This is a genomic window from Hanamia caeni (genome assembly GCF_003721595.1).
In the GTDB taxonomy this organism is placed as follows: domain Bacteria; phylum Bacteroidota; class Bacteroidia; order Chitinophagales; family Chitinophagaceae; genus Ginsengibacter; species Ginsengibacter caeni.
Window position 1 is genome coordinate 1 of sequence record NZ_RJJR01000017.1, and the last position, 49,400, is coordinate 49,400.

The following is a 49,400-nucleotide window of genomic DNA, read 5'->3' on the forward strand; positions in this document are numbered from 1 at the left end:
ATTTTTTTCAAACTCTTTACAAACTTATTAAAACAAAAAATGGAGAATTCTTCAGCTCTTTAAATCTTAAATTTGGTTTTTAAGGGTTGACTATTTAACTAAAGGCCAAAACCATTACTGTAAAGTAGAAATTTATCCGAAGTAGAAACAAAATCTCCGGTGCAATGCCTGTTTTATGGCGCAAATAATTGTGTCACTAAATAATAAATTGCCCAGGCGCCAAACAGGATGTGTACTATCCAGATCCAACCGGGAATGCTTCGCGGCACTTCGCTTCCTTCAATCAAAAATACTTTTTGATCACCCTTGCCATAAGCATTTATCATCATAGGGATTACGCCATCTACCACCTGGTTATCCTGCAGGCCTTCCACAGAAATATCGGGCCCGTTTCTTACAATAAACGGAATTTTGCGAACGCCTTCTTTCCCGGTCGGATCATGGCTCACAATGCGTAAAAAATGTTCACCATCCACCAGTTTGCTGGTGTCAAGCTCAAAATTAATGGGCGATTTAAAAGTGCCCACAGGCTTGGGATCGTCGTCAATGAAAATAATAATTGAACTTCTTTCCATATCTAAAAATTTAAAACAGATCTTTTAATATGATTTTCTTCTTTTTCTCCCGGGCTAATCAGCCATTTTATCGAGAAAAATAAAACGCCAATTACTATTAGCAATGTAACGATTCCGGCGAGATAGTCCCAATTGCTGGTGGGGCCGGCTCCATGAGTAATGCCTCTTAACACTTTAGGCTGCGCCGCCTCGCAGGCGGGGCAGGCGTTGGAAATAATCGCTGAACAAACCAAGATAAACGAAAGCATTATTTTTTTCATAGTTGAATATTTTTGAGTTGTTGATATTTATTTCTTAACTGCATCCATGAGCTTTTTTATTTCATCAGGAGTTACTTTCCGGCTGTTGTTGCCCCAACTGGTTCTCTCATGGTTCATTATGGCTGATATTTCTTCGGCTGATAAATTGTTAGTTGTGCCGATGGCGGGCATGGGGCCAAACCCTTCAGCTTGGCGTCCCGAATAGCCATTCATGATGATGTTCACCATCATTTCAGGATTATCATCCAATACAATTTTGCTTCCTTTCAAGGGAGGAAAAGCCCCCGGCAATCCTTCGCCGTTGGATTGGTGGCATGCCTGGCAGTTGGCCACATACAGGCTGGCTCCATCCAGTTCCGGGGCTGCCGCTCCGCCGCCGCCAACAGTTTGCTTCGCTTCTTTTTTATACAAGAAATCTTTAGGTGCTATGCCGGTCGGTAGTTTCACCTGTTTGCGCGACAAGAGATAGTTCACTAAATCAATTGCCTGGCGGGTAGCCACAATTTTTCCTTTTCTTCCACCCATGTATTCAGCGGGTACATTCACTACTTTTTCATTTTTTGCAGGCTTCTCTTTATATACAAACATCCATTGATACGAAGGCATAATGGATTCTTTCACTACAGCCCGTGGCTGATACAGGTGAAGCAATTGCCAATCCACACTTGGCTGGCGTTCTCCAATGCTGGTAAGGTCGGGGCCGGTGCGCTCGGTGCCCATCAGCGTTGCCGTATTTCTCCACAAATCAGTGCGTCTATTCATCGCATAATCCGAGGCAATGCTTGGCCGTGAACCCCAGCTTTTGTCCATATCAATATTGCGAACCTGTTGCGTATGACACGCAACGCAACCATTGGCCACATAGATCGCTTTTCCCCTTAACTCTGATGCGTTCAGTTGGTCGGCGCCCGGTAAGGGCGCGTTGTTTTCCTGGCTGGAAAGCGCCGGGATAATGGCCATCAATAAAGTAAGCAGCAAAAACAAACCTATTGTGGCAAGAAAAAGTTTTTTATGATTATTAAAAAATTCCATTTCTATAATTTTAAATTGATTTGATGCCGTGAAGTTTTCTCTAATGAACTTTTACAATTTCATCGGGAGAAGTAATTTTAGAAATCGCCTCACTATTGATATCAACTATCTTTTTTGGCCTTATCATTTTATACATATTATAAGCAAAAAACAAGTGCGATGTCCACATCAAAGTGCCGCCGATAGCGCGCCACAGCCAATAAGGCGCCATCATGGAAACGGTATCTATAAATGGCTTATGATTTATCCAGGCAATGCCTCTTAACGTGCCGCCTATCATCAGCGGAATGGTATAAAACATCAAACCAATAAAGGCCATCCAAAAATGAATGCCCACAGTGAGTTGCGGCGGCTCCTGTCTTGTGATACGTGGAATAATTGCATAAATGCCTCCCCAAAGAAAAAAAGCAACAATTCCATACATGGTGAGGTGTGAATGCGCCACTGTAAAATCTGTGAAATGCCAATAAAGATTGGTACTGCGAAACGCTTCGGCTGTTCCCTGCATTGAGCCGGTAAAGTAAAAGATAGTTCCTATCAGAAAAAATGGCAACGAGTAGCTGCTCGCCAGTTTATGCCAGCCTCCTTTGAACGTCATTAAAAAGTTCGTGGTGCCCGATACCACAGGAATCACCATGCCCACACTGCCGATAATCGCTACTGTTTGTAATGACCAAGGGATAGGGCTGAAAACAAAATGATGCATCCCGATGACTGTATAAAAAAATATTTGAGACCAAAATGCGAGGATGCCCAAACCATACGAATAAATCGGCCTGTTCAACTGCTGCGGCAAATAATAATAAACAAGCCCCAGCGTCAGCATCATAAACCACATGCCTACACCCTGGTGCATGTAATATCCCTGCGCAATCGTTTCGCCAAGGCCATTTTGCCAGAACGGAAGATAAGCTACAAGGGAAATGGTGATCACAAACATAACCGCCGCTACGATGTACCAGTTGGAAACATAAATTTCTTTTGTTTTGCGGGTGGCAATGGTTTTTAAAAAATTAATAAGCGTTAGCACAATGCCAATTGCGAACAAAAGCATAATAGGCCAGATGTATTCACGGTATTCGCCTCCGCCATTGTTGATACCCGCCATCAACGACCAGGAACCAAAAAATACGGCGGCATTGATGAGCCAGAGCGTCCACCAACCCAACTTCAGGCTCCATAATTTATTATTTCCGACGCGGGGAACTACATAATAAGCCAACCCCAACATCGCAAGGGAAGACCAACCCCAAAACACGGCATTTGTGTGAACAGGCCGTAGTCTTCCAAAGCTCAGCCAGCTTATATGATCCGCATCCGGCGCTACAAACTTAATACCTTCATACTCGCCAACGGTAGTGCCAAACACCAGCCATACGGTAGCGCAGATTAAAAACCACACCACCAATTTAGACAATTCAGGGTCTACATTTGGGCGGCTTAACGCTTTGCGCTTTTCTTCTATAAACCTGATGTTGGCGTGTTCATTTATGTTTTTCAGGATGCCTCTTTTATCCTCCGGTTCAAAATTGCCTGATAGCGCATTTTGTGCAATGCTGTAATCCAAAACCTCTTTTCTTTTTAATAATGCTTCAGTTACTTCTTCTTCGGGAAGGCTCTTTAAATAATTGCTGATTCGTTCTGATTCGGCATTTTCTTTATTGGCTTTTACGCGTTTGGAAATGTTTCTCACTTTGATAATCATCAGGATGATTCCAACAAGTATCGGTGTAGTGATTAAGATTAAAGTGATAATGATACCTCCATCATTTAAAAGGGAACTGCCATTGGGCGCTGTTTGTGCAAAGGCAGCATTTCCTGCCAATGATAAGAGAGTCACCAGGAACCACGCAGGAAGAGATGAACCAATGCCTCCACTTTTATTTTCAGTATTTTTTTTCATTTGGCCGTGTTTTAGGTATGTGTTTATGTTTTCCTCGCTGAGGCTGTTAACTATTTGATGAAGTGTTTTTTCGCCGGAAAGCTGGTTTTTCTTTTTTACCTGGCTTATCAGCGCAGAAGTTTTAACTGCCAGGTAGATTGCTGCAACAAACGTGATGGAAAGTAATAATATCGCCAGGCTTAATGCCCCCACTCCACTTCCATCCGGGGCTTTCAAATCAGTATTATCCTGCGCCATCAACATAGCAGGCACCAGCAAAAAAACAAATGTCAAAAATTTATTTTTTACTGAGGAATGGATCATAGCTTAAACAATTAATAAATTCTTTTTTGGCAAAAAATCAAATTAGCCCGGTACTTCAATGCGACAGTTTTGTTTTATCTGTAAAAAATTATCCAATCATCTTACATTCTCAGCAAACATAAGAACAATAAAGATGAAAGACAATTTTATCCTTTATCTTTTTTGAAAAACTAAAACTTCTTTCCCGGCCATTCAGAAAGAAAAGAAAAGATACAAACATTTCAATAAAAATTCTCATTAAAACTCTGTTCACTGACTCTAATCCCGCAACAGAAAACAAAATAGGTCATAAAAGAGCTGTTGTTCAAAAACCCATTTCATAATTGGCGGGTGCGTCGGATCGTAATTTCCTAATTTTGTGAAGACAAAGAAGTAAACCTAAAAATTTAATGAAGGAACCTGCGCTGAATGTTGTGTCGGAAAAAAATCCGGAATCTGGAGAAAAGGAACCTTCCACCCGCAGAGGCATAGTTTTTACCATCGTAGCGATGGCGCTGCTGATGACCACTGTGGATGCAACTATTGTAGCCACGGCATTGGATACCCTGCAACATGATTTACATACCACCGTTAACTGGGTGGGATGGATATTAACCGGTTATTCTTTCGGGCTTGTCGTGATGCTGCCCATTAGCGCCAAACTCAGTATAAGGTTTGGCCATCGAAGAGTTTTTATTCTTTCTGTTGCTGTGTTTACGATTGCGTCAGTAGCATGCGGATTGTCAAGTAGCATCATCCTGATTATTATATTGCGCATCATCCAGGCCATCGGCGGCGCAGGAATCACGCCGTCTGTTACCGGCATCATTGTGAATCATTTCGGTAAGTCGCGCGACAGGGCGGTAAGCTTTTTTGGAAGCATCTTTCCGGCAGGCGCCATGATTGGTCCCATCTTCGGTGGGCTGTTCGTGACCTACTGGACGTGGAGAGGCATTTTTTTTATTAATGCGCCGATTGGCATTGCCGTAATTCTTTTGTCGTTCCGCTTCATCCCGGCAGATAAGCGAAAAGAAAACCAGCAGCGTTACAAAATGGATGCACCAGGCATCATCTGGCTTGCAACGGGTTTGCTTGCGACTATGCTTGCAGCAAGTTATTTGGGGGAAGCCAATGCAAAAATTCTTTCCATAAGCTTCATCGGTTTGATGGTAATCATTGCCATCACTATTACCCTGTTTTTCCGACATATCAATAGGGTAAAAAATCCTTTCATTTCACCCCGGTTTATTTATGGAAAAGGTTTTGGGTCAGTAAACCTGCTTAATGCAATTTTCGCCGGTGGTACCATTGGCGCTATTTCCCTCGTTCCGCTATATGCAATTAACTATTATCATATCAGCCCGCTCGATTCGGGTACTTTGCTCGTAGCTGAAGGCATTGCTTCCGTTTCTTTATCAGCCATCATCACCATGTTCCTGAGGAGAACCGGCTACCGCTTGCCTTTATACTTTGGCTGCTCGGTGATGATCGTAGGACTGGCTTTACTTTCGTTGCAGCCGATGAGGGGGGTATCGCCTTACGTCTGGCTGGCAGGTTCTTCTTTTTTGATTGGTGTGGGCATCGGATTAAACAGTCCGCCTGCCCGCAATGCCGGCCTGCAACTGGCTCCCGAAAGCTCGGCCACCATTGCAGCTTTGCGAACCTTGTGCATTCAACTGGGGCAGATATTTACAATCGCTATCGCCACAGCGATTATCGCCGGCCACCATCCTGATCACATCCATGCGCATATCTACCTTTTTATGGCGCTGCTGCTGATCGTATGCCTTCCGCTGGTATCGCGCATTCCCGAACATAAAGGAGCCTGGTGATTTTTTTTAAATGAAAATAAATTTTGCGAAACCGAAAAGTTGCATATATATTTGCAACCGATTAGTTTCTAATTTATTTTTAAAAATGAGACGAGATATATTCCAGGCGATTGCCGACCCTACCAGGCGGGCCATTATAGCGTTAATAGCCTTACAGGCTATGACTCCTAACGCCATAGCAGAAAACTTCCATACTACAAGACAGGCTGTGTCGAAACATTTGCGCATTCTTACCGAATGTGATCTTGTGAAACCGGAATCCCGGGGCAGGGAGATTTATTATTCTCTTGAAATTGAAAAAATGAAAGAGATAGACACCTGGCTGCAGCAATACCGTAATATCTGGGAAAGCAGGTTAAACCAGTTGGACACACTATTATCCACCATGTCTGCCAAAAAGCAGGCTCATAAAAAACAAAAAAAATGAACAACGATTTATTCTTCGACTTTACAGTTGACAAAGCCGCCAAAAAAATATTTGTCACAAGAGAATTTAATGCCCCACGTTCGCTGGTTTGGGATGCTTTTACCAAAGCGGAAATCCTTGACCAGTGGTGGGCGCCGGAGCCTTATAAAGCCAAAACCAAATACATGAATTTTACCGTGGGTGGCAAAAGATTTTATGCCATGGTAAGCCCCGATGGAAAAGAGAGCTGGGCTCTTCAGGAGTACACATCTATCACTCCGAAAACAAACTTCAAAATGAAAAATGCTTTTGCCGATGAAAATGAAAACCCACAGCTACCGGGGTCAGACTGGGATCATACTTTCAGCGAAGAAAATGGAAAAACAACTGTAAAGGTTTCGATTTACAATGAATCGCTCATCCGCATGGAAAATTTATTGGATGGTTTCAAAACAGGATTTACACAAACCCTCGAGCAATTAGAAGCTTTATTGCAATCCATGTCGGAAGTCAAGCCATAAGGCAGAAGGCAAAAGGCAGAAAGCCACAAAGGCACGAAGACACACTGAGTTTCACAAGGATTATAAGATAACAATTGTTCTTAGTGTTTCTTTGTGACTTTGAGCCTTCGTGGTATTTCCGGCTTATTTATTCAATAATCTTATTTTTGATTTTGACAATGCAAATTTGTCATCACAGAAAGATTGAGAAACAAAAATGCAAGATGGGTTTGAAAAAAAATATTTTTATTATTATAGGGAGCGCCAGCAAAAATTCAGCGAATGAAAAACTAATCGCCAATTTTATCAGCCTCACCAAAGATTTTTTCGAGACAACAGTCTTTACTGGTTTAAAGTCCCTCCCCCACTTTGACCCGGAGCTATCTACGAACCGTCCGCCTCCATCCATCGTTGACTTCAGGCGCAACATTGAGCAAGCGGACGGAATTGTAATCTGCACGCCTGAATATATTTTCAGCATTCCTGCCGGCCTTAAAAATGCGCTGGAATGGTGCGTGGCCACTACCCTCTTTTCAGAAAAGCCGCTCGCTATTATTACTGCCTCTGCCGACGGCCGCAAGGCACACGAAGAGCTTCAGTTAATCATGAAAACATTGATGGCCAAATTCACTGAGGTCACTGCTTTTTTAATACAGGGAGTGCGCGGCCAGGTAAATGAAAAGGGCGAAATCATCAACAAAAAAATTGAATCTGATTTTGTCCGGTTCATTCAGGCCTTTATGGAATTAACCGGTGTTTCCGAAAATAAACTGAATGTGCCGGTGTAGTATTTATCACCTGCACCGGATTTTAAAAAGCGATAGCCAGGCCTGGAATTATAAGCAAGATAATTTTTACAACTTTTCAATCCAGATAAATATATCGTGAGGTGCGGTTTCGTCGCCGCCAAAATAAGGATAGAGTTGGTATCCTTCCGCCATTGCGGTGGTACTTTCCCGCGGCATCCTGGTTTCAACGCCATTTACTGCAAAAATATATTCGCTGCCTGCAATCGTGATGGAACAGGCATATATTCTCCCGATTTCTATTGTTGCCAGTTCTTTAAAACTCCTGTTTCCATTGTTGTAATTGTAAGCAAAAAGCCGGAGAGCATTATCGCTCCACCGCCAGCCAAAGCGCGCACTAAATTGCTGATGGGTAGCATTGTTATCGCTAAAGCCAAACAATTTGTTGATATCGTCCTGGTTTTCTGCTTTACGGGTTTTATACACAGCGGAACTGTCAAACCTCACTTTAAAAGCAAGCTGGTGAATCTTTACAGGCAAAAAAGTGTTTTTGTCGCAATATTGTTTTCCTTCCGGGATAGTATATTTATAAAAACCAGAAGACAGGTTTTGCTTTTTCTCATCCGTGCTTTGCGGGCGCAAAATTTCTTTATTGCATGCACAAAAGAGCATCGATACGAGGCAACCCCAAAAGAGTTTATTTTTCATAGATAATCAGGATTTCAACGATACAAACGTCAGCGCGCTGGCAGCAGTATTTATCAAAATGTGAAAATTTGATAGGAATAGTAAGTGGGTAGTTGACGTGGGCAGATTAGCTAGCTGAAGGTTCAAGAGAACTATTGATGCTATTCCTCATTTGCCCACCAGCAGACCAACAAAAAGTTGATATTTTTATTCTGAGCTAACCAGAAAATTTGCTGCGAGACTTTAAATTACCAAGGCCCCAGATAATAGATTCGCCGGGTAAAGGTCAGTCAGTAATTTTTTAGCACCAATGCTTTGTCATTAAACTGCCTGAATAAAATATTAGTAAATAGCGGAAAAGACATTATCCTGAACGCCTGATTTCTTATCCAGATACCAAAATTGCTTTTAGGTACAAATGATTTTGCAAAACTCTGTGCTGATTTTTGTTTCTTATCAATAAATGGTTTGAATATATTTTCATATTCTGTAAAAGCCATTTTGTAATCCCCATTTGCAAGTTTTAATTCTCCTGCAAGGATATAAGCGCCCACCATCGCAAGTGTGGATCCTTTTCCTGATAATAATGATGGGCAGCAACCAGCATCACCCACCAAAATAATTCTTCCCTTGCTCCAATGTTCCATGTTGATTTGACTAATGGAATCAAAATAAAAGTCTGATGTGGCGTCAATCCCGGAAAGCAATGCGACACATTTCCATCCAGCATTTATAAATTCATTTTTCAGAATTCGCTTTTGGGTTTCTATATCGTGGTATTTGTAATTTAATTTTTCAGGTGATGAGAAAATGAAAAACGTCGCTGTTTTTTCCACATTCAATGAATAAACAGCCACCTGTTTGCCCGGCACGTTAAACATTGAAAATGCCCTTCCATCATCAGCAAAATCATCTATTGTAAAAGAAGAAGTGTAATACCCATAATATTTTTCAAATTGAGTTTCTGCGCCAAAAATTAGATTCCTGACATTAGAATGCAATCCGTCTGCACCTACAAGCAGGTCAAACGAACGGGTTATGCCACTTTTAAACGTTACTATAACTTTTTCTTCATCCTGCTCAATCTCAGTTATGGTATCTCCAAAAATAACTTCGGTTTCTCCGTCAAGGCTCTGGTATATAATTTTTGCCAAATCGCTGCGAAGAAGCGTAAATGCCCTGTTATTGAGCGCCTTCTTAATCTTTTGATAGTTCATGCTTCCCTTTACCTTGTTGTCTTTGTTCACAAATGCTATGCTGGAAATATTGAGATCAGCATTTTGCAAAGCCGGGATAATGCCCATTTTTTCGGCGACATCAAATCCTGCACCCATAAAATCAATTGCATATCCGCCTTTTCGCAATTCAGGTGCGTATTCTATAATTGTCGGGTTAAATCCAAATCTATTTAGCCAAAACGCAAGAGCAGTTCCCGCTATTCCCGCTCCTGATATTAATACGTTTTTGTTGTACATCGTAATCACTTCGTGTCATTGCTAAAATATTTCCTGTCTAATGACAAGCGGCCGCCGCCATAACAGAGCAGGAATATCAGAAGTAAAGTCATTGCAAAATCGGTTCTGTATTCATGTGCCATTGACCAAAAACCTTTCTCCATTAATATTGGTATTTTGGTTTTTACAAAAGCAACCAGCATTATAATCAATAGCGGAATGGAAGCTAATCGTGTGAACAAACCCAGCAGAATCAACAGGCCACAAATTATTTCGAAAGCGCCGGTAAAGTTGGCCCAAAACTCAGGGTTAGCGAAACCGATTTTAATAAATCTGCCGGTTCCGACCAATTCAGGATAAATAAATTTTTGAACCCCTTCTGAAAGAAAAACCAATCCTACAATTAACCGCGGAATTATGGCAGGGGTTGATTGAGTATATAAAACACTATTTTTCATCTTTGAGTTTAAAAACCTGGTTGCTAAAAGGCGGCGTTGTGGGAACGGTGATTACATTAAATTCGTGGTTCGTGGCCTGATGGCAACTGTTGCAGGTATTTGTCAATAATAGATAACCACTCTTAAATTCTGTCTCGTTTTTACTCACAATTGCCTTACTTACACTATCCAAAGGTGCATTAATCATATCAATCGATTTGCTTTCGGGCCTGTCGGTGCAATATTTTTTGATGTCTTCCAGGCTTTCTTCAATTTCATGGATCTCAAAATCTGCCAGCTTCCAGTTTTGATTGATTCCTGCGAACCAGAGTTTTTCATGATGCACCTGGATTCCGCTCATAAACTCGCCAAAGCCGGGCGCATAGGTGTTCTTAAGCTGCGATTGCAAGCTGTCTATTTGAGATTGAAAATTTTGTTTTTCGTCTGGTTGCTGATGGTTACAGGCAAAAAGAACTATTGCCAGTAGTATTAAAATAGCACGTTTCATTGTTCTGTTATTGAATTTACCCGATCGCTCACGTAGTTCAGGCTAACATCAAGGTTTGAATATTGTTACAATAAATTTACGGAATATGGCGGACGTTAGAAGAAGAAATTTTTTTTGCTCACAAAAATCTATCAGGCAAAAATGAAAAGACGTAGATATTCGCCTTTTAAACAAACTTCTGCAAAAGCATGGTCGCTGTGGGCCCGGATTATAAAAATGGAAAAAAGAAATAGAAATATTTGTTGATTTACTGGAGAGAATGCTCATCTGTACCGGTAGTTCTTCTTCGTAAAACCACCTGAAAAAATGAAATATTCAGTAAAATTAACAGGAGGAGAAACAGCGCGGAATCCCTCTTGCAAAGCCAGACGATTTTATATTATTTTGTTTTTTCCTAATCTAAACAAATACTTTATGAAAAAAATTCTGATGTCTTTTATTCTTGTATCTGTTGTATTAACAGGTTGGAGCTCTTCTAAAAAGCCAGGTTCAAATGTTCCAAATTTAAACCCGGCCTCGGCTCAATTTGGTAATCCTTTTAGCTCCTTTATTGCACATCGGCAAGGGCATTCTGCCATCGGCCTAATGTGGCAAATTTCCAGCTCAGATAATGTAATCAGCTTCCAGGTTCAACGTTCTTATGACGGTGAATTCTTTGATCCGGTTTCAAATCTGTCCTGTGGCGCCAGTAAAAGGTTTACCTGGGAAGACGAAAATGTGTTTCCCGGTTATATTTATTACCGGATAGAAGTTACCCTTATGGACGGAACCACTTTGTATTCAAAAGTAGAAACCGTTCATATAGTACAGAAGTAATACTGTTTTACAATTTATGGCAACCTTTAAACGTTTAAAGGTTGCCATAAATTTTCATTTTAAAATCCGCTTACATGAAATCAATTATACCTCTTTTTCTTTTCGTCGGATTTATTAATTGTGCAAGGGCCCAAATTATAACACCTATTATTAAGGCGAATTTTGGCGTTGAAGCAGATTTGGAAGCTAACTATTATAAAAGCAATGTCCAAAATGCCAATGACGACTGGTTCAATAATTCGCCGGCTGCCTATACCGGGCGGGGAGTAATAGATACAACAGGCGCTGCGGCAATCGTAGCACGTTATGCTACGGATCCTGCTTTCCGTCAACTCCCCTTTTATCGTACCATGAGTGTTCCGGCTTATTCAATAGTAAACAACCGCATGTGGATAGACGCTCTTTTTATCCGCGATTACCATGGCAATGATTCTACCATATTTGCTTCCGGGGCAAGTAAAAATGGTATGAGCCCAAAGGATTGGTCATGCCCTGTAGCCCAGTCTGTTCCTGATAAAAATGAAATATTAGATATGATGGTTCATGTAAGAAGGGCCGGGCCTGATATTTCAGATTCACTTTGGATGTTTGGAGGACTCTCTATCGAGAATACTACCGGTGACCGGTATTTTGATTTTGAAATGTATCAAACAGATATTTATTACGACAGGCCTACGCTAAAATTTTATGGCTATGGGCCTGATGCAGGCCACACCAGTTGGAAGTTTGATGGCGCCGGAAATATTACTGCCCCCGGGGATATCATTTTTTCAGCTGATTATGGCAACTCTACACTTACTTCTATAGAGGCAAGAATATGGGTGGATAAGTCTGCTTTATCCATATCACCTACCGCTTTTAGCTGGAATGGTACTTTTGATGGAGCAAGTTCAGGTTCTCAATTTGGGTATGCGGGAATAGTCCCAAAATCTTCGGGCGCTTTTTATACGGGTATAGAAAATACCGACAAAAAAGGGACATGGGCCGGGCCTTTTAGCCTGGTACGTGGCGATAATCAGATCGTGACAAGTTACACAGCAGGACAATTTATGGAATTTGGTGTAAATCTTACTAAACTGGGCCTCGATCCGGTTACCCTATTAGGCGGCAATGACTGCGGAATGCCCTTCCGCCGGGTTTTGGTTAAATCCCGCTCTTCTACTTCGTTTACGGCCGCCCTTAAAGATTTTGTAGGCCCGTTTGATTTTTTCCTGGCGCCTCGTGCTATGATGAGCGCTGATACTACTTCGCTATGCGGCCTGGTAGGAACAAGCCGAATAGATGTAATAAACCCTACTTCTACTTCCTCCTATACCTGGTCAACACCTGACGGGCATATTGACGTATATAATTCACCAACCTCTATTACCGTTGATACGCCTGGTACATATATAGTTACCCAAAGATTACAGTCAGGATGTCCGGTTTATGCAACAGATACCGTGGTAATCACTACTAATCCAAATTGCTTTATACTTCAGAATTCTGCTGATTTTAAGGGAAGGCTTTCTGACAACCAGGCTTTACTCAACTGGTCAACGCCCTCAAATAAGGAAATCAAATATTTTGAAATTGAAAGGGGGCCAGATGGATCAAACTTTAGCGCTATAAGCAAAATAGATCCAAAATTCTCTTCAGAAGATATTACGAACTATAATTTAACCGATAATGTAAATGTATCTGGTAACCCCTTTATTTATTACAGACTAAAAACAGTTGGTTACGACGGACAAGTTGCCTATAGCAAAATTGTCAGATTGTACACCGGAGAAAAACAAAGGGAGAATATAATTATCACTCCTAACCCGGTTAAAGATGTGATGAGCCTGGATATTTCCTCATCCATCCGTGGAATCGCAGAATTGTCCATATATAATGTTGCCGGAAAACAGATGATGCAATTGCCAATAAGTGTACAAAAAGAAAATACTACTGCAGAGGTTACCGGGTTTCAGAGCTGGCCGGCTGGCGTTTATTCGGTAAAAGTAACATTAGGCAACGGCGTATTTATAAAAAGAATAGTGTTAATAAAATAGAAAGATTATTCATACTGATAAACTAAAATAAAAATAATGGCTGGTTGGAAAATAAATTCGTCGATTATGATCTATGGATGAAACTTTTCCCCGTTCTTCAGCATTTCAAGAATTGCCTTCATTCTTTTATTTCGCGTTTCAGCTTTTTTCGCTGTTTGTAGCCGCCACACAATTGCATAGATATTTGTTTTGTTGAGTGTTTTGAAAAACGCTTCAGCTTTTTTATTCCTGGCCAATTCATTTAGAAAGTCTGCAGGGATTGTCATGTTGGCTGGCGATTCGTACGCTTGCTCCCATCTGCCATCTGCTTTTGCTGCTTCTACTTCTTCAATGCCCGCAGCTTTCATCATCCCTGATTTGTTAAGCCGTTCAACATGCTCGCGGTTTCTTTTAGACCAAATACTTTTACGCCTTCTCGGTGTAAATTTTTGAAGCCATGATTCTGTATCATAAGCTTTCTTTTGTCCGTCAATCCAGCCATAGCATAATGCTATATCAAGCGCCTCGGCATAACTGATTGTTGGTACTCGGGATTTTGTTTTGAAAAGCCGCATCCAAATGCCCTGTGACACTTTATGATGCTTGGCGAGCCATGAAGTGAAATCTTCAGAAGAGGTGAAGGTCAGAATGGGCAAACCAAGTTTTACCGCTTTGTTTTCAACGTCGATTTCTTTTTTCATTTTAGCGGTTCGTTGTTGCATTTTCTGTCTCTCGCTTTATAATTAAAATGACCACCGATAGAATTGTAAATGTTTTTGACTTATTTCTGTGGGAAAGCATAATCCGCATTACTACAAGCCTTTCAGTGGTTCGTTATCTTTCCTGTATCGGTTTATAGTAAAGAATGATTGCACCACCGCCAAACGTTTTGATTTTTACAAGTGTAAGCATGATTTTTTCGCTTATGTTTTTAAATAACGGCAAACCACTTCCCGCAATAACCGGGTGAATGCAAAGTTGATATTCGTCTATCAGATTGAGTTTCGTCAAAGCCACGATCAAGCCCGGACTGCCCACTAGAACACTTTTGCCCGGTTGTTGTTTGAGCTCCAAAACCTCTTTCTCAAGGTCCTGGCTCGCTAATTTAGCGCTTTTCCAATCTACATTTTTCAGTGTGTGTGAAAAAACAATCTTCGGAGTGCTGTCTATTGCGAGGGCAAAGTCGTCCATTGCTTTATCGCCTGTGGGATTTTCCAGCACGGTTCGCCAAAATTCCATAAGCTGGTAGGTTACCCTGCCATATAAAGCGGCATCAGCACTTCGCAACAGGTCAGCGTAATGTTGATGTATTTCTTCATCGGGAACACCCAGGGTATGGTCACAAAACCCGTCAACCGTCATATTGATTGCTGCAATTACTTTCATATTTTTTTGCTAGTCTTTTTCGCATTATCCCATAACTATTGTCAACTCACAAATCTAAAAATATTACCTCAAAATATTTCTCTTCATTCTAAAAATGCACTGCCAGAATTTTATATTGTTAGATTGTTGCGGAATTGCTTTAGAAAAGGCTTCAGGCAGCGGATGGTAAAATAAAAAACAATTGGATTTGTTGCTTTGCTACTGAAGCCTACCCACGTTTCCTTCACTTCCGGCGAAATAAACTGCTTTTCCATGTTTAGCTTTTTGAACTACGTTAAAGCTTCTGTCACTGATTTTGTGCCAATTCATTCCGTCGTCGTAAGATAAATCTACTCCATTAAGGCCGCACGAAACCCATTCACGATTCCCCAAAAACTCAACACAGCTTCTGTAGCCGGAAGGCGGTTTTTGAGGCTGAATCCAAGTATAGCCTCCATCAAAAGACACCGCAGAAGTTCGGGAGATATCCTCTTTTTTCAAATAATTTCCACCAACCACCACCATCGTATTATTGTCTCCTGATGCAATTGAATTTGCCCCGGCAGATTCTGTTCCCTGGCTAAGAGGCAGCAAAATTTTCTTTTGGTTTATGATAATATGAGAAGATAGCCCACCTGAAATCAATGCATATCCTGTATTTTGCAACGCAATAATATTCGTTCCGCTGGCGGCAAAACAGGCTTCGCCACTGTCAGCTACAGGTCTCTTTGTAAAAAAGATTTCCTTCCAGCTCTTTCCACTGTCTGAAGTGGCTGCCATAAAAAAGCGGCCATCCACCGGGTCGCCTACCACCAGCCCTTCACGGCTGTTTCTAAAATCCATGGCATCTAAAAACATTCCCCTGGAATCATTCCTGTAAACTACACTCCAGTTTTCGCCTCCATCAATTGTTCTTAAAATAAATGCCGGTGAATCCGCTGCCATTATCAAAGCCGTGTGTTCATCAAATGCCTCAATATCTCTGAAATCTGTTTTTTCAAAACCCTTTACCACGTTCCATTTCCAGGTTAGTCCGCCATCTGTGCTTAGGCCCACAACGCCTTTACTTCCGCTAACCCACACCACCTTGTCGTTCGCCACGCTGAGGCCACGAAAGGAGGATGAAATACTATCGGCAGATAAAATAATTTTTTGAGAAAAAGCGAGTTGGTTTGAGAGAAAAAAAAGATAGGTAAAAAGTATTTTTTTCAAGCAAAGTTTTTGTTGGAAAATCAGACGTTTTAGGGCACAGGCGGGAAGTGTAGCATTTCTATATTGAAAAAAATATAGTTGATCAGATTGATAATATCCTGCGCAATACATTCTTCTTTTTCGGATACTCGTCGTTTTCGTCGTCACCTTTTTTTGCGATGAAATTGGTAATCCCATATTGCAATACTGCGCCAAGCGCTTTCTTAACCACTCCCGCAGATTTAGTAACAAGAAGCCGTCGCGAAAAATATCCCGCTCCCAGGCCCAAGGCTACCTTTAATACATTTTGTCTAAGAGTAGTGGATTCCTGAAGTTCAGCAATTGTGTTTTTAATTATATTCTTTGGCTTAAGGCTTACCGTCAGATCGTGAAAATGCTCTTTCAACCCTTCTTCAAGGATAAATTTCCTCCGTTCCAGCCGTTTTATTGCAGTTTGCAAATCGGTGGTATTCGCTATGCTTTCAAGTTTTTCTTCTGCTGATTCCTCGTTGCTCATTTCGCTGATTTTAGTCTATTAATTCTTTGATGAACTTATCACTGATAGGTTCTTTAAGCAATTTGCTGCGGCTGGCAAATAAGATGAGCCCGATGATAAGATAGAGAACGCCCATTATAAAAAAACCCCAGAAAGCCTGCCCCAACCATAATCCTATCAGAAGTGCAAAGCCAACGCTTATGCAAATCATAATCAGGAACAGAAGAATTATTAAAATAATGGAAACTATTACTGTTGATGTAAATGCTGAAACTTTATTGATTGCTTTTAATTTAAACAAATCAACAGTGGTTTCTATGTAATCCTTTAACTTATAAAATAATTCTTCTACAGCAGTCGGGTCTTTTTCCATGTTCTCTATTTTTATCACCGGGCTAACATCTTTTTTTAAATGCATTTTATGAATTAAGGGGGTTAGGATTCCTAACATCGTTCCTCATTGCATTTGCTTTTTCCTTAGCCTGATTTACCATATCTTTTCCCATGTCTTTACCTTCTGAAACAAGGCTTGACAATTTTTGCTTTGCGGAATCGTATTTTTCTGACAGAGTGTCTGAAAAATCATTGTAAGTATCCTTAACGCTTCCTGCAAAGTCTGATCCTTTTTCTGCAATTCGGCGTCTTGTTTCAGTGCCTTTATCCGGTGCAAAGAGTATCCCTATGATAGCGCCTGCGGCGGCACCTGCTAATACACTTGCGAAAATTTTTCCTGCGCTCATAACTTAAATTTTAATTTTTAAAAAATGTTGTTTATATGTTATTGATAAAATATACTGCCAAGAACTACCTTGGGTAAATTGTTATGATTGGAATCCGCTGCTGCAAAGGGTTTCAGTCTATTCAATCTGATAGCGACAATTACAAATTTTACTATTTCTGAGTAAATTTTTGCCCACACTGAGGAAGCAAATTTTGTGTTTTTATGTCTTATTTTTCACAATAAACCCTATTACTCCACTCATTGCTGATTCCAGGCTTCTCTAAAACGATTGGCATAATATTTTGAGTTGCTGAAATTTAAATATTCAGTTCAAAATTATTCAAATAAAAATACTTAATCAGGTGGAAAATAAAAAAAAACCGGCGAAACAACCTACTAAAGATTTAGAATCAAAAAAAAAAGGAAGCAAGCTTTCCCTTTTTTTCAACAAATTTTCTTCAAAAGTTACTAAAGTAACAGGCAGCGTATATGCTTTTATTGCTGCGATACTCGTCATTATAATTTGGGCTGTCACCGGGCCCATTTTTAATTATTCGGACACATGGCAATTGGTAATTAATACGGGGACAACAATTATTACTTTTTTAATGGTCTTTATTATACAACATTCGCAAAATAAGGACCAAATAGCGCTTCAATTAAAATTGGATGAGCTTATAAATTCAAGCGCCGGCAATAACAAATTGATCAGCGTGGAAGACCTTTCTGAAGAAGAGCTTGCTGTAATGAAAAAGTTTTATGTACGGCTGTCAGGCTCGTCAGATGGAGATGCAAGTGATTCTGATTCCCCGGAAGACGCTGAGGCCGAGGATAAAAGCAACTCGGCTAAAGACGAAAAAAATACTGCTTAAAAACCCTCTAAATAAAAAATAAACATGGTAAAATTTAAATTCAATCACCTGATTCTCTTATCTGCATTAGTTATTTCATTGAGTAGCTGTGAGGCAATTGGAGCAATATTCAAAGCCGGCGTATGGGTAGGCATCATAATAATTGTTATCGTACTTGTAATTATTTTCTGGCTTATCAGGAAATTTTCGAAATAAAGAGAATGCTGTAGTAATTTTAGACAATTCAAAAACAGCAGATAACCTCAAAGTAAATGTTTAAAAAAAGTGCATCTAAACCTATACGCAGGCCCCGCATTGGTTTTTTCGCCGCTGTATTTCTATTATTTCTTTCTTATATTTTAACGTTGATATCCACGCGAAAAGTGTCAACACAGGATTTTTGGATGGACCACACCAATGAGGTGATTCATAACCTTGATAACATGGTAGGTTTTTTGGAAAAAAGCGAATCTGCTTTCAGGGGATATTTAATTACAAATGATCACGAGCCTCTTTTAAAATATGAATCTGGCAAGAAGATGATTGACAGTACTTTTTCCGTACTTCAAGACCTCACAAAAGAAAATGTAAGCCAGCAAAAAAATCTTGATACGCTGCAGTCGCTGATTCAAACAAAATATTCGTGGATAGAAAATTATATAAAGAACCCGGTTTCACTTGAAAAACTTTCTATTGAAAATCTCAATGGCAATGTTGAGGGTATCGCTAATGCAGTAGCCATTACCAACACTATTTCAAAAATGAAGCAGGAAGAAATTAATTTGCGAAATAGCTGGTCAGATAAAATTTCAAAATATTCCGGGCTTATCCAGGTGCTTAATATAATTTCAATAATCATTGCGGTATTACTTATCATTTATTCGCTGCTGATATATAATAAAGAAAAAAAAGATAAAATGAAGGCAGCCGAAAAAGCGGAAAAATATAAACAAGAATTGCAGGAACGAGTGAACGAACTGGCAAAGCTCAACACTGAATTAATAGAGCTTAGAAGACTGGAAAAATATGTGGTGACCGGCAGAATAGCGCGGGTGATGGCTCATGAGGTGAGAAATCCTCTGACAAATATTAACCTGGCGTGCGAACAGCTCAGGGCTGAGACAGAAACTGAAGATTCCCAGATATTTTTTACCATGATAAAAAGAAATTCAGAACGTATTAATCAACTGGTATCGGACCTCCTGGCCACCACCCGCGCCGAGCTTAGTTTTTCTCCCGCATCAATTAATGAAATCCTCGACGACAGCCTGTACCTTGCGCTCGACAGGATACAGCTTAACCAGATAAACGTGGAAAAGCATTTTGATGCTGACATATGTTCAATCCCGGTAGATGCGGAAAAGTTAAAAATTGCATTTTTGAATCTGATTGTAAACGCAATTGAGGCGATGGATAATAATGGTAAGCTGGAAATAACTACGAAGAACTTGCCGGGAAAATGTCTCGTGAAAATTTCTGATAACGGAAAAGGAATGCAAAAGTCGCAGTTAGACCGGCTATTTGAGCCCTATTTTACCACCAAGGAAAAAGGGAATGGCCTTGGGCTTGCTAATTGTCATAATATTATTATCGGCCATAGAGGAAGCATTACCGCCGAAAGCGAAGTAGGAAAAGGCACGTCATTTACTATCACATTTCCCCTGGACAATGGTCAGGAAAACTAAATGAGTTTTCTAATTTGAAGGACTTCCGTTAGCATCCTCGATTCCCAAAAAGCTTTTCGGTTTCAATATTATGCAATGCCGGATTCTAAAATAAAAAAGGCCGGTATCTGTTCTTTTACTATTCTTGTCAGAATCCCGGAAGGTGATAGTATAGCCGCATCTAACTATCATTTCAGCTAGTCTGGAGAAACTGGATATAATTCTAATTAAAAAAAAATCCGGCGATCCCAAAATAATCTTTGTAATTTTCGCGGCGTTATAAATGTCTGCCAATGATGTTTAATCGCAGATAAATAAAACCATCAGGTCATTCCACAGGAATAAACCCGGCTTTAAAACGCTTCAAAAAAATGTTTTCTAAATCGACGGAATATGCGTTGAGGGCAACTTTATATATTGCCCAAAAGGCAAGTGAAGAAAAAAAAATTGGAATTGAACAAATTTCGGCAGCCATCGGCTCTCCCAAATCATTTACAGCCAAAATATTACAGGCGTTAACAAAAGATAATAAAGTAGTAAGCTCTGCAAGCGGCCCTCATGGCGGATTTTATTTAACTTCCAAAGCGAGGGAACTTCCGGTTCAGGCAATTTTGCAGGCAATGGGTAACGGTGAAATGATACAAAGATGTGTATTAGGGCTTTCGGCATGTTCAGAAGAAAATCCTTGCCCTTTACACCCAAAATATAAAGTTATTAAGGGCCAACTACTTTCTCTTTTTGAATCGCAAACCATTGGGCAATTGGCAGATGAAATGGACGCGGGCCATTCTTTTATTAAATTACAGTGAAGGTTTTATCCGTTACATAAAAAAGTTGTCCCAATGATTACATTGAGACAACTTTTAAAACGTGGGAAAATTACTAGAGACCCTGAATCCAATTAATCACTTCATCTTTGGTTTTGCCGAGCTTCTGCTGCAGCCTGCCAACAAACTCGTCATCTTTACCTTCCTCATGTTTCAGATCATCATCTGTAAGATCTCCATACGCTTGTTTCATTTTCCCTTTTACTTCGTTCCAGTTTCCTTTTAATTTTAATTTCCAGTCTTCCATAATAATAATTTTAAAGTTTAGAAAATCAGGCTGACCTGATGACTCTTAATAGAATTGCAATTACAGCAATTACAAGCAAAATATGAATCAGCCCGCCTGTATAAAATCCTCCAAGGAAGCTAATGGCCCAAATTATTATAAGAACCACCGCTATCAGATATAATAGGTTTCCCATATTATTTGTTTTAAATTTTAATGAACAAATGAATCAGTAAAACGATAAATAACCTGGATTTTTTTGTGTTAAGCACGCCTGATCACGCCAAGTATAATAGCAATAACGGCGATCACTAACAGTATATGAATGAGGCCGCCGGTGACGTGATAAACAAGAAAACTTACCACCCAAATAATTACCAGGATTACAGCAATGATGTATAACAAACTTCTCATAGTATTTAAATTTTTTTTCAAAATGTTTAATATATAAAAGTTTGCCAAAGGTTGTTTTTCGCCGAAATATGCGTGAAGCAAGCTATAATCCATTATAAAAATGTTTTTTACAAATATTTTAAAATACTATGCCTGTGGAAATCCCGCCACGAACTGTGCATTTTTCTTACAAGGAATTAACACAACGAAAGTGTTTGGTATATTTGCCAAAAGTTCTGCTCTGTCATATCAAGCCTTTGTACCCTGTTTTTAATATCCCAATCAACCCATCCCTTGATGCGCATTCCGAAAAATAAATTTTCCTCATTCACTTTAATGATTAAAGAAGTTTCAGCGGAATTTTCGGCGGATAATATTGTAAAATACAGCGCATCTCTTTCATACTACACTGTTTTTTCCATTGCGCCACTATTAATCGTGTTAACTACCCTGTTTGGTTTTTTGTTTGGAAAAGAAGCGATGCAGGGAAGAGTATACGAGCAATTAAACAATTTTGTTGGAAGCAAAGCTGCAGTTCAAATTCAGGACATTATCAAGAATATTCATCTTAGCAGAAATAGTTTCGTAGCCACGGTAATCAGTATTATCGTTTTACTCATTGGGGCCACCAGTATTTTTGGTGAAATACAGGATTCAATAAATAAAATCTGGGGATTGAAAATTAAACAACGCAAAGTGTGGTGGAAGCTGATACTTACGCGGCTTCTTTCTTTTTCTTTGATAATAAGTATTGGTGTTATCATGATAGTTTCAGTATTGCTCAATACGGTAGTGGCGGCGTTGGGCAAATTTATAGGGAAATACATTGCAGGCTATAGTTTATATTTTATACAGGTTTCAGAAGTAGTACTTTCTCTTTTAGTATTAACTTTTTTATTCGCACTTATATTTAAGATTTTGCCTGATGCTAAAATCCACTGGAAAGATGTTTTATTCGGCGGATTAATCACGGCAATTCTTTTTACTCTTGGAAAATTGGGGATAAATTTTTATATTCAAAAAAGCAATTTAACCTCTCTTTATGGAGCAGCAGGGTCTATAATAATTTTAATGGTATGGGTGTATTATAGTTCCATTATATTGTATATTGGAGCTGAATTTACCAAGGTTTACACAAAATTATATGGCAAAAACATCTCACCTAATAGTTATGCAGACTGGATAAGAGTTGAAAAAAAAACTGTGTCTGCACCTGAATTAAAAAACAAAGATTTGAATTAACTTTACACCCACTAATGCTTATATATATAATATGAACAAAAGAATACTGATTATTGACGATGATTTTGATATGTGCACCCTACTTGGCCGCTTTTTGGAAAAGAAAGGCTACGAAACAGAAGCAGCTCACAATGCGTCCAAAGGATTAGCAAAATTCAATGAATTTCATTTCGATATAGTATTGTGTGATTTTCGGCTCGGCGACAAAGATGGAAAAGAAGTTTTGACAAAAATTAAAGAGGCAAAACCAAAAACCATCGTAATTATAATCACTGGTTATTCCGACATCAAAACCGCGGTTGACGTTATAAAGATGGGAGCCTTTGATTATATCACAAAGCCTTTGATTCCGGATGAGGTAATCAATGTAATCGAAAAAGCATTGGCAGCGCCTGCTCCGCAGGCCGTAATGGATCCTCAAAAGACAAATTCCCAATCCTCCGCCAAAAAGAAAATTTACGAGCTTTCTTCAAATAATGAATATTTGATAGGCCAGGATACAGAGACCGCAAAGATTTACCGCCAGATAGAAATGGTGGCGCCTACCAATTATAGCGTTATTTTATATGGCGAAAGCGGAACAGGAAAGGAAGTAATCGCTAAAACAATCCATGAAGCAAGTACACGCAAAGGCAAACCTTTTATAGCAATGGACTGCGGCACTCTTTCAAAAGAGCTTTCCGGAAGCGAATTATTCGGACATGTTAAAGGCGCATTCACCGGCGCTGTTGCGGATAAAGAAGGTCATTTTGAAATGGCCAATGGAGGCACCTTGTTTTTGGATGAAGTTTCAAATCTTCCCAAAGATGTGCAGGCTTCTTTGCTCCGCGTAATCCAGGAAAGAAAATATAAAAGAGTGGGCGGAACGAAAGAGATGGGTGTGGATGTAAGAATTATTGTCGCTTCAAACGAAAACCTGCAGGAAGCCTATCAGAGAGGAAAGTTCCGTGAAGATCTTTATCACAGGTTTAACGAATTTTCTATCAATCTGCCACCGCTGCGAAAAAGAAAAAGTGACATACCCTTGTTTGCGCAATTTTTCCTTGACAGAACCAATATTGAATTGGAAAAAAATATAGAAGGCTACGAGGAAGATGTGGAAGAAATGTTTCTCAACTATGCATGGCCCGGAAACCTGAGAGAGTTTAGGAACGTGGTGCGCAGAGCCGTATTGCTAACTTCATCCGGAAAAATAAATTCAAAGGTTTTACCCTGGGAAATTACCCAGGCTACGCTCCAGCCTGAATATGCGAACAATATATCTGCCAACCATTCCGTTCAAAATACAGGAATAAAAGAAGTAGATCTAAAAGACGCAGCAGCAAAAGCGGAATATGAAACGATCATGAATGTGTTGAAAGAAGTTAATTTTAATAAAACCAAAGCAGCAGAGATTTTAAAAATCGATCGTAAAACATTGTACAACAAAATCAAGATTTACGAATCTTTGTAGGGTATTCGCTTATTGTTGAAAGCACGAAATATCTATCGCCGCAATAAGTTTTTTCTTTTTGGAAAAAAAGCAAGTAACTATTTAAGTTATTTCTTATATTAATCAGCTCATGTGATTTTATTGCCCCGCTCCTATTTTCCAAGCAAACAAAAATCTCACGTATTTGTTGGTTTACTATAATTTTATTTTCATTTCACAGAATTAGTAAACCGCTATGAATGAAGAATAAAATTTTGAAAAGAATTCTTGTAAGCCTTCTGGTCTTAATTATCCTGTTTGCATTTTTAGTTTGTTTGCCGAGAATATGGGGCGCAATTTATCCTGATAAACCACCAGTTGGTTATCACTTCATGTTTCCCACTTACCTGGCAATTGCTGTTGGTTTGGAAAAAGTTGTGAACACTACGCCAAACGTTCCCGAAACAATTGAGGAATTAAAAGATATTGAATATAAGAATATAAATGGCAAATCTCTTCAACTTGACATTTATAAACCGCGCAATATAATACAACCCGCGCCGCTGTTGGTTTTCATACATGGTGGTGCATGGGTCGGTGGAAAACGATCTGATTATTTAGTTTACCTTCTTGACTTTGCAAAAAAAGGCTATATAACGGCCACCGTTTCGTATCGCCTGGTGAAAGACAGCCTCTACCCCGCATGTGCAGAGGATATCAGTGACGCCGTAAATTTTTTGTTTAGCAATGGGAATAAATATGGGTATGATACATCCAAGATTGCGCTGGTTGGCGGTTCAGCAGGAGCGCATCTTGCGCTATTAGCAGCTTACGGCTGGCATAAAGACGGCACTGAAATGCAGGTTTCTGATTCAGGCGTTTCTCACAAAATAAAAGCAGTAGTTGATCTTTACGGGCCGGTTGATTTTACTACGCCGTTCGCAAAAAATAATGCTACGGTAATCAGATTCCTCGGGCATAGATATGAAGGAGCACCGCAACTCTATACAGAAGTTTCTCCTGCTGAATATCTAGATAAAAATGACCCTCCTACCCTCATAATTCATGGCACATCCGATAAAACAGTTCCTGTTCGCCAGTCGGATGAGCTAAAGAAAAAGCTGGATAGCCTCGGCATACCTAATGAATATGCCCGGCTTCCCTTGTGGCCGCACACGATGGATTTGGATCAGCGGGTAAACGATTATTGCCAGTTACACATGAACCGGTTTTTTGAAAAATATTTAAAGTGATAAGGCTTACAGGCAAAATCGCTAGTTGGATTTAAATTTTCCTAAATCTGTTTATCAGTAAACAGATAAAAAAATCGGATTTATATTTTGGGGCAAAAAGAAAATTCCTCATCTATTAATTCCTAACTTCATCATTGGGCGTTTATTTTCATTGTTCGCGAGAAAAAATTGCATCATTTAAACTATTGCAATGAACTGGATTGCGCTGGCAGAAGTTTTATATTTTATCATAATGCTCTTAGTGATTTTAAGGGTTTTGTATGATACGCGAAGTGGATCTAAAACATTGGCCTATATTTTATTTATCATCTTAATTCCTGTCGTTGGCATCCTGTTTTACTTTTCATTTGGAATTAATTACAGGAAAAGAAAATTGTATTCGAAAAAATTAGTAAGAGACAAAATACTAAGTAACAAGATTCATCAGCGCCTTTCGCAATATTCTGAAAAGGTGAGGGCCTCCGAGCTATTTCCTGCACATTTTATCAAACTAACCTCTTTTATCGAAGCCGGCAATAAGAGCCCGCTCACCGCAAATAATACTGTATGTCATCTGATAAATGGCGAGCAAAAATTTCCTGTGCTATTGAAGGCTCTGGAATCTGCAACTTCTCATATCCATCTTGAATATTACATTTATGAGGATGATGTTACAGGCAACGCTATCGCTGATGTTTTGATCCGAAAAGCGAACGAAGGTGTTGAAGTCAGATTTTTATACGATGATTTTGGAAGCCATAGTCTCGGAAAAAAATTCCTGAACCGTTTAAAAAGTGGCGGTATTGAAACGGTACCTTTTTACAAAGTGAGATGGTATGCATTTGCTAACCGGCTTAATTATCGCAATCACCGGAAAATCATAATAATTGATGGTATAAAATCTTTTGTGGGCGGCATTAATATCAGTGATAAATACCGGAATGATTTAGAAGGTAAACAAAAAATTTACTGGCGCGATACCCACCTGATGCTGGAAGGAAGAGCCACCTTTTACCTGCAATACATTTTTTTGTGCGACTGGAATTTTGGCCACGAGCCGAAGCTGGAATTTGTGCCGCGCTATTTTCCAGTTTACCAAACCGATGAAAAAATAGACAAAGAAATTGTTCAGATTGTTGCCTCAGGGCCCGACTCTGATTTACCCGTTATCTTATATTCCATAATAAAAGCAATTGGCGCCGCTACGAAAAAAGTGCTCATTACGAGCCCGTATTTTATTCCGGGAGAAGCGCTGATAGATCAGTTAATAATTTCTGCCAAAAGTGGAATAGAAATTAAATTGCTGATCCCGGGAATATCTGATTCTAAAATAGTAAATGCTGCAGCCCGCTCTTATTATACTGAACTTCTGCGCTACGGTGTAAGGATTTTCGAATATCAAAAAGGATTTGTCCATGCTAAAACTATTGTGATTGACGATTGCCTGTCAATGGTGGGTTCTGCAAATATGGATTACCGCAGCTTTGATCTCAACTTTGAAGTGAATGCCATAGTTTATAGTGAAACAATCAACACACAACTTAAAGAAACGTTTTATAACGATTTAAAAGATTCAATCGAAATCAAAGCTGAAGATTGGTTAGCCAGGCCGAAATATGTTTTTGTGTGGGAAAAGCTGGTAAGACTCTTAAGCCCGTTCCTGTAATCATTTAGAAAATATTTTCTAAATGAAAGCGGGGCCTGATCTTGCTTCGGAATCCGCGGAATTAAATTATGGTTATTTGTTTGTTTACTGTATTTTTAAAAGATACTAAAAGCACTAATCATTCAAAAAACTTAGCCGGTTATGAAAATTCTGTTTGCCATTTTCTGCCTGGTGTTTGTTTCATGTAATGAAAATAATATTGAAAAAAACAAACGCGAATTAATAAATGCTGACATAGCTATGAGTAATTTAGCTATGAAGGGAGGCTTCAACCATTCAATATTTTTGAATGCGGATACCAACATCGTAAAGTTCCAGGAAAACCGACTACCGCTTATTGGTAAAAATAAGTTAGCCGTTATTTTAGAAAAAAATGGAGATATAAAAACACTTTCATGGAAACCTGTGGGCGCCGATGTTGCAGCATCCGGCGATCTCGGCTACACCTGGGGCAACTGGAAATACCTGGCGCCGGATACTGCTTACTATGGCAATTATTTTACCGCCTGGAAAAAACAAAAAGACGGCAGGTGGAAAGTGGCCCTTGATGGCGGCAATTCGTCGCCCAAACCTGAATGATTGAAATCACAATTTTTCAATCCAAACACAAAGCGAACCTGCCGGCGAAAAAAATTCTCCCCATCCTTCATCATTAATTTTTACTTCCGCATCATTCTTCTGCAACAGATCAATAAATGTTCGTCCGGCATAGCGTTTCCCTATCTCCATATATTTATTACCATTATCTCCGTTCGACATAACTATGGCGCAACCGCTATGGTTTTCATCTCCTTCCCTCGTCCAGCCAACGCAATTTGGATGATCAAAATAGCTTCGCTGCAAACCAAATGCATAATCGCAACGTGCCTGTAAAAGTTCCTTAAGATTTTCAACTTTATCCAGCCATATCTCATATTCATTGCCATCATTACTATAATCTTTATAATGCTCACCATATAAATCCGGATAAAACACACAAGGATACCCTTCATCCCTTAAAAGAATTAACGCATAAGCCAAAGGTTTAAACCACTTTTCCACCGGTGCCTCCAGCGCCTGCAAAGGTTGTGTATCGTGATTACTTACCAGGGTAACGGCTCTTACTGGATCTGCGGAAACCAAGGTGTTTTCAAAAATTTTAGACAAATCAAAATCTTTTCCTGTTTTGGATGCAATTGAAAAGTTTTGTTGAAGCGTTGCATCAAAAACACTCATAGTGCCTTTCGTAGCTTCAATGTATTTTAGTAAGACTTCGGTTTTTCCAGGCGACCAATATTCAGCGACAGCAAAAATTTCTTTTCCCGTATCTTTTCTTAACCGGTCCAGCCATTCTGTATAAAACCACGTAGGAATATGCTTTACGGCATCCAACCTTACTCCATCAAACGGCGCCTGATCATAATACCATTTTGCCCAATGGCTTAGCTCATTTATTACATGTTCATTCCTGAAATTGACATCATTAAACATCAGGTAATCATAGTCGCCCAATTCATCGTCAATCATTTTTTGCCATCCGTCGCCATATTGAGAAATGATTCTAAAAATGCCTTTTTCGTCGAGATTGGCAGCGCAATCTACTCCCGTGAAGCACATAAAATCCCAGATGAATTCTGAATATTTTTTATTTCTTCCCGGGAAGGTAAATTTAGTGTAGGCTTCTATTTCAAAAGGATCAGAAATCACCTTGTTGCGATCATCCGGATCGACTTTTACAACCGTAATCTTTTCAATTTCATCGCCACCGGCTTTGTGGTTCAAAACTATATCCACCATCACCTGCATTTTGCTTGCATGAATGGCATTTATCGCATCAATATATTCCTGCCGGGTGCCATATTTGGTTCTCACAGATCCTTTTTGATCGAACTCGCCCAGGTCATATAAATCATAAGGAGCATAACCAACACCATCTTTGCCATCCATACTTTTGTAGGCTGGAGGCAACCAGATTGCACTAAATCCCAAAGATCTTAGTTTGGGCGCTTCCTGTTTTACCTGGTTCCACAAGTTGCCATCGGCAGGTAGATACCAGTTGAAATACTGAATGATAGTTCCTTTAAACATTGTTTTACATTAATTTTTAGAATGATATTAGTGTGATAATTATTTATCGTATTTTCTAAGTGTCCGATACGAAGTATAATGCTCATCATCGTTACAGGACGGTTTTTAGCCATACAATTTTAAATCCAAAAAAGCTGGCATATTTTTTTACGTTTTCTGAAAAAAAAAGATTGTATGAATTCTTTCAATTGGGGCATAATCGGGCCCGGAAACATTGCGAATGATTTTGCCAACGACTTGAAATTGGTTTCCGGTGAGCAAAAAATTACGGCAGTGCTTTCAAACCATGCAGAGTCAGCCAATGAATTTGCAGACATGTATAATGTGCCATTAAGATTCACAGATATAAACGACTTTATAACAAAAGGAAATGTGGCAATTGCTTACATCGCTACTCCGCATCCATTTCATTATGAAGCAATAAAAGCCTGCCTTCAACATCAAATTGCTGTGCTTTGCGAAAAGCCAATCGTTATCAACTATCAGCAATACGAAGAACTCAGAAGACTATCAATTGAGAAAAATACTTTTTTGATGGAAGGGATGTGGATCAGATTTCTCCCCAGTTTTCACAAACTCATGGAATTTATTGCTCAAAAAAAGATCGGAGAATTGGTAAGTGTGAAAGCCTCCATGTATTACAGAGCGCCCGACGATGAGGACAACCGTTATTTTGATCCTGCAAAAGGCGGAGGCTCGTTGCTCGATTTAGGTGTGTATTGTGTTTTTCTCAGTACACTTCTCCTCGGAAAACCGAGGCAAATAAAAGCAGTCGGGCGAAGAACAGAAAAGGAAATAGACGAAGCGTGCGCCATACTTTTGTCGTATAAGCATGACCGTTATGCAATACTGGAATCTTCATTACTCAAAAACAAAAACAAACCGGCAGGAATTTTTGGTACTGAAGGTATAATCCGCATTTGTGATCCGTGGTTTGAAAAATCGCCCGGCATCGAAGTAGAATTATTCAATGGCTACAAAGAAAATTTCCCGCTGGCCTGGGAAGGCCACGGGCTGCAATTTGAAATTAAAGAAGTAATCCGCTGTATATCTTCCGGAAAGATTGAAAGTGATCTGTTGCCTTCAGGCCTTACAGGCGAAGTGCTGAAAATAATGGATGAAATCAGGGCGCAGATAAATGTGACTTACGACGATTATGAGTAAACCACTTTAAAAAGTGATATTCACGCCAAGAAATAAAGCACCATTTTCTTTTTTTGAATGATTTAAAGAGGATAGCCTTTTATAATAATCCACAGAGAAAACGTGGAAAATATTTTCAATGCCAATACCGGCTTCCATAAAAGGGGTTTTAGCAGGTACTGAAAAATGCGCGCCACTGTTATAACTCCGGTTTGCCTCCGACATATCGCCCATGTAACCATTAAATGAAAACCTTGCACGCCAGCCAAGTTTTCTTATAAAAGGCACCTTGTTTAAAAATAGCCCACCTTCATAAATTCTTGAATAAAGACTTATAAATTCGTCTGCTGCAAATTCGTAAGGCAGCATTGTATTAAAAAGATACCGGCTGGCTACATAATATTCGTTACCCGCTGGAACATTTAATAGCAGGAAAGGCGCTGTACCGAAGGTTTTCCCAAAACGAACGTTGTAGTAAAAAAGAGATTTCGGAGGCAGGCGAAGCAACTGCTCTATGCCAAAGGTCAACTTTTGATAATCAAATGAATTATTTTCTATTTTAAATCCCTGCGTAAAGTTGGCGGTCAAAATCGGGTCATACGTGTTGGCGCGAACCTGGTCAAAATTCCATACCACCGTTCGTTCTTTAGCAACAAATCTTAACCCAATGGAAGCTTCAGCAGCCGGAAGCTGATGCAGGTTGATGCTATCGATCGCCCTGCCCGTTTTAGTATCAAGTGGATGGAAAGAAAAGTCAAAAACCGGCGTTAATTGTTTGTAAGTAAATGAACCGTTAATGCTGATTTTTTTTGAAACATATTGCTCATGCTTTAAAATCACCTGCCTTAAGTAGACTTTAGTAGAAGGCACATCCTTTCTGAAATAAGAATTAATCAGGTTGTCTTCATCCAATTCCTGGTCTTCATCCGTAAGAAAATCATAATCGCTGCTGCCGTAGAGTGAAGTCTTTGTCCATTTATTCCGGTTCCATAAAAATTTTATTCCCAGGCCTCCCTTTGCAGACTGATCTTTGGTTCCATAAGCGAAATATCCATTGAGGTTGATTCTCTTATTGAATCCCTCAAGCGTCCATAAGCCCGCCCTGAATCGGTAGCCTTCAATTTGATTAGTGCTTAAAAGCGAGTAATAAGGCCCCATCCTAATTTTATTATCAAAATCCCAAAAGCCGGTTCCCAGCAGGTTTATTACTTTGGAATCAAACACAAATTTCCGGCTGCTCTTCAAAGAATCTACCATCACATAAATACTTTTTTCGTGCCGCGTCAGTGAATCTCCCAAACGATTTTGGACCCAAAAAGAATCCGGCTTATGCAGGTCTGACGGATCTTCCTTTCTCATTTTTTTCAGGAATTCACTTGCCATTCCTGAATTGATTTTAATATCGCCGATTACAGTTGTGTTCACCACTTCCAGCCGTACTTTTTTTGAGCTTTGAGGCGCCGGAATTCCTAACAACTCAATGCCGGTTTCAAATTCAACCTTAGAGATATACTTATACGGCATGTACTCCATCTTTCCTGTGGCCAAATCCGGGCTCAGCCTGAACTCTTCACTATATTGTACGTTCTTTATAAAATCCAGATTAGCGGTACTGCTTAATTGCATTTCTATTTTCTTTACAGAAAACGTGCTATCATTAATCCACAAAGAACCGGTAAATGTGTTCAGATATTTTTGTTTCGGCTTGAAACGAATCGTATACACTTTTTTTCCATCAACAATACTGCTGTCATTAAAATAAAAATTATAATAATTAAAAGCAGTATTGCTCAGCGGGCTCGCATATGTCTGGTTAAAAATCGTGTACCAATTATCGTACACGTTGTAGCTGAAATTGAATTTATCCAACTGCTTTAAAAATTTATCCGTTTCCAGCCCTAGTGTTTTATGCGCAATTATATTTTCTTTATCAATTTTTGGCGAAGAACTGTGGTATTTATCAGAAAGCGTTTCTGAAAAATAAACAGGCAGCAATCTGCTTCCGGCATTCTGCTCTCCAGCATTGTGATAAGTTTTAAGCACAAACGATTTTAGCCCTTTGCCATTAGTGGAAGAATCAATATTATTAATATCTACCTCATGGCGCAGGTACTGTTTGTAGCTGTAATTTTTAAAGCGATCAGGGTTATTAAACATTTTATTGGCGATCACTTTTTTCATATAGCGTTTGCCAGGTTCTTTATCTCTTTCCGCACCCATAATCACCACAGCTTCCAAATCCTGCGCTGAAGGAATCATTTTTACAACGAGATCTTTAGTATGATGTTTTTTCAATGGCACCACCATTCTCTGAAACCCTATGCTTGTAATTTCCAAAGAGTCCTGCCATGCATCTGATGCCAAAGAAAAGGAACCATCATCGTGCGAAAGCGCTGTGACATTGGTATGCATTAAATGAACAGTCACATTATTCAGCGGGCTTTCTGTAGCGGAATCCAGTACAGTTCCCGTGATTATATAGGATTGCGCCGAAGCGCCTGCAGAATAAAGTAATAAAAGAATGAAAGTTATTATAAACGGTGAGCGGTATAATTTGCTAAAAATTCTGCTGGGTAACCTTTTGATAAGTGAAGGAACGCTACATAAAACGGCGATATCTTTTTTCAGGAAAAGCATTTGCAAAGTGAAGCTCCTTCGTAATTCTGTTTTCAGTGGTTGGACAAGTACTTGTTTAAAACGGCGCCAAAAATAGTTCAGAATTGGATAGGCAGGAAATTTCTTTGTTGAAAGGTAAAAAAAACGGTTCATTTAAAATAACGGTATTAAATAGCTCCAGGTATTTACATACATGAATTGAATTTTCAGTTTATCCTGCCGGCAGTAAAAGGAAAAATAATCACTTTTTTTATCCTGCCCATCCGCTTAATACTTTTTTGATCTATGAAGATGAAAACATAATTTTGCGGCTCAAAAAATAATTGAAAATGCCTTATTTATTTACTTCTGAATCTGTAAGTGAAGGCCATCCCGACAAGGTTGCCGATCAGATTAGCGATGCCCTGATAGATAATTTTTTAGCTTTTGATCCACAAAGCAAAGTGGCCTGTGAAACCCTCGTAACTACCGGCCAGGTAGTGTTGGCGGGCGAAGTAAAATCAAAAGCTTACCTCGACGTACAGGAAATTGCCAGGGAAGTAATCAAAAAAATTGGCTACACAAAAAGCGAATACATGTTTGAGGCAAATTCGTGTGGAATTCTTTCCGCGATTCACGAGCAATCTGCCGACATCAACCAGGGCGTAGACAGAAAAAACAAAGAAGATCAGGGCGCCGGCGACCAGGGAATGATGTTTGGCTATGCCACCAGCGAAACTGAAAATTATATGCCGCTATCGCTGGATATTGCCAACAGTTTATTGATTGAACTGGCTGCATTAAGAAGAGAAAATAAAGAAATTAAATATTTGCGGCCAGACGCCAAAAGCCAGGTAACGCTTGAATACAGCGATGATAATAAGCCGCTCAGGATTGATACCATTGTTGTTTCTACGCAGCATGATGATTTTGATAAGGAAGAAAAAATGCTGAAGAAGATTTCTGACGATATAAAAAAGATATTGATACCGCGCATTAAAAATAAATATCCCAGGTACGCTCATTTGTTTAACGATAAAATAAAATATCACATTAACCCTACCGGCAAATTTGTTATCGGCGGCCCTCATGGCGATACCGGCCTTACCGGAAGAAAAATAATTGTAGATACTTACGGCGGCAAAGGCGCACATGGTGGCGGCGCCTTCAGCGGAAAAGATCCAAGCAAAGTAGACCGCAGCGCTGCCTATGCTGCCCGGCATATCGCCAAAAATCTTGTAGCAGCAGGCGTTTGTGATGAAATATTGGTGCAGATTTCTTATGCCATCGGCGTAGCGCAGCCTACCAGCATAAACGTTAACACCTATGGTACTTCAAAAGTAGATTTGACAGATGGAGAAATTGCGAAAAAAGTAGCCTCTCTTTTTGATATGAGGCCCTATTTTATTGAAAAAAGATTGAAGCTTCGCAATCCGATTTACCAGGAGACAGCTTCCTATGGCCACATGGGAAGAGTAAATGAGGTAGTAACCAAAACCTTTAACCTGCCTAATGGTTCACCAAAAAAAGTAACAGTTGAATTGTTCACATGGGAAAAATTAGATTACGTTCCCAAAGTGAAAAAAGCTTTTGGATTAAAATAAATATTTCGAAATTTTATAAATGAAACCGCAAGCAACAAAAACTTGTGGTTTTTTATTTTTGTATCTTTAAATTAAAAAAATGGAAGCGATTGAAAAACTAGTTCATTTTGATGATGAAGGGAATACTATTTTAAGTTTAGGCAGAAATTTTTCAAAAAAGCAGGCTAAAGTGGTTGTGTTAATTAAAGACGATGAGGTAACTGATAAAGAGTGGCTGGCCTTAGCCATGAAAGGAGGTGCGTTTGATTTTTTAAATGATCCTGCTGAAAATATTTATACTATGGAAGATGGAGTTCCTTATAAAAGTAAGCCTGATGAAATTTAAAATAGTATTAATAGATTTTCCGTTTGATGATTTTTCAGAATCAAAATTGAGACCTGCTCTGTGTTTAACGAATCCTATTTCAGAACATAATCAAATAGTACTCGCGTTAATTACAAGTAATTTACAAAATGCGAATGAAACTACAGACGTGCTTCTTGAAAAAGATCAAGTTGATTTTCAAGTAACAGGATTGAAAGTTTCTTCTGTAATTAAAATTCATCGCTTGCTTACTACAACAGATAAAATAATAAGAAAAATTATAGGTGATCTACCAGAATCTTACTATTCTGAAATTTATGAAAAAATAAAAAGATTGTTTGGCATACAGTAGTATTGCTAATTAAAATCATTCAAGATAAAATAAGTGAGGCCACAACATAAAACGTTTACCCAGCAACATCGTCCCAAAAAAAGTCTTTTAATTGGCGGCATTCATTCAGTGATTGATGCTATGAAAACCGGCGTTCAGTTGGAACGTATTTATCTGCAAAACACCATTTCCGGGCAGGAAGCGGATGAGCTAAAATTGATAGCCGAACAATTTGAAGTGCCGGTAAATAAAGTTCCTTTTGAAAAAATCAGGAGCTTCAATCTTGAAAATCCGGATGGCTGCATCGCATTAAAATCAAAAATAAAATACCTGGATTTACAGGATGTAATCTCTTTTGTGGTTGACAAAGGCGAGGCTCCGTTACTCCTGTTGCTTGACGGCATCACCGATATCAGAAATATAGGCGCTATTGCCCGAACCGCTTACTGCTGCGGAGTTCATGCCATAGTAATTCCCCAAAAAGGTGTAGGCGCTTTGAATGAAGATGCCATAAATACTTCGGCGGGGGCACTGGAAAATATTGCAGTATGTCGTGTAAAAACTTTGCACAATGCCATTGATGAATTGCATTTAAATGGAATAAAAGTTTTTGCAAGCGAGATGAAAGCTACTGCCAACGTGTATGAAATTAATTTTAAAGACCCATGCTCAATTATTATGGGCAGTGAGGATAAAGGCATTCATCCTTCATTATATAAACTTTGCGATGACAGTTTTAAAATTCCGATGGAAAAAAATTTTGAATCTCTGAATGTGTCTGTTGCTGCCGGCATGATTTTATATGAAGCGATGAAACAACGGCTGGTATAACGGTGGCTATTTTTTTATTTTATCAAAAATCCAATAAGTTAATTTGGTGGAAAGAATGCCAAGCCCTGCGCCGGCAATCACTTCAGACAAAAAATGTTGTTTGTTATAAATTCTTAAAACCCCCACGCCGGTAGCTACTATGTAGCCACTGTAACTAAGAACAGGATGCGAATACTTTAATTCCTGGTGAAGTATTTCTGCGCCGCGAAATGCATTGGCCGTATGTCCCGAAGGAAATTGAGTGTCCTCTCCCTTGAATGCCTCTATATTTTCCGTGATTTTTCTCATGCCAAATCCAAGAGCTCCGGTAATGAATACCGAACCAACATCCAATACCAAATGTTGCTTAAATGTGTATTGTGTTTTGACGTTAAAAGCATCTAATGTATAAACAGCCGCTGAAGGCACCCACGTCAGGTAATCATCCGCGTTGGTATGAAAGGTGGCGTGGTTTGCCCGAACATTGTTCATGATTTTATCGTCTAATTGCGGAATTGCATTTACAACCGGTTTCAAGCCTCCATAAACTAAAAACGCTGCAGGAATGATGATTGCTTTTGGCTCCAGGTAATTACTTTTTTGCTCATGAACCGCCCCGTGTGCGCTGTCCACAATGAACGCAGCCTCCACAGAGCCGGACGATTGTGAACTATCCTGTGCAGGTAAAACAGCGGAATAAAAGGAGAAAATAAAAAGTAGAAAAATGTAAGTGAAATTCTTATGAGAAGTCATTCGTTGATTTAAAAAACCGTTCGTTTTTGTAAATATACAAGGTCTTTACAAAAAAAGAAATCTTCATTATTTATTCGTTTACTGCATAATCGGGCAACATGCAATTTGATTGAATTAAAAATCAGGCTACTTGAATTGGAGCCCCTACATTTTTATAATGACAAGATGAATGTTGCAAGACACGCAAATACCTTCAAAATTCAAGATTTTTGCCTTGCGTTTAAAAAATATACAGGTACATTTAGATAGCCATGAATCCGGATTTTCTAAATTTCAAATCTAAAAAATATGGAGAAAATATCCATTCCTGTGAAGCTGTCAGACATTCAAAAAGCGAAATCACTTTTAGAAAAAATCATTCATCCCACACTTCTTGATTTTAGCCGCCAGCTATCCGAGCGGGCGGGCATTGAGGTGTATCTGAAATGTGAAAACCTGAACCGCACCGGGTCATTTAAAATCCGTGGAGCATACAATCGTATGGCACATCTGACAGAGGAAGAAAAATCAAACGGAGTGGTAGCAGCATCAGCGGGCAACCACGCCCAGGGCGTAGCTTTAGCGGCAAAATTATTGGGAATAAATGCGACGATTATCATGCCCGATGGAGCATCCTCCCCAAAGCTTCTTGCAACGCGCGCCTACGGCGCTCACGTAGAACAAGCCGGTCAAACGGTAGATGAATGCCTGCTGAGAGCGAAAGAGATTCAGCACAAAACCGGAGCTGTTTTAATTCATCCGTTTGATCATAAAGATATCGTTGCCGGGCAGGGAACCTGTGGCCTGGAAATTCTGGAGCAATGCCCTTCAGTGAAAACTATTTTAGTAAGTAGCGGCGGCGGCGGTTTGCTTGCAGGGATAACGGTTGCAGTAAAATCATTGCGCCCTGATGTAAAGGTCGTGGGCGTGCAGGCGGAGAAAGCCGCCGCCTACCCTGTTTCCTTGAAAGAGGGAAAGCCGGTTAGCATAAAAAATATGAACACAATGGCTGATGGAATTGCCGTTGGGCGGCCCGGCAAAGTGCCTTTTAAAATCATACAAAATTTAACCGACGCCATCGAAACGGTTAGTGAAAACAGCCTGTCCAGCACGCTTTTATTTTTGCTGGAACGCACGAAGCTTGTTGTAGAGCCCGCCGGCGCCGCAGCAGTGGCTCATCTTCTGGATGTTCCAAAAAATCATTACAAAGGTCCGTTAGTTGCGGTATTATCGGGCGGCAATATCGATCCGATTTTATTGATACGAATTATCCGCCATGGTATGATTGCCGCCGGCAGATATATGCAACTTCGTGTGCGCGTACCCGATTCTCCAGGATCGTTGGCACATCTGCTGATTTACCTTGCCGGCCTTTATGCAAATGTGCTGGAAATCGAACATGTGCGCACAGGCCCAAGATTGCTGGTAGACGAAGTGGAAATTATACTGCAGGTAGAAACAAGAGGATTTAGCCACCAGCAGGAAATTTTGGAATCGCTGATAAAAGAAGGCTACAATATTTTACCCGATTTGGAAAAAAAATGACAGCTTCCCGAAATTTATAGCTTTGATACCGCTTTGAAACAACGGACATGAATTAAACCCAAGCTCGGGCTGTAGAAGATATATTTTTTGTGACTTTTTACAAAATATTTTCTTCCACTGTTTCTAATAAAGTATTTATATCGAAGGGTTTGGCTAATACCGCATCCGCATTCAATCGCTTGCTGATTTCTTCCACTTCATTCAGCGCCGAAAATACAACTATAGGAATATGTTGTATGTCTTTAGTTTCATGAATTTTTTTAACCGCATCTTCTCCGCCACCCGGCATCAGGATGTCCATCAGAATAATATCAGGCTTGGTCCTTTCAATTACATTAATAATATTATCACAATGCTCAACCATTTCAACATTGTATTTTTCACTAAGAATAATATGACAAGCCTCAAGTATCGCCTGGTCATCATCGCAAATCAAAACACATTTTTTCCCTTGCATAAATCATCCGCTTATTTTACGGATTAAATGCAAAATATAAAATATTTTCAACTTATTATCATTACTAATTAAAAATAAAAAGAGTTAAAAAAGCAAAATAAATTGTTATAGCTTTTTACTTTAATTTATAGGCCATCAAGAAATTTGAAACACGATTAAATGATTTATTGGCAAAATTATTGATATGTAAAACCATATTAAAACCTTACAATTATGGCAACAAAAGATCACAAGCATGTGAAAGATGATGACAAATACGAAGCATTGCGTGACAAAGGAATGAGTAAGGAACGTGCAGCGAAGATTTCAAATTCCCCGGGAGCTTCTAAGCGAGGTGGCGAACATTCACATAGCAATAAGAAAAAATAACCTGTGCCCTGCACCAAGTTATTGAGTTGGAAGCGCTCTACTAAACTTATTTTAGTTCTGCGCTTTTTTTATGTACAATCCGCATTGTATAAGCGTTCTAAATAACATTTTCAAATAACAAAAAGCCGGGACAGTGCCCGGCCTTTTTTGTGTAAATTCTTTTCTTCGTTATTCTACTTCTTCGGCTGCCTCATAATTCACATTATTTTCTGCAACTGAAGTCAGAAGCTGGTCTGCTTCTTTTTCCTCGGAAAGGGTTTTTTCAAACACCTTAGCCACATCGTTATGTGATAATGTTCTGGCGAGTTGAGCGAGACCACCATAAGTTGCAATTTCATAATGTTCTACCTTTTGTCCGGCTAAAATCAAGCCCACATCTCTTGTGGCAGTACCTTTTTCAGTTTCTGCAATAATATCTTCACCTTCTTTGGTAATGCCCTCCATTGCTTCACATTTTTTTGCAACAGCTTTTTCTCCAAGCATTTCAAAAACCTGCTCCAGGCGGCTTACATGTTCCTTTGTTACTTCCAGGTGCTCGGCAAACGCGTTTTTTAGCTCCTCGGTAGTAGCTGCTTTTTGCATTTTAGGCAATGTTTTTACAAGATGCTTTTCTGCCCAATAAATGTCTTTTAACTCATCAATAAAAAATTCTTCTAACATTGACTCATTTGCTTTAGAAGATTTCTTGCTTTTGGTCTGGCTATTTGTGTTATTTGTTTTTGAATTCATAATACGGAGGTTTTAATTTGATTAACAATTACTCATCCTAGTACAATATTGTGCCAATCTGCTCTTTATTAGATCTCTATATTGAATAATATTGAATTATATTTTTTGAGAAAAGATGTGGGGCGAATAATAGACAAATATGATTTGGACAAGGAAAATAATCAACAACGAAAAATTGTGGTAATGTACCTGGATACCTTTCATCTTTAAATGGCATCATTTTTCGATTACTATTTATAAACTACATATTATGGATAACAAACAATCAAACCGGGGCCGAAACCAGGACCGCGCAAAAGTTGCTGGCGAACAGGATTACGAAGTTAATTATGAAAAAAGAAAAATGAACGTTTCTGCTGATGAGGTGAAGAAAGCCGTAAAACAGGAAGGTAATTCACGGAAAAAAGTTGAAAAGAAATTGAAATAATATTGATTGACAGGTGCCATTAGTTTCTTTCAAAGAAACCAGTAAAGCAGGAAATAATGTAAAATTCCACTTTGCTGGAATTAATTCCAGACATCGCGTATTACCGTCGAGTTTTGGCCCGTTGTTGATAACCCATAGATTGCCTGAATTGTATTATAAAGATTATAATGGTTTATCTTTTCCGGATAATTTCCAGGCTTTACCATCGGCCCTGTGAAAAGAGTGAGGATGTGGTTTCGCTTTGTAAAATCATCTTCATCAAAAGTCAAAATGAAAAGACTATTGTGTTGCTGCGCCCAGCTTATGTAATCGCCTAATTTGTTTTTTAGCCAATCGTCTGCTTTTTTAATAGAAGCCGCAGTTCCCGGCTTGCCGCTGTTGTGCATATCATTATCCATATCAGGAATCACAAATGACAATGAAGGCAATTTGTTATAATCATCAGGAAATTGGCTCATTGGCAGACTAAGAGAATCCGGGAAGTTATTTTTTCCAACACCTGACCAATTTACCCACGGCGCGTGTTTACGGGCATACAAATATGAATTGGTAAGAGCACTTATCTTATATTGGCAGTCCGCGTAGCCTATCGAAGGCATTGTCTCTGCAAACCCTTTAAACGTGAAACCATTTTGCAACAGTGATGCTGCAAGGTTAGGCGTTGTAAAAGGTGTTTGGCCTTTCAAACAATTATCATTTTTTACTCCCTGGATATTACCTGAAAATAAAGCTAAATAATTGGGTTGGCTGGGATGGCCGATACCATGTGAATTCGTAAAAAGTGCGCCTCTTTTTATAAGTTGGTTAATGAACGGAGCACTGGCCGAGCCAACAATCTGGTCATAGCCATGATTTTCCTCTACCACAATAACAGTATGATCGGGACGGGAAAAGGTTATAGAATCTAAAGACGGTCCTGTGGTTAGATAGCCGCTATTAACAAAAGCCTTACGACACGAGATAAAAATAATTCCCAATAAAAAAAGCGCCGGGATTATACGTTTCATGGCAAGCCGTTTATGTTTTGAAAATGTACCAAGGGATTCTAAAGAAATTCTGAAGTTGACCATTGCTTCCACAATGGTTAGCAATAAGATTACGGCATTTTCCAAAATCTTTCGGGAAACTATCCGTCACATAACTGGATTGTGGAGGTTGATTTATTGCTGATCTGAAGCTTATTTACTTTGTTGTCTTTATCATAATACAGAATCAAAATTCCATAAGCTGTTTTAAATGCATCCCACGCAGGCTGTTTTATTTGCGGGTCGCCAAGGGTTTTAAATAAACTTCCCCTTGAAGCGCCCATCAGCGGCAGACTTAACTTCCCTTTAAAATGGGGCCCTATTTCGATATACTTTCTTGAAACAAAAAAATAAATGTCCTGGTCTTTGTAAAAAACGGTAGAACCACATTTAGCTTTTATATCAGTTTCAAAACCGGTAAAACAAGGAAGCTGACTTTTAATCTGTTCCACATTTGCGTCCGGCGTGATGCTGTTATTCACTTTTCCATACAAGATATCTATATTGATGTCCGGACATTTTACCTCAGTTTTTAATTGAGCAAATGAAGCCGAAAAAAATAAGATGAAACTAAAAAGTAGAATTGTTGTTTTCATAAATGCACTTACAAATTTAAATGATATACAAACTACGCAAAATCCTTGCTACATTTTATGACAATTTATTAACGATTAAAGCCTTTCGTCAGGCGAAGCTATTGGAACAGGGCAACCAACGATTGCACTTGCTGCGAAGTATTAAAAGAATGCAGCACAATTCTTAAACGTTCCATTCCTTTAGGAACCGTGGGATAAAGAATTGGGCGAATATCGAAATTATTTTGCCGGCAGATGTTTGCCAGGGCTTTCACTTCATCATTTCCGGGGATAACTATTGCCTGTATCGGCGTATCGCTTTTTAATATTTTGTATTTCGATGACGCAGCCTGAAAAGTTTCTATGAGCATTCTGAGATGCTTTCTCTCCTGGTGCATCAGGGGAAATAATTTGTAGGCAACGGAAATTGCTTCAGCCGAAACAGGGGGCAACGAAGTGCTGTAAATGAACTGCCGTGAAAAATTTATTAAATATTTCTTCAATTTAGAAGAACCCAAAACAACAGCCCCATGTGCACCACAGGCTTTTCCAAAAGTGTGAATGCGCGCAAAAATCTCGTTCTGTAAATTTAATTTCTGAACCAGGCCTTCTCCTCTTTCGCCGATAATTCCTGTGGCATGCGCTTCATCTACTATTAAAGCAGCATCATATTTTTTGCATACATCCACCATTTGCCGCAGCGGAGCCACATCGCCGTCCATCGAAAATACGCTTTCTGTCACTACAAATTTTTGACGGCCGCCATTAGCGGTTTGCAATTTTTTTTCAAGATCATTTAAATCGTTATGATGAAAAGAAAAAGCAGCAGCGAATGAAAGCCTTATGCCGTCACGAATAGAGGCGTGACTTAATTTATCGTAAATGATGGTGTCATCTTTTTGAGCAACACAACTTAGCAAACCGGTGTTGGCGTCGTAGCCGGAATTGAATATTAATCCTGCGCCTGCATTATGAAATGAAGCGATTTGTTTTTCAGTTTCTTCTATCAATTTGTAATTTCCCGAAAGCAGCCGCGAGCCAGTGCTTCCATGTAAAAGGCGCGGAGTGATCGATTTTTCGACCAGTTTATTTTTTACAATTCCTAAATAATCATTACTGCAAAAATCAATCATACTTTCGTCAGTTATACTCAATGATCTTAAAGAATGGCTCTCTTCTCTGTCGCGAAGTTTATTATCCAAAAAATATTCATCCATAAAGTAAAATTAATTATTTAACGGCACGGCCTTCGCCAATAATTGAATTTCCTATTTTTGAAAGATGGAAAATTTGTCTCAGGATACAAAGAATATTTTAGGATTGAAACTCGCAACCGATCCACGTTGGGTAGACCTTGCGTCGATTTCACTGGAAGCTATACTAACAGATCATGCGTGGTGTGAACAAAAAGCCGCTACAAGTTGTATTTCTCTTATTTCAAAATACAGTGACAAGGAAAAGCTGGTGACAGAACTTTCACCTATCGTAACGGAAGAATGGGGCCATTTCAGGCAGGTACTAACGGAGCTGCATAAACGAAATTTGAAGTTGGGAAAACAACGGAAAGACGTATATGTGAATGAGCTTCTCCAATTTCAAAAAAAGGGCGGAAGTCCGCAGGAAAGGTTCCTTGACCATCTTCTTACTATGGCACTGATAGAGGCACGCAGTTGTGAACGTTTTAAAAGATTAAGCGAGGGACTTGTGGATGATTATATGAAAAAATTTTACCGCCGGTTCATGGAAAGCGAAGCGGGGCATTATACTTTATTTATCAATTTGGCTGATAATTATTTACCCAAAACCACGGTACGAGCCAGATGGAAAGAATGGATTGATTTTGAAACCCAACTGATGCTAAGCATGGAAGTGCGCGGCGACAGGATTCATTGAGATGTTGATACAGATCATTGATAAAACCACTGTGGATCAATAAATAAACGCTTTTTTTATTTTCCATTTTTTGCCCGGTCGGGAGCTATCACCAGCAAAGCGCCGGGAACAATCGAGGCGGTTATTTTATTGATCTTTCCGATATATTCGCCGTCCACCTGGAAATGCGTTTTTTGTTTTAAAGTGACCACTGCCCGGGTAGTTTGGATGATTTCTACTTTTTTAGGATCGAACGTTGTTTTCTTTAAAAACAATTTTAAAAATTCTACAAAAGATATTTCCCTGACAACGACCAGCTCAAATTTTCCATCGCCAACAGCGCCATCCGGGTTGATGCTGGCGCCGGTTCCATATTTGGAAGCATTGGCAAATACGATCATGTAGGCAGGAATATTTTTCTCCATATCATCCACCCGGATATGTGCTTTTACTGGTTTGCCTTCCAGCAGGATCTTTATTAAAAACCTTACGTAGCCCCACATTCCGCGGATAGCGCTCTTGTCAAAATATTTTACCAGCCTTGCGTTCAAACCCAAATCGCTCAGATGGATGCAAAACCGGTTTTTATCAAATTGAATCAGGTCACAAGGACGGGCGTTTCCATTAATAACAATATCAAGCGCCGCTGAACTGTCGGTGGGTATTTCCAATTCTGCTGCCATCCCGTTCGCCGAGCCTCCGCGCAGCTTGCCGAGAGGAATGGAAGTGCCCATCAATAGCGAAGCGACCATAGAAATAGTTCCATCTCCGCCTACGGCTACTACTTTTTGCGGCTTTATTTCTTTGATCCGGCTGCGAACCAACTCTTCGTCGTTTTTTCCCTTAAGCATCACGAATTCAATTTGGAGAGAAAGTTGCTTACAATGATCACGGATCACTGATTCCCATTGAATTTTTTTCTTTCCCCCGGAACCAGGATTGATAATAAACAATATATTTAAGCGGGAATTTGCATCCATATTTTTTGAATTGAAAATGAAGATACATTCAGAATCTGCACAAAAAATTTCCCTGTGGAAAAAAATAAAAAGAAAAATATTCTTTTTGTTGAGGCTGAATCATCACCCGGTGGTCAAAGTGTATCATGGATATGGCAACGAAAAAAAAATAGTGGTGATGGGCCATGTTTTAAAATTAAGTCCGTTTCCACGCAAAACGTATCGCCCGAACTGGCTTGTGAATTTATTTTCGATGCTTAGAATGTTCATGGTAATTCCTTACTCAAGAGCAAAAATTTCAATTGAATGGCAGGAAATGACCTACTATGCTACCGCCGAGGAAGATGGCTTTTTCAAATTTGAATTTTTTCCTGAAATACCCGTTGTCAAAGGATGGCAAAAAATAGAAGTGACGCTCGAAGAAGAGAAATACAGGCACCGGAGGATAAAAGGCGTGAGCGAAATCTATGTTCCGTATCCTTCGCAACATGGATTTATTTCTGACATCGACGACACCTTTTTGATTTCTTACTCCGCGCGTTTCAGGCGAAAATTATATGTTCTTTTTACTAAAAACGCTCATAGCCGGAAACCTTTTAAAGGTGTGGTAAAACATTATCAATTGCTGGCGCGGCATAACCGGGTGGCTGAGAACCAGAATCCTTTTTTTTATGTTTCCGGAAGCGAATGGAATTTGTATAGTTTGATCACTGAATTTGCACAAGTGAACAGCATGCCCAAAGGAATTTTTTTACTAAGTAAAATAAAAGGCTTGCAGCAATTTTGGAAAACAGGTTCTACAAATTTGATGACTAAATTTGCAAGGATCGTGCGCATCATTGAAGATTTCCCCCATTTGCAATTTGTATTGTTGGGTGACGATACGCAGATCGACGTAAGCATTTATTTATCTGTTGTAAAACATTTTCCCGGAAAAATATTTGCTGTTTATATAAGGCAGGTCGGCAAAAGAAAAAAACAGCAGGCCCTTGATCACTTAAAAGAAATGGAGAATCTTTCGGTTCCTTGTTGTTATTTCAGGCACAGCGCTGAGGCAATTATTCATTCAGAAAAAATTGGCCTCGCTGATCAAAAAAGCAAAACGAATAAGAGATAGAAAACTGATAAATAGATGCAAATTTTTTTCCAAAAAAGAAATAAAAAATCCGATTAATCAAGAAATATTTCGCCTTTCAGGTAAAGCCTGCATTCACCACTTATCTCCACCCTGTCTTTTTTATTTCTGCATGTTAAATATCCTTTTCTTGCCGACAACTGAATGGCTGAAAGTTCGTCCTTTCCTGTTATTTGCGCCCAGTAGGGAATCAAAGCGGTATGTGCAGAACCCGTTACCGGATCTTCATTAACACCCAGGTACGGTGCAAAAAATCTGGAAACAAAATCGACATTTTTTCCCGGAGCGGTAATAATTACGCCGCCGCGCGCTAATTCAGCAATCGCCTTAAAATCAGGGATTATATTTTTAATTTCATCTTCATTTTTGTAAACCAACATGTATTTGCTTTTGCCTTTAAAAGCCTCAGGCGGTTGGATATTAAACGCATTTAAAAGTTCGGAAGAAGGATTTATCTTTTCCAAATGATCTTTCGGAAAATCTAACGTTAACAGATCGCCGTTTTTGGTCACTTTTAAATTGCCGCTTTTTAAAGTGGAAAAAATAATTTCGTTCTTATCATATCCTTCATAATTGAAAAGAATGAAAGCAGATGCCAGCGTGGCGTGGCCGCATAAATCCACTTCAGCCGCAGGCGTAAACCATCTTATTTCAAAGCCATCATCTTTTCTGACATAAAAAGCGGTTTCAGATAAATTATTTTCAAGCGCAATTTTTTGCATCAGCTCATCTGGCAGCCATGATTCAAGCGGACATATCGCTGCCGGATTTCCACCAAATAATTCGGAAGTAAATGCATCGGCCTGGTAAATTGACAATTTCATTTTAAAAATTTGAAGCGAAGTTAATTTTAAAAAATAAAACTCAGTTACGCGTATGCATTACCGTTATAACGAGTAAAATAAAAATAAGGATTTTTTGCCCTTCTGCTGACCGTTAGGCTGATTGCTGAAAATATTATTCTTTCTTTTCCAATTTCATTGTGCCGATGGCCGTTGCCCTGTCATAGCAACTATCCGAAATTAAGCTAAGCGTCATTTCGTTTCCGGTGATCACATATTTGTACTTTCCCACAGTAGTGTCGCACTGGCTTCCTCCATACAGTTTTTGAAAAGTCAGCACAGAATCAGTCAGGGTATATAAGCTGGCTTCAATATTTTCGCCACTTTCAGGAATAACAGCGTCCACGGTGTCTTTTCCAAAATTAAAAACAACATCCATTCCGCCCTGGATATCCAATTTTCCCTGCCATTTGGTATTGGCCAATTGTGCCTGCAGGCTGCATGTTAAAAAGCTTCCGATCAATAAAGACAATATTTGTTTCATAATCTCATTTTTTTAATTAAAAACTAAAATACAAATTAAAATATATTAAAGCGTTGATAGTAATTGAATTTTTTATTTCACCGTCTTCTGTTAGGCTGATAATACCTATATTTATAGATTGTTATCAAAAGAAAATTTACCATAAAAAATTATTGAGAATGAATTCAAGAAGAAAATTTTTACAAAGCTCAGCTATGCTCACCGGCGGAGCGTTAGTGGCCTCTGCCCTTGACAATAGTGCATTTGCAATTTTGAAAAACCGCATTGCTCCCAGCGATCAGCTAAACATTGGCGCGGTAGGGGTAAACGGTATGGGATGGGCTGATGTTACTTCAGGCTTAAAAATACCTGGGGTAAATCTTGTGGCTATTTGCGATGTAGACAGAAATGTTATTGACAGAAGATTGAAAGAACTGGAGAAGAAAAATATTGATACGAGCAAAATAAAAATTTATGATGATTACCGCAAATTATTGGACAACAAAGATGTGGACATCGTGGTAGTGGGCACGCCCGACCATTGGCATGCGTTGATAATGATGGATGCTGTAGCTGCAGGAAAAGATGTGTATTGTGAAAAACCTGTTGGCAATTCAATTGGCGAATGCCGGGAAATGGTGAAAGCGCAACAGCGATATAATAAAGCGGTGCAGGTGGGCCAGTGGCAGCGCAGCCAGCAGCATTTCAAAGATGCAGTTGATTACGTTCAAAGCGGTGTACTGGGCAATATCCGGACGGTAAAAGTATTTTGCTACCAGGGCTGGATGAAGCCGGGACCAGTTGTTCCTGATACGGCGCCTCCTGCAGGAGTAGATTACAAAACATGGCTGGGGCCTGCACCCACACGGCCTTTCAATTCAAGCAGGTTTCATTTTAATTTTCGGTGGTTTTGGGATTATGCAGGTGGTTTAATGACCGACTGGGGCGTACATCTTTTAGATTACGGCTTGATAGGCATGAAGTTCCCGGTTCCAAAATCAATAGCAGCGCTGGGCGGCCGTTTTGCCTATCCTGATTTATATGAAGAAACGCCTGACACGCTTACTACCCTTTACGAATTTGATAATTTCAATATGGTATGGGATTCTGCCATGGGCATTGATAACGGGCCTTACGGACGCGACCACGGCATTGCTTTTATCGGAAACAATGGAACTCTTGTTGTAAACCGCGGCGGCTGGGAAGTGATTGAAGAAAAGCAAAGTAAAAATAAGGTGATAAAACCTTTTGCGCCATCAGTAGATAACGGGCTCGACAAGCATTGGGAAAATTTCATCAGTGTAGTGAAATCACGAAAGATGGATGAGTTGCATTGCCCCGTGCAGGCCGCAGCTCAGGTGGCCACGGTAGCGCAGATGGGTAATATTGCCTTCCGGAGCGGTAAAAAACTGGAATGGAATGCTGAAAAGGAACAATTTAATGATGAGGCGGTTAATAAAAAATACCTGATGAAGGAATATCATAACGGATACAAACTGCCGAAAATATAAATTGTTTGAAAGAGCAGTGGTTTTATAGACCTATAAGGTTTTGAAAGCTTTATAGGTCTTTTGGAAAGTTTTTTATTTAATTCCTTTAATGAGCGCTACCAGCTCCTTATCACCGATATTATCTTGTTCAGATTTATCAAAGATATCCAGCAGAAAAACAGTTTTATCTCTTATAAGCACATGAGTGATAATCCTTGCGCCTCCACTCTTTCCCTTATTTTTGGAAGCAATGGCGATGCGTATTTTATAACAGTTGTTTCCAAGGTTGACACCTTGTTGCGGTTGCACTTCCAGGCTGTCGAGCAAGGCTATATATTCACCTTTCAATGATGCATATTTTTTGGAAAGGCGTTTCAAAGCTTTATCAAAATTGGGTATGGTTTTTATCTTATAACTCATTGATAAGCTCCCTCGCATCCTTCGCCTTTAGTTTTCCAGCTTTTATTAAGTTCATTTCCTTAACCGCTTGCCTGACACCACTTAAGACCTGTGTTTTGGTTAGGGCTTCATCTTCATCCTTTACCTCAATTCTCTTTATAAAACTAATGCTCTTAGCGAATTCAATAAAGAGAGGGATTTTATTTTCGGGTATGTGCAATGTAACTTGTTTCATGATAAATTTTTATTTGGAAAAAAATCGACCAACCATAGTTTTTCAAAGTTAAGAGACAAAGATGATTCAAGAGCTGACAAATCTCTTATTCCATCAGAACCGCCAAAAAGATGAATAAGAGTTTTATGAATATCTTAAACTTCCTTTGTAGAAATCATTGAGCCAGTTTTGTTAGCAGTTCTTTATCTTCAGAAAGGATTTTTGACAATGAAGATGATAGATTAATGGCTCCATTTTTCCTCGAATCCAGTTCTTTTAAAAAAGCTAAAAGTTCTGCTAAAGCCTCATCTGAGAAACCGTCTAAAACCTTGTCAATTTCGTATTTTAATTTCTTTTTTTGACATCGCTTAAAATTGTTTTCTAAAGCTACGATTTTTCGTTAATCCTTACAACTCAAAAACCAGTTGATTGATTTATCATCCGTATATTTTATTCTTGCTTCCATCTGTCTGAACTAAGATTTCAGGATTAAAAGATTGTAGGATTTGCCTATCTTATCATCCTTCAATCTTAGAAATCTTAGTTCAGACAATTTCCACAATCGCGACCTCCTC

The 49,400-nt window shown here is 39.3% G+C and carries 56 protein-coding genes; 26 read left to right on the forward strand and 30 right to left on the reverse strand.

Annotation, left to right across the window (positions count from 1 at the left end; genetic code table 11):
* Positions 1 to 173: 173 nt before the first annotated feature.
* The 4 genes from EFY79_RS18035 to EFY79_RS18050 are packed head-to-tail and all read right to left on the reverse strand — an operon-like array spanning position 174 to position 4,043.
* Entirely contained in the window at positions 174 to 575 is a 402-nt protein-coding gene (locus EFY79_RS18035) for a cytochrome C (RefSeq protein ID WP_123122142.1), read from the reverse strand.
* A 2-nt stretch (positions 576 to 577) separates the two neighbouring features.
* Positions 578 to 835 carry a hypothetical protein gene (locus EFY79_RS18040; RefSeq protein ID WP_123122143.1) on the reverse strand — a complete coding sequence of 86 codons (258 nt, stop codon included), beginning with the start codon at positions 833 to 835 and terminating at the stop codon, positions 578 to 580.
* Positions 836 to 862: 27 nt separating this feature from the next.
* Entirely contained in the window at positions 863 to 1,867 is a 1,005-nt protein-coding gene (locus tag EFY79_RS18045) for a cbb3-type cytochrome c oxidase subunit II (RefSeq protein ID WP_123122144.1), read from the reverse strand.
* 40 nt (positions 1,868 to 1,907) lie between these two features.
* Positions 1,908 to 4,043 carry a cbb3-type cytochrome c oxidase subunit I gene (locus EFY79_RS18050; protein WP_233578048.1) on the reverse strand — a complete coding sequence of 712 codons (2,136 nt, stop codon included), beginning with the start codon at positions 4,041 to 4,043 and terminating at the stop codon, positions 1,908 to 1,910.
* A gap of 419 nt (positions 4,044 to 4,462) precedes the next feature.
* Between EFY79_RS18050 and EFY79_RS18055 the strand changes: the two genes are divergently transcribed.
* From EFY79_RS18055 to EFY79_RS18070, 4 genes are all read left to right on the forward strand, one after another.
* A complete protein-coding gene (locus EFY79_RS18055) occupies positions 4,463 to 5,884 on the forward strand; it encodes an MFS transporter (protein ID WP_123122145.1) in 1,422 nt (473 codons plus the stop codon).
* 85 nt (positions 5,885 to 5,969) lie between these two features.
* Positions 5,970 to 6,311 carry an ArsR/SmtB family transcription factor gene (locus EFY79_RS18060; RefSeq protein WP_123122189.1) on the forward strand — a complete coding sequence of 114 codons (342 nt, stop codon included), beginning with the start codon at positions 5,970 to 5,972 and terminating at the stop codon, positions 6,309 to 6,311.
* Positions 6,308 to 6,811 (forward strand): SRPBCC family protein, encoded by a 504-nt coding sequence (locus EFY79_RS18065; protein WP_123122146.1) that lies wholly within the window; start codon positions 6,308 to 6,310, stop codon positions 6,809 to 6,811. Before EFY79_RS18060 ends, EFY79_RS18065 begins: the two co-directional genes overlap by 4 nt.
* Before the next feature lie 203 nt (positions 6,812 to 7,014).
* Positions 7,015 to 7,578: an NADPH-dependent FMN reductase gene (locus EFY79_RS18070; RefSeq protein ID WP_123122147.1), complete on the forward strand. Its 564-nt coding sequence runs from the start codon at positions 7,015 to 7,017 to the stop codon at positions 7,576 to 7,578.
* A 66-nt stretch (positions 7,579 to 7,644) separates the two neighbouring features.
* On the opposite strand, the gene EFY79_RS18075 is transcribed toward EFY79_RS18070, so the two are convergent.
* The 4 genes from EFY79_RS18075 to EFY79_RS18090 form a co-directional block, all read right to left on the reverse strand.
* A complete protein-coding gene (locus tag EFY79_RS18075; RefSeq protein WP_123122148.1) occupies positions 7,645 to 8,244 on the reverse strand; it encodes a hypothetical protein in 600 nt (199 codons plus the stop codon).
* 269 nt (positions 8,245 to 8,513) lie between these two features.
* Positions 8,514 to 9,698, reverse strand: coding sequence for an FAD-dependent monooxygenase (locus EFY79_RS18080; RefSeq protein ID WP_123122149.1), 1,185 nt, complete (start codon positions 9,696 to 9,698; stop codon positions 8,514 to 8,516).
* Positions 9,699 to 9,703: 5 nt separating this feature from the next.
* Positions 9,704 to 10,135, reverse strand: coding sequence for a DoxX family protein (locus EFY79_RS18085; protein ID WP_123122150.1), 432 nt, complete (start codon positions 10,133 to 10,135; stop codon positions 9,704 to 9,706).
* The gene (locus EFY79_RS18090) at positions 10,125 to 10,622 is read right to left on the reverse strand and encodes a hypothetical protein (protein ID WP_148041968.1); all 498 of its coding nucleotides are present in this window, start codon (positions 10,620 to 10,622) and stop codon (positions 10,125 to 10,127) included. The genes EFY79_RS18085 and EFY79_RS18090 overlap by 11 nt, the downstream gene beginning before the upstream one ends.
* 414 nt (positions 10,623 to 11,036) lie before the next feature.
* Between EFY79_RS18090 and EFY79_RS18095 the strand changes: the two genes are divergently transcribed.
* Both EFY79_RS18095 and EFY79_RS18100 read left to right on the forward strand, forming a co-directional pair.
* Positions 11,037 to 11,438: a Phr family secreted Rap phosphatase inhibitor gene (locus EFY79_RS18095; protein WP_148041969.1), complete on the forward strand. Its 402-nt coding sequence runs from the start codon at positions 11,037 to 11,039 to the stop codon at positions 11,436 to 11,438.
* A 74-nt stretch (positions 11,439 to 11,512) separates the two neighbouring features.
* Positions 11,513 to 13,474 carry a T9SS type A sorting domain-containing protein gene (locus EFY79_RS18100; RefSeq protein ID WP_123122153.1) on the forward strand — a complete coding sequence of 654 codons (1,962 nt, stop codon included), beginning with the start codon at positions 11,513 to 11,515 and terminating at the stop codon, positions 13,472 to 13,474.
* A gap of 71 nt (positions 13,475 to 13,545) precedes the next feature.
* Here EFY79_RS18100 and EFY79_RS18105 read toward each other — a convergent pair whose 3' ends face one another.
* The 6 genes from EFY79_RS18105 to EFY79_RS18130 form a co-directional block, all read right to left on the reverse strand.
* Entirely contained in the window at positions 13,546 to 14,154 is a 609-nt protein-coding gene (locus tag EFY79_RS18105) for a YdeI/OmpD-associated family protein (RefSeq protein ID WP_123122190.1), read from the reverse strand.
* 133 nt (positions 14,155 to 14,287) lie between these two features.
* Positions 14,288 to 14,839 (reverse strand): dihydrofolate reductase family protein, encoded by a 552-nt coding sequence (locus EFY79_RS18110; RefSeq protein WP_123122154.1) that lies wholly within the window; start codon positions 14,837 to 14,839, stop codon positions 14,288 to 14,290.
* Between the two features lie 198 nt (positions 14,840 to 15,037).
* Entirely contained in the window at positions 15,038 to 16,030 is a 993-nt protein-coding gene (locus EFY79_RS18115) for a WD40/YVTN/BNR-like repeat-containing protein (RefSeq protein ID WP_123122155.1), read from the reverse strand.
* An 82-nt stretch (positions 16,031 to 16,112) separates the two neighbouring features.
* Positions 16,113 to 16,526: a hypothetical protein gene (locus EFY79_RS18120; RefSeq protein ID WP_123122156.1), complete on the reverse strand. Its 414-nt coding sequence runs from the start codon at positions 16,524 to 16,526 to the stop codon at positions 16,113 to 16,115.
* 10 nt (positions 16,527 to 16,536) lie between these two features.
* Complete coding sequence (locus EFY79_RS18125; protein ID WP_158605245.1) at positions 16,537 to 16,923, reverse strand: phage holin family protein; 387 nt, start codon at positions 16,921 to 16,923, stop codon at positions 16,537 to 16,539.
* Position 16,924: 1 nt separating this feature from the next.
* Positions 16,925 to 17,245, reverse strand: coding sequence for a YtxH domain-containing protein (locus EFY79_RS18130; protein ID WP_123122158.1), 321 nt, complete (start codon positions 17,243 to 17,245; stop codon positions 16,925 to 16,927).
* Between the two features lie 343 nt (positions 17,246 to 17,588).
* On the opposite strand from EFY79_RS18130, the gene EFY79_RS18135 reads away from it, so the two are divergent.
* The 4 genes from EFY79_RS18135 (at position 17,589) to EFY79_RS18150 (ending at position 20,550) form a co-directional block, all read left to right on the forward strand.
* Positions 17,589 to 18,098 carry a low affinity iron permease family protein gene (locus EFY79_RS18135; protein ID WP_123122159.1) on the forward strand — a complete coding sequence of 170 codons (510 nt, stop codon included), beginning with the start codon at positions 17,589 to 17,591 and terminating at the stop codon, positions 18,096 to 18,098.
* A 24-nt stretch (positions 18,099 to 18,122) separates the two neighbouring features.
* Positions 18,123 to 18,293, forward strand: coding sequence for a phosphatidate cytidylyltransferase (locus EFY79_RS21635; RefSeq protein WP_199727576.1), 171 nt, complete (start codon positions 18,123 to 18,125; stop codon positions 18,291 to 18,293).
* Positions 18,294 to 18,349: 56 nt separating this feature from the next.
* Positions 18,350 to 19,762 (forward strand): ATP-binding protein, encoded by a 1,413-nt coding sequence (locus tag EFY79_RS18140; RefSeq protein WP_123122160.1) that lies wholly within the window; start codon positions 18,350 to 18,352, stop codon positions 19,760 to 19,762.
* A 350-nt stretch (positions 19,763 to 20,112) separates the two neighbouring features.
* Positions 20,113 to 20,550: an RrF2 family transcriptional regulator gene (locus tag EFY79_RS18150; protein WP_123122162.1), complete on the forward strand. Its 438-nt coding sequence runs from the start codon at positions 20,113 to 20,115 to the stop codon at positions 20,548 to 20,550.
* Positions 20,551 to 20,623: 73 nt separating this feature from the next.
* Here the strand turns inward: EFY79_RS18150 and EFY79_RS18155 are convergent, their stop codons facing one another.
* The 3 genes from EFY79_RS18155 to EFY79_RS18165 all read right to left on the reverse strand — a co-directional run bounded on the left by EFY79_RS18155 (position 20,624) and on the right by EFY79_RS18165 (position 21,208).
* Positions 20,624 to 20,815, reverse strand: coding sequence for a CsbD family protein (locus EFY79_RS18155; protein WP_123122163.1), 192 nt, complete (start codon positions 20,813 to 20,815; stop codon positions 20,624 to 20,626).
* A 25-nt stretch (positions 20,816 to 20,840) separates the two neighbouring features.
* On the reverse strand, positions 20,841 to 20,990 hold the full coding sequence (locus EFY79_RS18160) for a lmo0937 family membrane protein (RefSeq protein ID WP_123122164.1): 150 nt from the start codon (positions 20,988 to 20,990) through the stop codon (positions 20,841 to 20,843).
* A 68-nt stretch (positions 20,991 to 21,058) separates the two neighbouring features.
* Entirely contained in the window at positions 21,059 to 21,208 is a 150-nt protein-coding gene (locus EFY79_RS18165) for a lmo0937 family membrane protein (RefSeq protein WP_123122191.1), read from the reverse strand.
* Between the two features lie 315 nt (positions 21,209 to 21,523).
* Between EFY79_RS18165 and EFY79_RS18170 the strand changes: the two genes are divergently transcribed.
* The 5 genes from EFY79_RS18170 to EFY79_RS18190 all read left to right on the forward strand — a co-directional run bounded on the left by EFY79_RS18170 (position 21,524) and on the right by EFY79_RS18190 (position 27,317).
* Positions 21,524 to 22,429 carry a YihY/virulence factor BrkB family protein gene (locus EFY79_RS18170; RefSeq protein ID WP_123122192.1) on the forward strand — a complete coding sequence of 302 codons (906 nt, stop codon included), beginning with the start codon at positions 21,524 to 21,526 and terminating at the stop codon, positions 22,427 to 22,429.
* Positions 22,430 to 22,460: 31 nt separating this feature from the next.
* A complete protein-coding gene (locus EFY79_RS18175; RefSeq protein WP_123122165.1) occupies positions 22,461 to 23,882 on the forward strand; it encodes a sigma-54-dependent transcriptional regulator in 1,422 nt (473 codons plus the stop codon).
* A 218-nt stretch (positions 23,883 to 24,100) separates the two neighbouring features.
* Positions 24,101 to 25,093 (forward strand): alpha/beta hydrolase, encoded by a 993-nt coding sequence (locus tag EFY79_RS18180; RefSeq protein ID WP_123122166.1) that lies wholly within the window; start codon positions 24,101 to 24,103, stop codon positions 25,091 to 25,093.
* Positions 25,094 to 25,283: 190 nt separating this feature from the next.
* A complete protein-coding gene (gene cls / locus EFY79_RS18185) occupies positions 25,284 to 26,738 on the forward strand; it encodes a cardiolipin synthase (protein ID WP_123122167.1) in 1,455 nt (484 codons plus the stop codon).
* Positions 26,739 to 26,879: 141 nt separating this feature from the next.
* Entirely contained in the window at positions 26,880 to 27,317 is a 438-nt protein-coding gene (locus EFY79_RS18190; RefSeq protein WP_123122168.1) for a Cif family virulence factor, read from the forward strand.
* A 6-nt stretch (positions 27,318 to 27,323) separates the two neighbouring features.
* Here the strand turns inward: EFY79_RS18190 and EFY79_RS18195 are convergent, their stop codons facing one another.
* On the reverse strand, positions 27,324 to 28,805 hold the full coding sequence (locus EFY79_RS18195; protein ID WP_123122169.1) for an alpha-amylase: 1,482 nt from the start codon (positions 28,803 to 28,805) through the stop codon (positions 27,324 to 27,326).
* 174 nt (positions 28,806 to 28,979) lie between these two features.
* On the opposite strand from EFY79_RS18195, the gene EFY79_RS18200 reads away from it, so the two are divergent.
* Positions 28,980 to 29,969, forward strand: coding sequence for a Gfo/Idh/MocA family protein (locus EFY79_RS18200; RefSeq protein ID WP_123122170.1), 990 nt, complete (start codon positions 28,980 to 28,982; stop codon positions 29,967 to 29,969).
* 6 nt (positions 29,970 to 29,975) lie between these two features.
* On the opposite strand, the gene EFY79_RS18205 is transcribed toward EFY79_RS18200, so the two are convergent.
* Positions 29,976 to 32,585: a DUF5686 family protein gene (locus EFY79_RS18205; RefSeq protein ID WP_158605246.1), complete on the reverse strand. Its 2,610-nt coding sequence runs from the start codon at positions 32,583 to 32,585 to the stop codon at positions 29,976 to 29,978.
* A 308-nt stretch (positions 32,586 to 32,893) separates the two neighbouring features.
* Here EFY79_RS18205 and metK point away from each other — a divergent pair, with 308 nt between their 5' ends.
* From metK to rlmB, 4 genes are all read left to right on the forward strand, one after another.
* Entirely contained in the window at positions 32,894 to 34,147 is a 1,254-nt protein-coding gene (gene metK / locus EFY79_RS18210) for a methionine adenosyltransferase (RefSeq protein ID WP_123122172.1), read from the forward strand.
* A gap of 79 nt (positions 34,148 to 34,226) precedes the next feature.
* Complete coding sequence (locus tag EFY79_RS18215) at positions 34,227 to 34,472, forward strand: hypothetical protein (RefSeq protein WP_123122173.1); 246 nt, start codon at positions 34,227 to 34,229, stop codon at positions 34,470 to 34,472.
* The gene (locus EFY79_RS18220; protein ID WP_123122193.1) at positions 34,462 to 34,803 is read left to right on the forward strand and encodes a type II toxin-antitoxin system PemK/MazF family toxin; all 342 of its coding nucleotides are present in this window, start codon (positions 34,462 to 34,464) and stop codon (positions 34,801 to 34,803) included. Before EFY79_RS18215 ends, EFY79_RS18220 begins: the two co-directional genes overlap by 11 nt.
* Positions 34,804 to 34,836: 33 nt before the next feature.
* Positions 34,837 to 35,613: a 23S rRNA (guanosine(2251)-2'-O)-methyltransferase RlmB gene (gene rlmB / locus EFY79_RS18225; protein ID WP_233578049.1), complete on the forward strand. Its 777-nt coding sequence runs from the start codon at positions 34,837 to 34,839 to the stop codon at positions 35,611 to 35,613.
* 6 nt (positions 35,614 to 35,619) lie between these two features.
* On the opposite strand, the gene EFY79_RS18230 is transcribed toward rlmB, so the two are convergent.
* Positions 35,620 to 36,345, reverse strand: a complete 726-nt coding sequence (locus EFY79_RS18230; protein WP_123122174.1) for a phosphatase PAP2 family protein — start codon at positions 36,343 to 36,345, stop codon at positions 35,620 to 35,622.
* Positions 36,346 to 36,633: 288 nt separating this feature from the next.
* On the opposite strand from EFY79_RS18230, the gene ilvA reads away from it, so the two are divergent.
* Positions 36,634 to 37,869, forward strand: a complete 1,236-nt coding sequence (gene ilvA, locus EFY79_RS18235; RefSeq protein WP_199727577.1) for a threonine ammonia-lyase — start codon at positions 36,634 to 36,636, stop codon at positions 37,867 to 37,869.
* 97 nt (positions 37,870 to 37,966) lie between these two features.
* Here the strand turns inward: ilvA and EFY79_RS18240 are convergent, their stop codons facing one another.
* Positions 37,967 to 38,326: a response regulator gene (locus tag EFY79_RS18240; RefSeq protein ID WP_123122175.1), complete on the reverse strand. Its 360-nt coding sequence runs from the start codon at positions 38,324 to 38,326 to the stop codon at positions 37,967 to 37,969.
* Between the two features lie 213 nt (positions 38,327 to 38,539).
* Here EFY79_RS18240 and EFY79_RS21640 point away from each other — a divergent pair, with 213 nt between their 5' ends.
* Positions 38,540 to 38,695, forward strand: coding sequence for a DUF7218 family protein (locus EFY79_RS21640; protein WP_199727578.1), 156 nt, complete (start codon positions 38,540 to 38,542; stop codon positions 38,693 to 38,695).
* Between the two features lie 168 nt (positions 38,696 to 38,863).
* On the opposite strand, the gene EFY79_RS18245 is transcribed toward EFY79_RS21640, so the two are convergent.
* The gene (locus EFY79_RS18245; protein WP_123122176.1) at positions 38,864 to 39,424 is read right to left on the reverse strand and encodes a YciE/YciF ferroxidase family protein; all 561 of its coding nucleotides are present in this window, start codon (positions 39,422 to 39,424) and stop codon (positions 38,864 to 38,866) included.
* Positions 39,425 to 39,674: 250 nt separating this feature from the next.
* On the opposite strand from EFY79_RS18245, the gene EFY79_RS18250 reads away from it, so the two are divergent.
* A complete protein-coding gene (locus tag EFY79_RS18250) occupies positions 39,675 to 39,851 on the forward strand; it encodes a DUF3606 domain-containing protein (RefSeq protein ID WP_123122177.1) in 177 nt (58 codons plus the stop codon).
* Between the two features lie 80 nt (positions 39,852 to 39,931).
* Here EFY79_RS18250 and EFY79_RS18255 read toward each other — a convergent pair whose 3' ends face one another.
* The 3 genes from EFY79_RS18255 to EFY79_RS18265 all read right to left on the reverse strand — a co-directional run bounded on the left by EFY79_RS18255 (position 39,932) and on the right by EFY79_RS18265 (position 42,668).
* The gene (locus EFY79_RS18255) at positions 39,932 to 40,858 is read right to left on the reverse strand and encodes an alkaline phosphatase family protein (RefSeq protein ID WP_158605247.1); all 927 of its coding nucleotides are present in this window, start codon (positions 40,856 to 40,858) and stop codon (positions 39,932 to 39,934) included.
* 119 nt (positions 40,859 to 40,977) lie between these two features.
* Positions 40,978 to 41,472, reverse strand: a complete 495-nt coding sequence (locus EFY79_RS18260) for a hypothetical protein (protein ID WP_123122179.1) — start codon at positions 41,470 to 41,472, stop codon at positions 40,978 to 40,980.
* 98 nt (positions 41,473 to 41,570) lie between these two features.
* A complete protein-coding gene (locus EFY79_RS18265) occupies positions 41,571 to 42,668 on the reverse strand; it encodes an aminotransferase class I/II-fold pyridoxal phosphate-dependent enzyme (protein ID WP_123122180.1) in 1,098 nt (365 codons plus the stop codon).
* A 64-nt stretch (positions 42,669 to 42,732) separates the two neighbouring features.
* On the opposite strand from EFY79_RS18265, the gene miaE reads away from it, so the two are divergent.
* Positions 42,733 to 43,344: a tRNA-(ms[2]io[6]A)-hydroxylase gene (gene miaE, locus EFY79_RS18270; RefSeq protein WP_123122181.1), complete on the forward strand. Its 612-nt coding sequence runs from the start codon at positions 42,733 to 42,735 to the stop codon at positions 43,342 to 43,344.
* Between the two features lie 56 nt (positions 43,345 to 43,400).
* Here miaE and EFY79_RS18275 read toward each other — a convergent pair whose 3' ends face one another.
* A complete protein-coding gene (locus EFY79_RS18275; RefSeq protein ID WP_123122182.1) occupies positions 43,401 to 44,303 on the reverse strand; it encodes a diacylglycerol/lipid kinase family protein in 903 nt (300 codons plus the stop codon).
* A gap of 16 nt (positions 44,304 to 44,319) precedes the next feature.
* Here EFY79_RS18275 and EFY79_RS18280 point away from each other — a divergent pair, with 16 nt between their 5' ends.
* On the forward strand, positions 44,320 to 45,399 hold the full coding sequence (locus tag EFY79_RS18280; RefSeq protein ID WP_123122196.1) for an App1 family protein: 1,080 nt from the start codon (positions 44,320 to 44,322) through the stop codon (positions 45,397 to 45,399).
* A 53-nt stretch (positions 45,400 to 45,452) separates the two neighbouring features.
* On the opposite strand, the gene EFY79_RS18285 is transcribed toward EFY79_RS18280, so the two are convergent.
* Together EFY79_RS18285 and EFY79_RS18290 are read right to left on the reverse strand one after the other, a co-directional pair.
* The gene (locus EFY79_RS18285; protein WP_123122183.1) at positions 45,453 to 46,241 is read right to left on the reverse strand and encodes a PhzF family phenazine biosynthesis protein; all 789 of its coding nucleotides are present in this window, start codon (positions 46,239 to 46,241) and stop codon (positions 45,453 to 45,455) included.
* Between the two features lie 133 nt (positions 46,242 to 46,374).
* Positions 46,375 to 46,743 (reverse strand): hypothetical protein, encoded by a 369-nt coding sequence (locus tag EFY79_RS18290; RefSeq protein ID WP_123122184.1) that lies wholly within the window; start codon positions 46,741 to 46,743, stop codon positions 46,375 to 46,377.
* A 158-nt stretch (positions 46,744 to 46,901) separates the two neighbouring features.
* On the opposite strand from EFY79_RS18290, the gene EFY79_RS18295 reads away from it, so the two are divergent.
* On the forward strand, positions 46,902 to 48,233 hold the full coding sequence (locus tag EFY79_RS18295) for a Gfo/Idh/MocA family protein (RefSeq protein ID WP_123122185.1): 1,332 nt from the start codon (positions 46,902 to 46,904) through the stop codon (positions 48,231 to 48,233).
* 72 nt (positions 48,234 to 48,305) lie between these two features.
* On the opposite strand, the gene EFY79_RS18300 is transcribed toward EFY79_RS18295, so the two are convergent.
* Together EFY79_RS18300 and EFY79_RS18305 are read right to left on the reverse strand one after the other, a co-directional pair.
* Positions 48,306 to 48,632 (reverse strand): type II toxin-antitoxin system RelE/ParE family toxin, encoded by a 327-nt coding sequence (locus EFY79_RS18300; protein ID WP_123122186.1) that lies wholly within the window; start codon positions 48,630 to 48,632, stop codon positions 48,306 to 48,308.
* A complete protein-coding gene (locus EFY79_RS18305) occupies positions 48,622 to 48,846 on the reverse strand; it encodes a hypothetical protein (RefSeq protein ID WP_123122187.1) in 225 nt (74 codons plus the stop codon). The genes EFY79_RS18300 and EFY79_RS18305 overlap by 11 nt, the downstream gene beginning before the upstream one ends.
* Between the last annotated feature and the right edge of the window lie 554 nt (positions 48,847 to 49,400).

Excerpts from the sequence above, each read along its gene's own strand:
- EFY79_RS18060 (WP_123122189.1), top strand. The coding sequence starts at position 5,970 with ATGAGACGAGATATATTCCAGGCGATTGCCGACCCTACCAGGCGGGCC.
- EFY79_RS18075 (WP_123122148.1), bottom strand. The coding sequence starts at position 8,244 with ATGAAAAATAAACTCTTTTGGGGTTGCCTCGTATCGATGCTCTTTTGT.
- metK (WP_123122172.1), top strand. The coding sequence starts at position 32,894 with ATGCCTTATTTATTTACTTCTGAATCTGTAAGTGAAGGCCATCCCGAC.
- EFY79_RS18290 (WP_123122184.1), bottom strand. The coding sequence starts at position 46,743 with ATGAAACAAATATTGTCTTTATTGATCGGAAGCTTTTTAACATGCAGC.
- EFY79_RS18245 (WP_123122176.1), bottom strand. The coding sequence starts at position 39,424 with ATGAATTCAAAAACAAATAACACAAATAGCCAGACCAAAAGCAAGAAA.
- EFY79_RS18220 (WP_123122193.1), top strand. The coding sequence starts at position 34,462 with ATGAAATTTAAAATAGTATTAATAGATTTTCCGTTTGATGATTTTTCA.
- EFY79_RS18285 (WP_123122183.1), bottom strand. The coding sequence starts at position 46,241 with ATGAAATTGTCAATTTACCAGGCCGATGCATTTACTTCCGAATTATTT.
- EFY79_RS18040 (WP_123122143.1), bottom strand. The coding sequence starts at position 835 with ATGAAAAAAATAATGCTTTCGTTTATCTTGGTTTGTTCAGCGATTATT.
- EFY79_RS18190 (WP_123122168.1), top strand. The coding sequence starts at position 26,880 with ATGAAAATTCTGTTTGCCATTTTCTGCCTGGTGTTTGTTTCATGTAAT.
- EFY79_RS18300 (WP_123122186.1), bottom strand. The coding sequence starts at position 48,632 with ATGAGTTATAAGATAAAAACCATACCCAATTTTGATAAAGCTTTGAAA.
- EFY79_RS18240 (WP_123122175.1), bottom strand. The coding sequence starts at position 38,326 with ATGCAAGGGAAAAAATGTGTTTTGATTTGCGATGATGACCAGGCGATA.
- EFY79_RS18130 (WP_123122158.1), bottom strand. The coding sequence starts at position 17,245 with ATGAGCGCAGGAAAAATTTTCGCAAGTGTATTAGCAGGTGCCGCCGCA.
- EFY79_RS18160 (WP_123122164.1), bottom strand. The coding sequence starts at position 20,990 with ATGGGAAACCTATTATATCTGATAGCGGTGGTTCTTATAATAATTTGG.
- EFY79_RS18205 (WP_158605246.1), bottom strand. The coding sequence starts at position 32,585 with ATGCTTTTCCTGAAAAAAGATATCGCCGTTTTATGTAGCGTTCCTTCA.
- EFY79_RS21640 (WP_199727578.1), top strand. The coding sequence starts at position 38,540 with ATGGCAACAAAAGATCACAAGCATGTGAAAGATGATGACAAATACGAA.
- EFY79_RS18275 (WP_123122182.1), bottom strand. The coding sequence starts at position 44,303 with ATGGATGCAAATTCCCGCTTAAATATATTGTTTATTATCAATCCTGGT.
- EFY79_RS18305 (WP_123122187.1), bottom strand. The coding sequence starts at position 48,846 with ATGAAACAAGTTACATTGCACATACCCGAAAATAAAATCCCTCTCTTT.
- EFY79_RS18070 (WP_123122147.1), top strand. The coding sequence starts at position 7,015 with ATGGGTTTGAAAAAAAATATTTTTATTATTATAGGGAGCGCCAGCAAA.
- EFY79_RS18105 (WP_123122190.1), bottom strand. The coding sequence starts at position 14,154 with ATGAAAAAAGAAATCGACGTTGAAAACAAAGCGGTAAAACTTGGTTTG.
- EFY79_RS18175 (WP_123122165.1), top strand. The coding sequence starts at position 22,461 with ATGAACAAAAGAATACTGATTATTGACGATGATTTTGATATGTGCACC.
- EFY79_RS18150 (WP_123122162.1), top strand. The coding sequence starts at position 20,113 with ATGTTTTCTAAATCGACGGAATATGCGTTGAGGGCAACTTTATATATT.
- EFY79_RS18230 (WP_123122174.1), bottom strand. The coding sequence starts at position 36,345 with ATGACTTCTCATAAGAATTTCACTTACATTTTTCTACTTTTTATTTTC.
- EFY79_RS18155 (WP_123122163.1), bottom strand. The coding sequence starts at position 20,815 with ATGGAAGACTGGAAATTAAAATTAAAAGGAAACTGGAACGAAGTAAAA.
- EFY79_RS18085 (WP_123122150.1), bottom strand. The coding sequence starts at position 10,135 with ATGAAAAATAGTGTTTTATATACTCAATCAACCCCTGCCATAATTCCG.
- EFY79_RS18080 (WP_123122149.1), bottom strand. The coding sequence starts at position 9,698 with ATGTACAACAAAAACGTATTAATATCAGGAGCGGGAATAGCGGGAACT.
- EFY79_RS18140 (WP_123122160.1), top strand. The coding sequence starts at position 18,350 with ATGTTTAAAAAAAGTGCATCTAAACCTATACGCAGGCCCCGCATTGGT.
- EFY79_RS18265 (WP_123122180.1), bottom strand. The coding sequence starts at position 42,668 with ATGGATGAATATTTTTTGGATAATAAACTTCGCGACAGAGAAGAGAGC.
- ilvA (WP_199727577.1), top strand. The coding sequence starts at position 36,634 with ATGGAGAAAATATCCATTCCTGTGAAGCTGTCAGACATTCAAAAAGCG.
- EFY79_RS18110 (WP_123122154.1), bottom strand. The coding sequence starts at position 14,839 with ATGAAAGTAATTGCAGCAATCAATATGACGGTTGACGGGTTTTGTGAC.
- EFY79_RS18260 (WP_123122179.1), bottom strand. The coding sequence starts at position 41,472 with ATGAAAACAACAATTCTACTTTTTAGTTTCATCTTATTTTTTTCGGCT.
- EFY79_RS18125 (WP_158605245.1), bottom strand. The coding sequence starts at position 16,923 with ATGCATTTAAAAAAAGATGTTAGCCCGGTGATAAAAATAGAGAACATG.
- cls (WP_123122167.1), top strand. The coding sequence starts at position 25,284 with ATGAACTGGATTGCGCTGGCAGAAGTTTTATATTTTATCATAATGCTC.
- EFY79_RS21635 (WP_199727576.1), top strand. The coding sequence starts at position 18,123 with ATGGTAAAATTTAAATTCAATCACCTGATTCTCTTATCTGCATTAGTT.
- EFY79_RS18215 (WP_123122173.1), top strand. The coding sequence starts at position 34,227 with ATGGAAGCGATTGAAAAACTAGTTCATTTTGATGATGAAGGGAATACT.
- EFY79_RS18090 (WP_148041968.1), bottom strand. The coding sequence starts at position 10,622 with ATGAAACGTGCTATTTTAATACTACTGGCAATAGTTCTTTTTGCCTGT.
- EFY79_RS18165 (WP_123122191.1), bottom strand. The coding sequence starts at position 21,208 with ATGAGAAGTTTGTTATACATCATTGCTGTAATCCTGGTAATTATTTGG.
- EFY79_RS18200 (WP_123122170.1), top strand. The coding sequence starts at position 28,980 with ATGAATTCTTTCAATTGGGGCATAATCGGGCCCGGAAACATTGCGAAT.
- EFY79_RS18055 (WP_123122145.1), top strand. The coding sequence starts at position 4,463 with ATGAAGGAACCTGCGCTGAATGTTGTGTCGGAAAAAAATCCGGAATCT.
- EFY79_RS18295 (WP_123122185.1), top strand. The coding sequence starts at position 46,902 with ATGAATTCAAGAAGAAAATTTTTACAAAGCTCAGCTATGCTCACCGGC.
- EFY79_RS18195 (WP_123122169.1), bottom strand. The coding sequence starts at position 28,805 with ATGTTTAAAGGAACTATCATTCAGTATTTCAACTGGTATCTACCTGCC.
- EFY79_RS18280 (WP_123122196.1), top strand. The coding sequence starts at position 44,320 with ATGAAGATACATTCAGAATCTGCACAAAAAATTTCCCTGTGGAAAAAA.
- EFY79_RS18065 (WP_123122146.1), top strand. The coding sequence starts at position 6,308 with ATGAACAACGATTTATTCTTCGACTTTACAGTTGACAAAGCCGCCAAA.
- miaE (WP_123122181.1), top strand. The coding sequence starts at position 42,733 with ATGGAAAATTTGTCTCAGGATACAAAGAATATTTTAGGATTGAAACTC.
- EFY79_RS18095 (WP_148041969.1), top strand. The coding sequence starts at position 11,037 with ATGAAAAAAATTCTGATGTCTTTTATTCTTGTATCTGTTGTATTAACA.
- EFY79_RS18170 (WP_123122192.1), top strand. The coding sequence starts at position 21,524 with ATGATTAAAGAAGTTTCAGCGGAATTTTCGGCGGATAATATTGTAAAA.
- EFY79_RS18100 (WP_123122153.1), top strand. The coding sequence starts at position 11,513 with ATGAAATCAATTATACCTCTTTTTCTTTTCGTCGGATTTATTAATTGT.
- EFY79_RS18255 (WP_158605247.1), bottom strand. The coding sequence starts at position 40,858 with ATGAAACGTATAATCCCGGCGCTTTTTTTATTGGGAATTATTTTTATC.
- EFY79_RS18035 (WP_123122142.1), bottom strand. The coding sequence starts at position 575 with ATGGAAAGAAGTTCAATTATTATTTTCATTGACGACGATCCCAAGCCT.
- EFY79_RS18120 (WP_123122156.1), bottom strand. The coding sequence starts at position 16,526 with ATGAGCAACGAGGAATCAGCAGAAGAAAAACTTGAAAGCATAGCGAAT.
- EFY79_RS18250 (WP_123122177.1), top strand. The coding sequence starts at position 39,675 with ATGGATAACAAACAATCAAACCGGGGCCGAAACCAGGACCGCGCAAAA.
- EFY79_RS18045 (WP_123122144.1), bottom strand. The coding sequence starts at position 1,867 with ATGGAATTTTTTAATAATCATAAAAAACTTTTTCTTGCCACAATAGGT.
- EFY79_RS18180 (WP_123122166.1), top strand. The coding sequence starts at position 24,101 with ATGAAGAATAAAATTTTGAAAAGAATTCTTGTAAGCCTTCTGGTCTTA.